General features: G+C 72.0%; 60 protein-coding genes, 1 tRNA gene and 2 pseudogenes (1 of these 63 only partly in view). 51 read left to right on the forward strand and 12 right to left on the reverse strand.

The features are described from left to right. The first annotated feature begins 217 nt into the window (after positions 1-217). The 16 genes from ABZX11_RS27825 to ABZX11_RS27900 all read left to right on the forward strand — a co-directional run bounded on the left by ABZX11_RS27825 (position 218) and on the right by ABZX11_RS27900 (position 11,991). Entirely contained in the window at positions 218-586 is a 369-nt protein-coding gene (locus ABZX11_RS27825; protein ID WP_354918185.1) for a histidine triad nucleotide-binding protein, read from the forward strand. Positions 587-672: 86 nt separating this feature from the next. Beyond that, entirely contained in the window at positions 673-1,740 is a 1,068-nt protein-coding gene (locus tag ABZX11_RS27830) for a PhoH family protein (protein WP_176171704.1), read from the forward strand. Next, positions 1,737-2,300: an rRNA maturation RNase YbeY gene (gene ybeY / locus ABZX11_RS27835; protein WP_176171703.1), complete on the forward strand. Its 564-nt coding sequence runs from the start codon at positions 1,737-1,739 to the stop codon at positions 2,298-2,300. The genes ABZX11_RS27830 and ybeY overlap by 4 nt, the downstream gene beginning before the upstream one ends. Positions 2,301-2,309: 9 nt before the next feature. Continuing rightward, on the forward strand, positions 2,310-3,653 hold the full coding sequence (locus ABZX11_RS27840) for a hemolysin family protein (protein ID WP_176171702.1): 1,344 nt from the start codon (positions 2,310-2,312) through the stop codon (positions 3,651-3,653). After that, on the forward strand, positions 3,646-3,984 hold the full coding sequence (locus ABZX11_RS27845; RefSeq protein ID WP_086679058.1) for a cytidine deaminase: 339 nt from the start codon (positions 3,646-3,648) through the stop codon (positions 3,982-3,984). Before ABZX11_RS27840 ends, ABZX11_RS27845 begins: the two co-directional genes overlap by 8 nt. Then, entirely contained in the window at positions 3,981-4,877 is an 897-nt protein-coding gene (gene era / locus ABZX11_RS27850; RefSeq protein WP_176171701.1) for a GTPase Era, read from the forward strand. The genes ABZX11_RS27845 and era overlap by 4 nt, the downstream gene beginning before the upstream one ends. Positions 4,878-5,067: 190 nt before the next feature. Next, positions 5,068-5,457, forward strand: a complete 390-nt coding sequence (locus tag ABZX11_RS27855; protein WP_176171700.1) for a CD225/dispanin family protein — start codon at positions 5,068-5,070, stop codon at positions 5,455-5,457. 26 nt (positions 5,458-5,483) lie between these two features. Then, positions 5,484-5,822 (forward strand): CD225/dispanin family protein, encoded by a 339-nt coding sequence (locus ABZX11_RS27860; protein WP_354918192.1) that lies wholly within the window; start codon positions 5,484-5,486, stop codon positions 5,820-5,822. Continuing rightward, entirely contained in the window at positions 5,819-6,274 is a 456-nt protein-coding gene (locus ABZX11_RS27865) for a DUF2752 domain-containing protein (protein WP_176171698.1), read from the forward strand. Before ABZX11_RS27860 ends, ABZX11_RS27865 begins: the two co-directional genes overlap by 4 nt. 181 nt (positions 6,275-6,455) lie before the next feature. After that, on the forward strand, positions 6,456-7,490 hold the full coding sequence (locus tag ABZX11_RS27870) for an RDD family protein (RefSeq protein WP_354918197.1): 1,035 nt from the start codon (positions 6,456-6,458) through the stop codon (positions 7,488-7,490). A 71-nt stretch (positions 7,491-7,561) separates the two neighbouring features. Further along, complete coding sequence (locus ABZX11_RS27875) at positions 7,562-8,014, forward strand: CD225/dispanin family protein (protein ID WP_176171696.1); 453 nt, start codon at positions 7,562-7,564, stop codon at positions 8,012-8,014. A gap of 51 nt (positions 8,015-8,065) precedes the next feature. Continuing rightward, positions 8,066-8,863: a DNA repair protein RecO gene (gene recO / locus ABZX11_RS27880; RefSeq protein WP_354918200.1), complete on the forward strand. Its 798-nt coding sequence runs from the start codon at positions 8,066-8,068 to the stop codon at positions 8,861-8,863. 40 nt (positions 8,864-8,903) lie between these two features. Further along, positions 8,904-9,719 (forward strand): isoprenyl transferase, encoded by an 816-nt coding sequence (locus ABZX11_RS27885; RefSeq protein ID WP_176171694.1) that lies wholly within the window; start codon positions 8,904-8,906, stop codon positions 9,717-9,719. After that, positions 9,716-10,141 carry a YbjN domain-containing protein gene (locus tag ABZX11_RS27890; RefSeq protein WP_176171693.1) on the forward strand — a complete coding sequence of 142 codons (426 nt, stop codon included), beginning with the start codon at positions 9,716-9,718 and terminating at the stop codon, positions 10,139-10,141. Before ABZX11_RS27885 ends, ABZX11_RS27890 begins: the two co-directional genes overlap by 4 nt. A gap of 120 nt (positions 10,142-10,261) precedes the next feature. Then, positions 10,262-11,275: a permease gene (locus ABZX11_RS27895; protein WP_354918204.1), complete on the forward strand. Its 1,014-nt coding sequence runs from the start codon at positions 10,262-10,264 to the stop codon at positions 11,273-11,275. Continuing rightward, complete coding sequence (locus tag ABZX11_RS27900; protein ID WP_354918207.1) at positions 11,272-11,991, forward strand: TIGR03943 family protein; 720 nt, start codon at positions 11,272-11,274, stop codon at positions 11,989-11,991. The genes ABZX11_RS27895 and ABZX11_RS27900 overlap by 4 nt, the downstream gene beginning before the upstream one ends. 157 nt (positions 11,992-12,148) lie before the next feature. Here ABZX11_RS27900 and ABZX11_RS27905 read toward each other — a convergent pair whose 3' ends face one another. Both ABZX11_RS27905 and ABZX11_RS27910 read right to left on the reverse strand, forming a co-directional pair. Then, positions 12,149-12,562, reverse strand: a complete 414-nt coding sequence (locus tag ABZX11_RS27905; RefSeq protein ID WP_004560925.1) for a Fur family transcriptional regulator — start codon at positions 12,560-12,562, stop codon at positions 12,149-12,151. Continuing rightward, positions 12,562-12,933 carry a metalloregulator ArsR/SmtB family transcription factor gene (locus ABZX11_RS27910; RefSeq protein WP_176177826.1) on the reverse strand — a complete coding sequence of 124 codons (372 nt, stop codon included), beginning with the start codon at positions 12,931-12,933 and terminating at the stop codon, positions 12,562-12,564. Before ABZX11_RS27910 ends, ABZX11_RS27905 begins: the two co-directional genes overlap by 1 nt. Before the next feature lie 263 nt (positions 12,934-13,196). On the opposite strand from ABZX11_RS27910, the gene ABZX11_RS27915 reads away from it, so the two are divergent. From ABZX11_RS27915 to ABZX11_RS27975, 13 genes are all read left to right on the forward strand, one after another. Further along, entirely contained in the window at positions 13,197-14,285 is a 1,089-nt protein-coding gene (locus ABZX11_RS27915; protein ID WP_354918211.1) for a hypothetical protein, read from the forward strand. Next, complete coding sequence (locus ABZX11_RS27920; protein WP_354918214.1) at positions 14,286-14,927, forward strand: class F sortase; 642 nt, start codon at positions 14,286-14,288, stop codon at positions 14,925-14,927. It begins immediately after the preceding gene. 80 nt (positions 14,928-15,007) lie between these two features. Next, the gene (locus ABZX11_RS27925) at positions 15,008-15,658 is read left to right on the forward strand and encodes a class F sortase (RefSeq protein WP_354918512.1); all 651 of its coding nucleotides are present in this window, start codon (positions 15,008-15,010) and stop codon (positions 15,656-15,658) included. An 89-nt stretch (positions 15,659-15,747) separates the two neighbouring features. Beyond that, positions 15,748-17,136: a glycine--tRNA ligase gene (locus tag ABZX11_RS27930; protein ID WP_176171688.1), complete on the forward strand. Its 1,389-nt coding sequence runs from the start codon at positions 15,748-15,750 to the stop codon at positions 17,134-17,136. Positions 17,137-17,231: 95 nt separating this feature from the next. Next, entirely contained in the window at positions 17,232-18,164 is a 933-nt protein-coding gene (locus ABZX11_RS27935; protein ID WP_354918217.1) for an ABC transporter ATP-binding protein, read from the forward strand. Beyond that, positions 18,161-18,901 carry an ABC transporter permease gene (locus ABZX11_RS27940; protein ID WP_354918220.1) on the forward strand — a complete coding sequence of 247 codons (741 nt, stop codon included), beginning with the start codon at positions 18,161-18,163 and terminating at the stop codon, positions 18,899-18,901. Before ABZX11_RS27935 ends, ABZX11_RS27940 begins: the two co-directional genes overlap by 4 nt. Before the next feature lie 19 nt (positions 18,902-18,920). Next, positions 18,921-20,123 carry a sensor histidine kinase gene (locus ABZX11_RS27945; RefSeq protein ID WP_176171685.1) on the forward strand — a complete coding sequence of 401 codons (1,203 nt, stop codon included), beginning with the start codon at positions 18,921-18,923 and terminating at the stop codon, positions 20,121-20,123. After that, positions 20,120-20,725 carry a response regulator transcription factor gene (locus ABZX11_RS27950; protein ID WP_176171684.1) on the forward strand — a complete coding sequence of 202 codons (606 nt, stop codon included), beginning with the start codon at positions 20,120-20,122 and terminating at the stop codon, positions 20,723-20,725. Before ABZX11_RS27945 ends, ABZX11_RS27950 begins: the two co-directional genes overlap by 4 nt. A gap of 24 nt (positions 20,726-20,749) precedes the next feature. After that, positions 20,750-21,403 carry a YdcF family protein gene (locus tag ABZX11_RS27955; protein ID WP_176171683.1) on the forward strand — a complete coding sequence of 218 codons (654 nt, stop codon included), beginning with the start codon at positions 20,750-20,752 and terminating at the stop codon, positions 21,401-21,403. A gap of 94 nt (positions 21,404-21,497) precedes the next feature. After that, the gene (locus tag ABZX11_RS27960) at positions 21,498-22,772 is read left to right on the forward strand and encodes a deoxyguanosinetriphosphate triphosphohydrolase (RefSeq protein ID WP_354918225.1); all 1,275 of its coding nucleotides are present in this window, start codon (positions 21,498-21,500) and stop codon (positions 22,770-22,772) included. 293 nt (positions 22,773-23,065) lie between these two features. Beyond that, positions 23,066-24,145 (forward strand): serpin family protein, encoded by a 1,080-nt coding sequence (locus ABZX11_RS27965; RefSeq protein ID WP_354918228.1) that lies wholly within the window; start codon positions 23,066-23,068, stop codon positions 24,143-24,145. 2 nt (positions 24,146-24,147) lie between these two features. Further along, a complete protein-coding gene (locus ABZX11_RS27970; RefSeq protein ID WP_354918515.1) occupies positions 24,148-25,962 on the forward strand; it encodes a glycosyl transferase in 1,815 nt (604 codons plus the stop codon). Beyond that, entirely contained in the window at positions 25,959-26,498 is a 540-nt protein-coding gene (locus ABZX11_RS27975; RefSeq protein ID WP_354918231.1) for a DinB family protein, read from the forward strand. The genes ABZX11_RS27970 and ABZX11_RS27975 overlap by 4 nt, the downstream gene beginning before the upstream one ends. Positions 26,499-26,506: 8 nt before the next feature. Here the strand turns inward: ABZX11_RS27975 and ABZX11_RS27980 are convergent, their stop codons facing one another. Continuing rightward, positions 26,507-27,106, reverse strand: coding sequence for a TetR/AcrR family transcriptional regulator (locus tag ABZX11_RS27980; protein ID WP_354918234.1), 600 nt, complete (start codon positions 27,104-27,106; stop codon positions 26,507-26,509). A 102-nt stretch (positions 27,107-27,208) separates the two neighbouring features. Here ABZX11_RS27980 and ABZX11_RS27985 point away from each other — a divergent pair, with 102 nt between their 5' ends. Continuing rightward, complete coding sequence (locus ABZX11_RS27985) at positions 27,209-27,937, forward strand: carboxymuconolactone decarboxylase family protein (protein WP_354918237.1); 729 nt, start codon at positions 27,209-27,211, stop codon at positions 27,935-27,937. On the opposite strand, the gene ABZX11_RS27990 is transcribed toward ABZX11_RS27985, so the two are convergent. Continuing rightward, complete coding sequence (locus tag ABZX11_RS27990; RefSeq protein WP_354918240.1) at positions 27,901-28,350, reverse strand: MarR family winged helix-turn-helix transcriptional regulator; 450 nt, start codon at positions 28,348-28,350, stop codon at positions 27,901-27,903. The two genes, ABZX11_RS27985 and ABZX11_RS27990, sit on opposite strands and share 37 nt — an antisense overlap. A 24-nt stretch (positions 28,351-28,374) precedes the next feature. Here ABZX11_RS27990 and ABZX11_RS27995 point away from each other — a divergent pair, with 24 nt between their 5' ends. From ABZX11_RS27995 to ABZX11_RS28005, 3 genes are all read left to right on the forward strand, one after another. Beyond that, entirely contained in the window at positions 28,375-29,733 is a 1,359-nt protein-coding gene (locus ABZX11_RS27995) for an MFS transporter (RefSeq protein WP_354918243.1), read from the forward strand. Positions 29,734-29,756: 23 nt separating this feature from the next. Beyond that, on the forward strand, positions 29,757-30,323 hold the full coding sequence (locus ABZX11_RS28000; protein ID WP_176171675.1) for a carboxymuconolactone decarboxylase family protein: 567 nt from the start codon (positions 29,757-29,759) through the stop codon (positions 30,321-30,323). Between the two features lie 63 nt (positions 30,324-30,386). Beyond that, on the forward strand, positions 30,387-31,157 hold the full coding sequence (locus ABZX11_RS28005; RefSeq protein WP_354918518.1) for a hypothetical protein: 771 nt from the start codon (positions 30,387-30,389) through the stop codon (positions 31,155-31,157). Here the strand turns inward: ABZX11_RS28005 and ABZX11_RS28010 are convergent. After that, the gene (locus ABZX11_RS28010) at positions 31,138-32,082 is read right to left on the reverse strand and encodes a sigma-70 family RNA polymerase sigma factor (RefSeq protein WP_354918247.1); all 945 of its coding nucleotides are present in this window, start codon (positions 32,080-32,082) and stop codon (positions 31,138-31,140) included. The two genes, ABZX11_RS28005 and ABZX11_RS28010, sit on opposite strands and share 20 nt — an antisense overlap. A gap of 32 nt (positions 32,083-32,114) precedes the next feature. Here ABZX11_RS28010 and dnaG point away from each other — a divergent pair, with 32 nt between their 5' ends. The 3 genes from dnaG to ABZX11_RS28025 are packed head-to-tail and all read left to right on the forward strand — an operon-like array spanning position 32,115 to position 35,370. After that, complete coding sequence (gene dnaG, locus ABZX11_RS28015) at positions 32,115-34,031, forward strand: DNA primase (RefSeq protein ID WP_176171673.1); 1,917 nt, start codon at positions 32,115-32,117, stop codon at positions 34,029-34,031. A gap of 1 nt (position 34,032) precedes the next feature. Then, on the forward strand, positions 34,033-34,554 hold the full coding sequence (locus ABZX11_RS28020) for a hypothetical protein (protein WP_176171672.1): 522 nt from the start codon (positions 34,033-34,035) through the stop codon (positions 34,552-34,554). Between the two features lie 48 nt (positions 34,555-34,602). After that, positions 34,603-35,370, forward strand: a complete 768-nt coding sequence (locus ABZX11_RS28025) for a trans-aconitate 2-methyltransferase (protein ID WP_354918251.1) — start codon at positions 34,603-34,605, stop codon at positions 35,368-35,370. Here the strand turns inward: ABZX11_RS28025 and ABZX11_RS28030 are convergent. Then, the gene (locus ABZX11_RS28030; protein ID WP_176171670.1) at positions 35,360-35,530 is read right to left on the reverse strand and encodes a hypothetical protein; all 171 of its coding nucleotides are present in this window, start codon (positions 35,528-35,530) and stop codon (positions 35,360-35,362) included. The two genes, ABZX11_RS28025 and ABZX11_RS28030, sit on opposite strands and share 11 nt — an antisense overlap. Before the next feature lie 165 nt (positions 35,531-35,695). Between ABZX11_RS28030 and ABZX11_RS28035 the strand changes: the two genes are divergently transcribed. Beyond that, positions 35,696-35,768 (forward strand) — tRNA-Asn (locus ABZX11_RS28035). A gap of 267 nt (positions 35,769-36,035) precedes the next feature. Then, positions 36,036-36,418, forward strand: a pseudogene (locus tag ABZX11_RS28040) (leucine zipper domain-containing protein); the annotation flags it as partial. Positions 36,419-36,449: 31 nt separating this feature from the next. On the opposite strand, the gene ABZX11_RS28045 reads toward ABZX11_RS28040, so the two are convergent. Continuing rightward, on the reverse strand, positions 36,450-37,292 hold the full coding sequence (locus tag ABZX11_RS28045) for a maleylpyruvate isomerase N-terminal domain-containing protein (RefSeq protein ID WP_354918254.1): 843 nt from the start codon (positions 37,290-37,292) through the stop codon (positions 36,450-36,452). Between the two features lie 310 nt (positions 37,293-37,602). On the opposite strand from ABZX11_RS28045, the pseudogene ABZX11_RS28050 reads away from it, so the two are divergent. Next, a pseudogene (locus tag ABZX11_RS28050) lies at positions 37,603-37,925 on the forward strand (isoamylase). Here the strand turns inward: ABZX11_RS28050 and ABZX11_RS28055 are convergent. Then, positions 37,823-38,995, reverse strand: a complete 1,173-nt coding sequence (locus ABZX11_RS28055) for a LuxR C-terminal-related transcriptional regulator (protein ID WP_354918257.1) — start codon at positions 38,993-38,995, stop codon at positions 37,823-37,825. The pseudogene ABZX11_RS28050 and the gene ABZX11_RS28055 sit on opposite strands and share 103 nt — an antisense overlap. Before the next feature lie 120 nt (positions 38,996-39,115). Here ABZX11_RS28055 and ABZX11_RS28060 point away from each other — a divergent pair, with 120 nt between their 5' ends. The 9 genes from ABZX11_RS28060 to ABZX11_RS28100 all read left to right on the forward strand — a co-directional run bounded on the left by ABZX11_RS28060 (position 39,116) and on the right by ABZX11_RS28100 (position 47,290). Next, positions 39,116-39,847 carry an SDR family oxidoreductase gene (locus ABZX11_RS28060; protein ID WP_354918260.1) on the forward strand — a complete coding sequence of 244 codons (732 nt, stop codon included), beginning with the start codon at positions 39,116-39,118 and terminating at the stop codon, positions 39,845-39,847. 197 nt (positions 39,848-40,044) lie between these two features. Then, positions 40,045-40,521 carry a hypothetical protein gene (locus ABZX11_RS28065; protein WP_354918263.1) on the forward strand — a complete coding sequence of 159 codons (477 nt, stop codon included), beginning with the start codon at positions 40,045-40,047 and terminating at the stop codon, positions 40,519-40,521. Beyond that, positions 40,518-41,690 carry a zinc-dependent alcohol dehydrogenase gene (locus tag ABZX11_RS28070; protein ID WP_354918266.1) on the forward strand — a complete coding sequence of 391 codons (1,173 nt, stop codon included), beginning with the start codon at positions 40,518-40,520 and terminating at the stop codon, positions 41,688-41,690. The genes ABZX11_RS28065 and ABZX11_RS28070 overlap by 4 nt, the downstream gene beginning before the upstream one ends. A 106-nt stretch (positions 41,691-41,796) precedes the next feature. After that, the gene (locus tag ABZX11_RS28075; RefSeq protein ID WP_354918269.1) at positions 41,797-42,108 is read left to right on the forward strand and encodes a DUF6204 family protein; all 312 of its coding nucleotides are present in this window, start codon (positions 41,797-41,799) and stop codon (positions 42,106-42,108) included. Between the two features lie 17 nt (positions 42,109-42,125). Further along, positions 42,126-42,440 carry a hypothetical protein gene (locus tag ABZX11_RS28080; protein WP_354918272.1) on the forward strand — a complete coding sequence of 105 codons (315 nt, stop codon included), beginning with the start codon at positions 42,126-42,128 and terminating at the stop codon, positions 42,438-42,440. A 50-nt stretch (positions 42,441-42,490) separates the two neighbouring features. Further along, positions 42,491-43,315 carry a DUF72 domain-containing protein gene (locus ABZX11_RS28085; protein ID WP_354918275.1) on the forward strand — a complete coding sequence of 275 codons (825 nt, stop codon included), beginning with the start codon at positions 42,491-42,493 and terminating at the stop codon, positions 43,313-43,315. Between the two features lie 114 nt (positions 43,316-43,429). Continuing rightward, entirely contained in the window at positions 43,430-44,002 is a 573-nt protein-coding gene (locus tag ABZX11_RS28090; RefSeq protein WP_176171661.1) for a VOC family protein, read from the forward strand. A 20-nt stretch (positions 44,003-44,022) separates the two neighbouring features. Further along, a complete protein-coding gene (locus ABZX11_RS28095) occupies positions 44,023-44,475 on the forward strand; it encodes a hypothetical protein (RefSeq protein ID WP_176171660.1) in 453 nt (150 codons plus the stop codon). A 79-nt stretch (positions 44,476-44,554) separates the two neighbouring features. Then, positions 44,555-47,290 (forward strand): AAA family ATPase, encoded by a 2,736-nt coding sequence (locus ABZX11_RS28100; protein WP_354918279.1) that lies wholly within the window; start codon positions 44,555-44,557, stop codon positions 47,288-47,290. 103 nt (positions 47,291-47,393) lie between these two features. Here ABZX11_RS28100 and ABZX11_RS28105 read toward each other — a convergent pair whose 3' ends face one another. The 4 genes from ABZX11_RS28105 to ABZX11_RS28120 form a co-directional block, all read right to left on the reverse strand. Next, a complete protein-coding gene (locus ABZX11_RS28105) occupies positions 47,394-48,827 on the reverse strand; it encodes a family 43 glycosylhydrolase (RefSeq protein ID WP_354918282.1) in 1,434 nt (477 codons plus the stop codon). A 54-nt stretch (positions 48,828-48,881) separates the two neighbouring features. Next, positions 48,882-50,642: a DUF1996 domain-containing protein gene (locus ABZX11_RS28110; RefSeq protein WP_354918285.1), complete on the reverse strand. Its 1,761-nt coding sequence runs from the start codon at positions 50,640-50,642 to the stop codon at positions 48,882-48,884. A 265-nt stretch (positions 50,643-50,907) separates the two neighbouring features. Beyond that, positions 50,908-51,636, reverse strand: coding sequence for a cupin domain-containing protein (locus ABZX11_RS28115; RefSeq protein ID WP_354918288.1), 729 nt, complete (start codon positions 51,634-51,636; stop codon positions 50,908-50,910). 14 nt (positions 51,637-51,650) lie between these two features. Further along, positions 51,651-52,208, reverse strand: coding sequence for a TetR/AcrR family transcriptional regulator (locus tag ABZX11_RS28120; RefSeq protein WP_354918291.1), 558 nt, complete (start codon positions 52,206-52,208; stop codon positions 51,651-51,653). Between the two features lie 99 nt (positions 52,209-52,307). Between ABZX11_RS28120 and ABZX11_RS28125 the strand changes: the two genes are divergently transcribed. From ABZX11_RS28125 to ABZX11_RS28135, 3 genes are all read left to right on the forward strand, one after another. After that, positions 52,308-52,685, forward strand: coding sequence for a DoxX family protein (locus ABZX11_RS28125; protein ID WP_354918294.1), 378 nt, complete (start codon positions 52,308-52,310; stop codon positions 52,683-52,685). Continuing rightward, on the forward strand, positions 52,682-53,572 hold the full coding sequence (locus tag ABZX11_RS28130; RefSeq protein ID WP_176171653.1) for an RNA polymerase sigma-70 factor: 891 nt from the start codon (positions 52,682-52,684) through the stop codon (positions 53,570-53,572). Before ABZX11_RS28125 ends, ABZX11_RS28130 begins: the two co-directional genes overlap by 4 nt. A gap of 134 nt (positions 53,573-53,706) precedes the next feature. Further along, positions 53,707-54,261, forward strand: the start of a protein-coding gene (locus ABZX11_RS28135) for a post-COAP-1 domain-containing protein (protein ID WP_354918297.1). The gene runs 1,146 nt beyond the window's last position; the window shows 555 of its 1,701 coding nt (coding positions 1-555); it begins with the start codon at positions 53,707-53,709; the stop codon falls past the right edge of the window.

The following is a 54,261-nucleotide window of genomic DNA, read 5'->3' on the forward strand; positions in this document are numbered from 1 at the left end:
TGTCCAGCTGTCGGCGGGCGGTTTCGTGCTTTTCTCTGGGGGACAACCCCCCAGCCCCCCAGCCGGGGGCGAGCCCCCGGACCCCCCGCGGCTTCCGCTGTGGTCGGGTTGTCGAGGGCGTGTTGCTTGCTCGGCGGCCTTCGGCCTTCTCGCTGGTGGGGTTCGGGGCTGGGTCTGGGTTGGTGTGGGGGTGGGTGTTGGTCGATAGGGTGCCTCTATGAGTGAAACTGAGGCCGACACCCTCTTCGAACGGATCATCGGTGGGGAGATCCCCGCTGACGTCGTCTTTCAGGATGAAACCACCTTTGCCTTTCGGGATATTCGGCCGCAGGCTCGCGTGCACGTTCTCGTCGTTCCTCGGAAGCGGTACCGGAACGTTGCGGAGCTTGCTGCCGGGGATCCGCAGCTGCTGAGTGATGTCGTTGCCACCGCTCGCAAGGTTGCCGAGCTCGAGGGGATCGTCGAGAGCGGGTACCGGGTTGTCTTCAACACCGACTCCGATGCCGGGCAGACCGTCTTCCACGTTCACGCCCACGTCCTGGGCGGGGAGCCCCTGGGGCTGTTCGGGGCTCCGGAGCAGGACTAGGGAAACCGGCCTGCGTCTTGTCGGTGGGTGCCAGTAGCATCGGTGGGGTCCGAGCTCCCTCACCGAGAAAGCAGGCCTGAGGCCACGTGGCCGGAACCGTACCGGGTGGTGCCGCCCGACCCGACGTCCCCGGGGACGTCGCCAAGACCGAGGATGCCTCCGTCCAGGCCGCGCAGTCCCGTTTTCCCATCCCCGACGCCGCCGCGCTGAGCCTGCTCGGCTCGCGCGACGAGAACCTGCGGGTCGCCGAGGAGCTCCTCGCCGCCGACGTGCACGTCCGCGGCAACGAAGTCACCCTGACCGGCACACCGGCCGACGTCGCGTTCGCCGAACGCGTCTTCGCCGAGCTCGTGCAGCTCGCCACCGGTGGCCAGCAGGTCGGACCCGACACCGTCCGGCGCACCGTCGGCATGCTCTCCACCGGGGACGCCTCGCCCGCCGAGGTGCTCAGCCTCAACATCGTCTCGCGGCGCGGCAAGACCATCCGGCCCAAGACGCTGAACCAGAAGCGGTACGTCGACGCCATCGACAAGCACACCGTCGTCTTCGGCATCGGCCCCGCCGGCACCGGCAAGACCTACCTCGCCATGGCGAAGGCCGTCCAGGCCCTCCAGGCCAAGCAGGTCACCCGGATCGTGCTGACCCGCCCGGCCGTCGAAGCCGGCGAGCGCCTCGGCTACCTGCCCGGCACCCTCAACGAAAAGATCGACCCCTACCTGCGGCCGCTCTACGACGCGCTGCACGACATGGTCGAGCCCGAGTCGATCCCGCGGCTCATGCAGGCGGGCACCATCGAGATCGCGCCGCTGGCCTACATGCGCGGCCGCACGCTGAACGACGCCTTCATCATCCTCGACGAGGCCCAGAACACCACGCCCGAGCAGATGAAGATGTTCCTCACCCGGCTCGGCTTCGGCTCCAAGATCGTCGTCACCGGCGACATCACCCAGGTCGACCTGCCCAGCGGGCAGCGCAGCGGCCTGCGCGTCGTGCGGGACATCCTCACCGGCGTCGACGACCTCCACTTCGCCGAACTGACCAGCCAGGACGTCGTCCGGCACCGGCTCGTCGCGAGCATCGTCGACGCCTACGAGAAGTGGCAGGCCGTGCAGGACGCCCAGCAGAACGACGGCTGGAAGGGCAACCGGCGTTGAGCATCGAGATCGCCAACGAATCCGGCGTCAACGTCGACGAGACGTCCATCGTCTCCGCCGCGCGCTACGCCCTCGACAAGATGGAAGTCAGCCCGCTCGCCGAGCTGTCCATCCTGCTCGTCACCCTCGAAGTCATGGAAGACCTGCACGAACGCTGGATGGACCTCCCGGGCCCCACCGACGTGATGGCCTTCCCGATGGACGAGCTCGACTCCTCCCGCCGCCCCGACGCGCCCGACGCGTCACCGGCACTGCTCGGGGACATCGTGCTCTGCCCGGCGTTCGCCAAGGACCAGGCCAAGACCGCGGGCCACGCCCTGATCGACGAGCTGCACCTGCTCACCGTGCACGGCGTGCTCCACCTCCTCGGCTACGACCACGCCGAACCCGCCGAGGAACGCGAGATGTTCGGCCTCCAGAAGCGCATCCTCGGCGAATACCAGGAGGCCGTCGCCGCCCTGGACAAGCGGGACGCCCAGCGCAGCACCGACGACCGCGTGCTCGGCATCGCCGGCCTCGAGGCCCCCGCCGCCGAACCCCCCGCCGGGGAAACGCCCTAGGCACCAGCCATGGAACAGCTCTTCTTCGCGATCGCGCTCGTCCTCCTGGCGGGCGTGTTCGCGGCGGCGGACGCCGCGATCAGCACCGTCTCGCAAGCCCGGGCCGAAGGCCTCGCCCGGCTCGGGCTGCCCGGCGCCAGCCAGCTCGCCGCCGTCGTCGCCGAGCGGCGACGGCACATCAACCTGCTGCTCCTGCTCCGCCTCGGCTGCGAGCTGACGGCGACCGTGCTGGTCACGGTGTTCGTCGGCACCCGCCTGGCGCCGCTCGGGCTCGCCGTGCTGGTCACCGCGGTCGTGATGGTCGTCGTCAGCTACGTCCTCATCGGCGTCGGGCCCCGCACCCTCGGCCGCCAGCACCCCTACCGGATCGGCCGCTACGTCGCCGGGCCCGTCCGGGTCCTCGGCTCCGTCCTCGGCCCGCTGTCCCGGCTGCTCATCCTCATCGGTAACGCCATCACCCCCGGCCAGGGCTTCCGCGAAGGCCCGTTCACCTCCGAAGTCGAGCTGCGCGAGCTCGTCGACATGGCCCAGGAACGCGGCGTCGTCGAGGACTCCGAGCGCGAGATGATCCACTCGGTGTTCGAGCTCGGCGACACCGTGGCCCGCGAGGTGATGGTGCCGCGCACCGAGATCGTCTGGATCGAGCGCACCAAGACCGTCCGGCAGGCCCTCGCCCTCGCCCTGCGCACCGGGTTCACCCGGCTGCCGGTGATCGACGAGTCCGTCGACGACATCGTCGGCGTCGTCAACATCAAGGACCTGATGACCGGCTACCTCGACCCCGACGGGCCGAGCACGGTCGTCGACTCGGTGATGAACCCGGCGTCCTTCGTCCCCGACTCGAAACGCCTGGACGAGCTGCTCAAGGAAATGCAGCGGTCGCACAACCACATGGCGATCGCCGTCGACGAGTACGGCGGCACGGCGGGCCTGCTGACCATCGAGGACGTCCTCGAGGAGATCGTCGGCGAGATCACCGACGAGTCCGACGCCGACGAACGCCCCGAGGTCGAGGAACTGGACGGCGGGGCGGTGCGCGTGTCGTCCCGGATGACCGTCGACGACCTGGGCGAACTGTTCGGCATCGACCTCGAAGACCACGACGTGGAGACCGTGGGCGGGCTGCTCGCGGAACGACTGGGTAGGGTCCCGCTGCCGGGGGCCGAAGCCGAGGTCGCCGGCCTTCGGCTGTTCGCCGAAGGGGGCAAGGACCGCCGTGGCCGGATGCGGATCACCTCCGTGGTCGTGCACCCGGCCGACGCCGAGGCGATGACGGACCCCGTCGACCGGACGCGCCGCCGCACGCGCCTGCCCCACCCCGACGAACGCGACAGGAGCGTCGAACATGCCTGACCTCGAGGCCGAGGACCAGAAACTCGTCGTGCTGGCCCGGTCCTCGCGCGCCCGCATCCAGGCCCCCGAGGGCGCCGCGGTCCGCGACACCGACGGCCGCACGTACGCCGCGGGCACGGTCGACCAGCCGTCGTTCAAGCTCACCGCGCTCCAGGCCGCGGTCGCCGCCGCGCTCTCCAGCGGCGCCGAAGGCATCGAGGCCGCCGCCGTCGTCAGCGAAGAGGGGCTGCTCAAGGGCGCGTCCGTGCACGCGGTCCGCGACATCGCGAAGTACGCGCCGATCATCCTGGCCGCTCCGGACGGCACGGTCCTCGAGGTGCTCGAGCGATGACCGAGCACCGTTCCGGCTTCGCCTGCTTCGTCGGCCGGCCCAACGCCGGCAAGTCCACGCTGACCAACGCCCTCGTCGGCACCAAGGTCGCGATCACCTCCAGCAAGCCGCAGACCACCCGGCACGCGATCCGCGGCATCGTCCACCGCGAGGACGCCCAGCTCGTCCTGATCGACACGCCGGGCCTGCACCGCCCGCGCACCCTGCTCGGCGAGCGGCTCAACGACATCGTGCACACCACGTGGTCCGAAGTGGACGTCGTCGGCTTCTGCGTGCCGGCGAACGAGAAGATCGGGCCCGGCGACAAGTTCATCGCCAACGAGCTGCAGAAGATCGCCAAGCGGACCCCGGTCATCGGGATCGTCACCAAGACCGACCTCGTCCAGCCGCAGCAGGTCGCCGAACAGTTGCTGGCGCTGCAGCAAGTGATGGACTTCGCCGAGCTCGTGCCGGTGTCCGCAGTGGACGGCTTCCAGGTCTCCACCCTGGCCGACCTGCTGGTCCAGCGGCTGCCCGAGGGCCCGCAGCTGTACCCGGGCGGCGAGCTCACCGACGAGCCCGAGCAGACGCTGGTCGCCGAGCTGATCCGCGAGGCGGCGCTGGAAGGCGTCCGCGACGAGCTGCCGCACTCGATCGCCGTCACCGTCGAGGAGATGCTGCCCCGCGAAGGCCGCGACGACCTCATCGACGTGCACGCGTTCCTCTTCGTGGAACGGCCCAGCCAGAAGGGGATCATCCTGGGGCACAAGGGCGAACGGCTGCGCGAGGTCGGAGCCACCGCCCGCCGGAACATCGAACGGCTGCTCGGCTCGAAGGTCTACCTCGACCTGCACATCAAGGTGGCCAAAGAGTGGCAGCGCGACCCCCGTCAGTTACGCCGGCTCGGCTTCTGACCTGGTTTTTTGCCGCCCGGGGGAGCGGTGGCCGAATTCCTGGTCTCGATTCGGTCGCGGCGGGACGAAACGCGGGGCGCGCAATGATCTCTCCCCCTACAGTCGCGGCTTCGACCACACCGCGGCCCGTCGGGGCGGCCCGCGGACCCGGTGGTCGTCCGTGGAGCTCGACGAAGGGGAACGACCGAAGATGACCGACAGCCAGGGCATGCCCAACTACCCCGGCGACCAGCCGAACCAGCCCGGCGGCCAGCCGAACTACCCCGGTGGGCAGCCGAACTACCCCGGTGGGCAGCCGGGTGGCTACCAGCCCGGCCCGCCTCCGAGCAACAACCTCGTGTGGGCCATCCTGACCACGATCCTGTGCTGCCTCCCGTTCGGCATCGTGTCGATCGTGCAGGCCGCGAAGGTGAACGGCCTGTGGGCGCAGGGCCAGACGGCCGCCGCGCAGGAAGCCGCCGACGCCGCGAAGAAGTGGGCGATCATCGCCGCCATCGCCGGTGTCGTGGTCAACGTGCTGTGGATCATCCTGCTCATCGCGGGTGCCTTCACCTTCGGCACCAGCACGCCGTCATACTGACGTAGCCGAGCAGCAGGAGGATCCCGGTGACCGACCAGTACCCGCCGCCCTACCCGCCCCCGGGCGGGCCGGGCTACGGCTACCAGCAGCCGAACTACGGGCCGCCGCCGGAGAACAACCTCGTGTGGGCCATCCTGAGCACCGTGCTGTGCTGCCTGCCCCTGGGGATCGTCGCGATCGTCAAGGCCAACCAGGTGCACACGCTGTGGTACCAGGGCTTCCCCGCCGAGGCGCAGAAGGCCGCGGACGACGCCCGCAAGTGGGCGATGTGGTCGGCCATCTCGACCGGGGTCATCCTGCTGCTCTACGTGCTCTTCTTCGTCGTGCTGGCGGGGATCGGCATCTTCTCGGTCGGCCGGTCATGACCGCGACGACCGTCTACACGGGATACCCGGCCCGCGGCGCCAAGGCCAAGCTGCGGGCGCTCAGCGCGCCGATGGCCGTCGTCGCCGGGCTCGGCGCGTGCTGCGTGGCCGTCTGGATCGGCGACCCGACGACCCCGGGCGGGTTCCTGCCCGTCTGCCCGACGAAGGCCCTGCTCGGCATCGACTGCCCCGGCTGCGGCGGCATGCGGATGGCGTACAGCCTGATGCACGGCGACATCCCCGCGGCCCTGCACTACAACGCCGTGTCGTTCGTGACCGTGCTGCTGCTGGTGTGGAGCATCATCGCGTGGACGGTCGGCCGGCTGCGCGGGCGCTTCGTGGACAGCTGGCTGCACTGGCGCTGGACGCCACTGGCGTTTTCCGTCGTGTTCGTCGTCTGGTTCGTCATCCGCAACCTGCCGTTCGCGCCGTTCACCGGCTTGCACGTCTGAATCGCGGCCGCCGGGAACCGGGCGGGTACGCACCGCGTCGGAGGGGTCGCGCGGTTCACCCGGACAGCTGAAGCCTGGGCGGCGCGGCGTGAGGTGAACCGAGTACGCTCCCGCGGACCGGACCGACGAGGGCGGATCCGTTCCGCGTGTCGGGGAAGTGACCAGCGAGGGGAAGACACCGATGACCGATCCCTACGGTCAGCAGTCGTTCGGGCAGCCGTCCGGTGGCCAGCAGCCGTTCGGGCAGCCGCAGCCGGGGCAAGCGCCTTACGGCCAGCAGGCGCCGTTCGGCCAGCCCGCACCGTTCGGCCAGCAGGGCAACCCCTTCGGTCCGCCGCGCAACTACGCGAGCTGGGGTCAGCGCGCCCTCGGCTGGCTGGTCGACATGGGACCGGTCGTCCTGCTCTACCTGATCCTCATCCCCGTCGCCATCATCGGGAGCAACGCCTTCTCGGTGCTGGCGCTGGTCGGCTCGCTCGCCTGGATCGGCTGGTGCGTCTACAACCGGTGGATCCAGCAGGGCAACACCGGCCAGTCGCTCGGCAAGCGCATCGCGAAGATCAAGCTCGTCCGCGAGGACACCGGGCAGCCGATCGGCCCCGGCATGGCGTTCGTGCGCGACCTCGCCCACTTCGTCGACAACGTCATCTGCTACGTCGGCTGGCTGTGGCCGCTGTGGGACGACAAGAGCCAGACGCTGGCCGACAAGATCATCGGCACCGTCGTGGTCAACGCCGACGACACGGCCGCGCCGCTCGGCCAGCAGGGCGCGCAGGCGTTCGGCGGCTACCCGCCCGCGGGCCAGCCCGGCCAGTTCGGCCAGCCGCCGTCCGCCGGCTTCCCGCAGCAGCCCGCTTCCGGTGGTTTCCCGCAGCAGCCGCAGTCCGGCGGCTTCGAGCCGCAGCCGGCCCCGGGCGGGTTCGGCCAGCCGCAGCCGGGTGGGTTCGGCCAGCCGCCGTCCCCCGGCGGGTTCGGCGCCCAGCCGCCGCAGCCGGGCGGCTTCGCGCAGCAGCCGCTCGCGCCGCCGCCGGGTGGCAGCGCCTTCGACGAGCAGGCGGAGCGGACCCAGATGCTCCGCCCGGGCACCGGAAGTTCTTTCGACGAGCAGGCCGAGCGCACCCAGATGCTGCGGCCGGACGCCACCCCGGGTGAGCCCGAGGCGACCCAGAAGATCCAGCCGGGCCAGTTCGGCCAGCCGCCGAACGAGCAGCGCTGACCCCGTTCCTCCCGCACCACCACCGCCGGAGTCACCCGGCGGAAGTTCACGAATAGTTGGGGTACCACGTCATGACCAATCCCTACGGCCAGCAGCAGCCCTACGGCCAGCAGCCGCAGCAGCCGGGCTACGGCCCGCCGTCCGGCGGCATGCCCGCGCCCTACGGCCAGCAGCCGGCGCCGTACGGGCAGCCGGCGCCGTACGGCCAGCCGCCGTTCGGCGCGCCCGGCTACGGCATGCCCGGCGGCGGTGACATCAACGCCATCAAGGACTACAAGGGCTGGGCGATCGCCTCGCTCTTCCTGGGCGGCCTGATCCTCGGCATCTTCGCGATCATGAAGTCCAACGAGGTCGGCACGTACAAGATGCAGGGCAACTACCAGATGGCCGAACAGGCCTCCCGCACCACCAAGACGCTCTGCCTGATTTCCACCATCCTGGGCGGCCTCGGCTGCGTCGTGGCGATCATCGTGATCATCGCCTCGGCGGTGGCCGTCAGCACCTGCTACGGCTACTACTGCTGATTCCGCGGGGCGCTCCACCCCGGCATCACCCCGAAGTGGGACGATGTCGGGGTGGTGAACCTCTACCGCGACACCGGGGTGGTGTTGCGCACGCACAAGCTGGGTGAGGCCGACCGGATCGTCACCCTGCTGACCCGGCGGCACGGCAAGGTCCGTGCGGTCGCGAAGGGCGTGCGGCGCACCTCGTCGCGCTTCGGGGCCCGGCTGGAGCCGTTCGGCCACGTCGACGTGCAGTTCTACACCGGGCGCACGCTCGACGTCATCACCCAGGTCGAGACCGTCGACGCGTTCCAGCTGCCGCTGGTCGCCGACTACCAGGCCTACACCGCGGCCAGCGCGATCGCCGAAACCGCCGACCGGCTCTCGGCCGAAGAGGGCGAGCCGGTGCTCAAGCTGTACCTGCTCGTCGTCGGGGCGTTGCGGGCGCTGGCCGACGGGCAGCGCGACTCCTCCCTGGTGCTCGACGCGTTCCTGCTGCGCGCGATGTCCTACGCCGGCTGGGCCCCCGCGCTCACCGAATGCGCCCGCTGCGGCCTGCCCGGCCCGCACACCGCGTTCAGCATCGCCGCCGGCGGCTCGATGTGCGCCGACTGCCGGATCGCCGGGTGCGTGCACCCGGCCCCCGAGGTCCTCGACCTGCTCACCGCCCTGCTGCACGGCGAATGGCCACTGGCCGAGGCCACCCTGCCCGGCACCCGCCGCGACGCGAGCGGCCTGGTCGCGGCGCACCTGCAGTGGCACCTGGAGCGGCAGCTGCGGTCCCTTCCCCTGGTCGAGCGACGCGCCCGTGAAGCGGCAGTGTCATCCGGGGCTTCGCCCCCCGAAAGACAGGGGTCACCCGGGCAGTAGGGTCGGGCTGACCGGTTTCACCCATCCAGGGAGGCTCGCAGTGCTGCGCAGGGGACGCGAGAACAAGGCGTCGCGGTTCGAGCTGCGAGCCCCGGATCCGCACCCGTCGGGCGCGAAGCCGCCGGAAATCCCGCGTGAGCTGGTGCCCAAGCACGTCGCGCTGGTCATGGACGGCAACGGCCGCTGGGCCAACCAGCGCGGCCTGCCGCGGATCGAGGGTCACAAGCGCGGCGAAGCGGTGATGATCGACGTCGCCAGCGGCGCGGTCGAGCTGGGCGTCAAGTGGCTGTCGGTGTACGCGTTCTCGACGGAGAACTGGAAGCGCAGCCCCGAAGAGGTCCGCTTCCTGATGGGCTTCAACCGCGACACCATCCGCCGCCAGGTCGACTACCTCGGCTCGATCGGCGTGCGCATCCGCTGGGCGGGGCGGCGGCCGAAGCTGTGGGCGTCGGTGATCAAGGAACTGCAGGCGGCCGAGGAAAAGACCAAGCACAACACCGCGCTGAACATGACCATGTGCGTCAACTACGGCGGCCGCGCGGAGCTGGGTGACGCGATGCAGCGGATCGCGCAGGACGTCGCCGCCGGGAAGCTCGATCCGGGCAAGGTGAACGAGAAGACCATCGGGAAGTACCTGTACCAGCCCGAAATGCCGGACGTGGACCTGTTCCTGCGGCCCTCGGGCGAGCAGCGGACGTCGAACTTCCTGCTGTGGCAATCGGCCTACGCGGAGATGGTCTACCAGGACACGCTGTTCCCCGACTTCGACCGGACCCACCTGTGGCGGGCCTGCCTGGAATTCGCGAAGCGGGATCGCCGCTTCGGCGGCGCCGTCGACCAGGCGGCTTCTTCGTGAGCGCGACCGAAGCGGTCGAAACGGCGGAGCTGCTGACGCGGGCCCGGGAGGCATTGGAGCGGTACCTCGAGGTCCACGTCGACGACGACGGCGCGCTGACGTTCTCCCACGGCGGCGTCCCGTGCGTCATCCAGGCGACCCGGCTCGGCGAAGGCCTCACGGTGCTCACGCTGACCTGCGTGGTCGGCTGGGACCTCGCGGACGAGCCCGCGCTTTCGATCGCCGTCGCCGAGCGGGCCGGGCAGGGGCTGTTCGGGACGCTCGGGGTCGGGCATTCGGACAACGGGGCCGACGTGACGCTGCGGTACGCGTTCCCGGCGGCCGGATTGGACGCGGCGGCGCTCGGGACGTTGCTCATGCTCGTCGTGTCGACGGCTTCGCAGCTGCGGACCGATCTGCCCGGAATCGTGCCCGGCGACTGACCCGTCCGGGGTGGACTTTCCGCCGCGAACGGAGGATTCCGTACCGAAACGGACCGTGATCTTCCGTTCGCGGCCCGTGCGGGTCCGGTCTTGTCGGACGGCCCTGGCATCATCGCGGTCGTGAACATCGTTTCCGACACCGAGGCCGAGCCCGGCCGGCGCACGCGCCGGTTCCGGATCAGCTCGGTCGAAGTGCTGTGCGCGATCCTGCTGATCGCGATCCTCGCCCAGAGCCGGCTGCAGCAGGTGTTCGACGTGCCCGCGTTGCGCACCGGCTCGACCGTGTTCGTCGCCGTGTGCGTGCAGGCGCTGCCGTTCCTGGTGCTGGGCGTGCTGATCAGCGGGGCCATCGCCGCGTTCGTGCCCGCGCGGGTGCTGGAGAAGGTGCTGCCCAGGCGGGCCGGGGCGGCGGTCGGCGTCGCCGGGCTGGCCGGGGTCGCGCTGCCGGGGTGCGAGTGCGCCTCGGTGCCGGTGGCCCGCCGGCTGATGGGGCAAGGGGTGGCGCCGGCCGCGGCGCTGACGTTCCTGCTCGCGGCGCCGGCGGTGAACCCGGTGGTGCTGGTGGCGACCGCGGTCGCGTTCCCCGGCAAGCCGGAGATGGTGCTGGCGCGCTTCGCGGGCTCGCTGGCGACGGCGATGGTGATGGGCTGGCTGTGGGCCCGCTGGGGCAAGCTCGAATGGATCACCGCGCGGGCGCTGCAGCGCCTCCCGGACGTGGCGGGCGGCCGGCGGTGGCGGGTGTTCGCCGAGACCGCGCGCACGGATCTGGTGGAGGCGGGCGGTTTCCTGGTGCTGGGGGCGCTGATTTCGTCGGCGCTGAACGTGCTGGTGCCGGCCCGCTGGTTCGGCGTGCTGGGCGGCCAGCTGGTGCTGGGCGTGGTGGTGATGGCGGTACTGGCGGTGGTGCTGGCCCTGTGCAGCGAGGCGGACGCGTTCGTCGCGGCGTCCCTGACGGCGTTGCCGCTGCTGCCGAAGCTGGTGTTCCTGGTGGTGGGCCCGGCGATCGATGTCAAGCTGTTCGCGTTGCAGGCGGGCACATTCGGCCGGTCGTTCGCGGTGCGGTTCGCGCCGGTGACGTTCGTGGTGGCGGTGGCCTGCGCGCTGGGGGCCGGATTCGTGGTGGGGGTCGCGTGAAGCGGGAAACCCAGAACATCCTCCTGATCCTGCTCGGCGGGGCGCTGGTCAAGATCGCGGCGAACGGCGACTACCTGCGGTACGTCAAGCCCGCGCAGCAGCCGTGGATCATCGCCGGTGGTGGGGTCATGGTGCTGCTGGGTGCCGTGGCGATCGTCCGCGACCTGGTTGCCTCGCGGAAGGCCGCCGCGCACGAGCACGATGGTCACGCACACTCCGCGCGTCCCGCCTGGCTGCTGCTGGTGCCCGTGCTGGCCGTGTTCCTGGTCGCCCCGCCGGCTCTGGGCGCGGACTCGGTGATCCGCACCGAGGCCCGCGCCCCGTCGAGCGCGGCGGTGGCCAACGCGGCCGCCTTCCCGCCACTGCCCGCGGGGGACGTGGTTCCGTTGTCCGTCAACGACTTCGTCACCCGCGCCGGCTGGGATGCGGCAGGCACGCTGAACGGCCGCACCGTTTCGCTGACCGGGTTCGTCGTCCACACGGGAGGCAGCACCCTGCTGGCCCGCCTGGTGATCAGCTGCTGCGCGGCGGACGCGTTCCCGGTGACGGTCCGCCTCCGCGGCGCCGCCGCCGACCACCTGGCCAGCGACGCCTGGATCCAGGTGACCGGCCAGGTCGTCCCGGGCACGGCCACGAAGGACAACAGCTACACGCCGGACTTCACCCCCGCCTCGCTGACGTCCGTCCCGACCCCGAAGGACCCTTACGAATACTGAAATCCGCGTACCCGGCCGGTCGGCCCGCGTACCCAGCCGGTCGGTTCGCGTATCCAGGCGGTCGGATGGCCCGCCCGGCGCCCAGCGGCCGGGCCGACCCCCCGGGTACGCGGGCCGACCCTCCGGGTACGCGAGTCGGCTGTCCGGGTACGCGGGGTCAGTGCTCGGCGCACGTGCCGGTGATCTCCACCGTGTGGGAGATCTCCGAAAAGCCGTGCTCGGCCGCGATCTTCTCCGCCCAGCGCTCCACCGCCGGCCCCTCGACCTCGACCGTGCGGCCGCACAGGCGGCAGACCAGGTGATGGTGGTGGTGCGCGGAACACCGGCGGTAGATCGCCTCGCCCGAATCGGTGCGCAGCACGTCGATCTCGCCCGCTTCCGACAGCGACTGCAGGGTGCGGTACACCGTCGTCAGGCCGATGCCGTCGCCGCGCTTGCGGAGCTCGTCGTGCAGTTCCTGGGCCGAGCGGAAGTCGTCGATCGTGCTCAGCAGCTCGACGACCGCGGCCCGCTGCCGGGTGGACCGGCGCCCGGGGACCGGGGCCTGGCTGCGCGACGGGGCCGTGTTCATCACTTTCCTTCCTGCACGTGGGCGACGGCGTCGACCACGATGTGGGCCAGGTGGTCGTCGGCGAGGCGGTAGACGACCTCGCGGCCGCGGCGCTCGCCCTGCACCACCCCGGCCGTCTTCAGCACCCGCAGGTGCTGGCTGATCAGCGGCTGCGCGACGTCGAGGGCGTCCACCAGCTCGTGCACGCACCGGTCGGCCACGCGCAGCTGCAGCACGATCGCGATCCGGACCGGCGCCGCCAGCGCGCGCAGCAGGTCGCCCGCGTCCGTCAGCACCGACTGGGCGGGGTGCGCCGGCACCGGGGACCCGTCGGCCGCCGGGGCGCAGTCCGCGAGCCCCGGCTGGGCGCCACTGCCGGTGACCGTCGCCATTCCCGCCTCCACACTGCCCGCGACCATGAATTCCGTAGTCATTGCCGATAACGGCTGCCGCCATCCTAGTGTTCCCCCGTCCGGGACCCCCGCCTCGGCGCCGACTGCGGGTTACGGCCGGTCGTATTACCCCGAACGGGTGAGTTCGTGGGATATTGGCCCTGCGGCTTCGCATGTTGTCGCGGACGGTGCAAGGTTGTCGCGGAGCGTTTCGCCGTTTCCCGGACGCCGGCGACCCGTCCCGAGCAGAGCAGTGGGGAGACATGACGCGTTTGGTGACGAAGGCAGCCGCACTGGCCGTCGCGGTGTTCCCGCTGGTCAGCGTGGGTGTCGCCGGGGCGCAGACCCAGGCGGTCGACGAGAAGACCGGGCCCGTTTCGTTCGCGAACATCGCTTCCGTGCGCATCGGGGACGAAGGCCAGCGCGGCGGCGCCCTGATCACCGAAACGCAACGGTCCCCGCTGCTGCCCGGCCAGTCGAAGCTCGGCGCGGACCGCGTCTCGGTCCCCAAGGACGACGGCGAGCGCGCCACCTTCGGCGGGCACTACCGGATCGACCTCGGCCGCTACAGCGCGTCACAGAACCCCTACCCGCCGGGTGTGCCCAGCCGGGACCACAACGTCTACGCCGCCCTGCAGGCCACCACCGTGCCCACCGCCGTCGCGGAGACGAACTACGCGCTGCGGGACACCTGGCAGGGCGGCACCAAACCGGCCGACGACACCGTGCTCGTCCTGGAAGGCGCCAAGACGTCGGTGGACTGCACCGGCCCGGCGAAGCTCTCGGCCGCCTCGACGGTGACCCGGCTGTGGGTGCGCCAGGCCGGCGGCGGGCTCGGCATCGTCCCGATGCCCGGCGGCACCGCGGGCCTGCAGCTGAAGAACCTGCGGCTCGGCCCGCCGGGGGACATCACCAACGCCGACCGGGCGACCACCGTCTCCGACCTGAAGCTGACCCGCGTCGCCGCGTTCGACCAGCTGATCCGCCAGGACGGCTGGCGCGGGGGCGACTTCACCGCCGCCGCCGGCTGGCGGGTCGAGATCACCACCCACGTGAAGGACGCCCAGGGCGCCGCGCTGCAGGACGTGAAGACGACCATCGTGCTCGGCGGGGTCAGCTGCTCGATCCCGAAGGGCTTCGTCGCGAAGGCCGGCGGCCCGGCCGGTGGCACGACCGCCACCCAGCCCGCCGTCCCGACCCAGGTCCCGGCCGGCTACCTGGGCGCGGCCGCGCCCGCCACCGACGGTGACAGTTCGCGCATCCCGTTCGGCATCGGCCTGCTCTTCGGCGGGGTGTTCTTCGCCGCGGTCGCCCTGCTGCTCGGCCGGCGGCGCAAAACCGGGTCGGACTAGGTGCTGCGCACCGCGCTGGCCGCCGTCTCGGCGGCACTGGCCGTGGCCGCCTTCGCGGCCGGGATCGTCGTGCTGACCTGGCTGCCGCCGTCGGCGACGCCGGTGGCGGCAGCCCCCGCGCCCGGCACGCTGCCGGGCGAGAACGCGGCCCCGGCCGTGCTCCCCGCCGACAGCGAGTCCGCCGCGCAGCAGCGGCCGGGCACGGTCCGGCTGCCCGGTGGGGCCACCGCCCGCCTGGTCCGCACCGAGCTGACCGACACCGGCGTGCTGCCGATCCCGCGCGGCCTCGGCGACGCGGCCTGGTGGGGCGCGAAGCTGGGCGCGGCCCAGGGCGCGGCGCTGCTGTCCGGGCACGTGAACTGGGAGGGCAAGCGGGGGCCGTTCGACGAGCTGTGGCGCATGCGGGCCGGTGACCGGGTCAGCGTCGTCGACGCCCGCGGTGGCCGGTGGGTCTACCGCGTCGACGACGTCGTCACGCTGCCGAAGGAAGCGCTGCCCGCCCAGGCCGCCCGGTGGTTCGGGCAGGACGGCCCGCACCGGCTGGTGCTGGTGACCTGCGGCGGCGACTACGTCGGCGGCACCGAGGGCTACGACGAAAACCGCCTGGTCACGGCCGAGCTGGTGACGCGCCCCGCCGGCTGATCGAATCCGGTGCAACCTCCGCTGCTCCTCGCGGCATGCCTGTCCGTGCACTGGCCACGACAGCGAAGGAGCGCAAGCCCATGCAGGAGCAGAACCCGGAGCCGAAGAAGGGCTCCGGCCGCTGGTGGATCGTCGGCGTCGCCGGGGCGTTCGTGGTCGCGGCGCTCGTCGCGACCCTGCTGGTGTTCACCGGAAAGGATGAACCCGCGGTCGCGAACGGCGTCGGGGGGACCGTGCCGGCCGCGAACCAGCCCGCCCCGGCGGGCACCCCGCAGGACACCGGCAAGGCACCGGCGCAGCTGTCCCTGCCCGGCGGCGGCACCGCGAAGCTGGTCCAGGAGGACCTCGACGCCGCGGGGGCGCTGAAGATCCCGGAGGGGCTCGACGAGGCCGCCTGGTGGGGCGCCGGGCTCGGCGCCGACCACGGTGTCGCGCTGCTGTCCGGGCACGTGAACTGGAAGGGCAAGAAGGGGCCGTTCACCGAGCTCTGGCAGGTCAAGCCGGGGCAGGAGGTCAAGCTGACCGACGCCGCCGGCGGCGCGTGGGTGTACAAGATCGACGCCACCGAGACCGTGCACAAGTCGGACCTGGCCGGCCGGTCGGAGCAGCTGTTCGACCCCGACGGCCCGCACAAGCTGCTGCTCGTCACCTGCGGCGGCGAGTACGTCGGCGGCAGCGAGGGGTACGAGGACAACCGCGTCGTGACGGCGTCGCTGGTGACGCGGCCGTAGGCTCACCTGCGCGAAAAGCGGTGGGCCCCGGCGGATACCCTGGACGTTCCAGTCCTGAACCGTCCCCGCAAGCTTTTTCGGAGCGTGGAGTGCCCACGAACACCATTGAGAAGATCATCAGCCTGTGCAAACGCCGTGGTTTCGTCTTCGCCAGCGGAGAGATCTACGGCGGCACCCGCTCGGCGTGGGACTACGGGCCGCTCGGGGTCGAGCTCAAGGACAACATCAAGCGCCAGTGGTGGAAGACCGTCGTCCAGGGCCGCGACGACGTCGTCGGCCTCGACTCCTCGGTGATCCTGCCGCGTGAGGTCTGGGTCGCGTCCGGGCACGTGAACGTGTTCACCGACCCGCTGATCGAGTGCCTGTCGTGCCACAAGCGGTTCCGCGCCGACCAGCTCGCCGAGGAGTTCGCGGCGCGCACCGGCAAGGAGACCAGCGAGGACGACCTGTCCGAGGTGCCGTGCCCGAACTGCGGCACGCGCGGCAAGTACACCGCGCCGCGGGACTTCAACATGATGCTGAAGACCTACCTCGGCCCGGTGGAGTCCGAAGAAGGCCTGCACTACCTCCGCCCGGAGACCGCGCAGGGCATCTTCGTGAACTTCTCCAACGTCCAGACGACGTCGCGGAAGAAGCCGCCGTTCGGTATCGGCCAGATCGGCAAGTCCTTCCGCAACGAGATCACGCCGGGCAACTTCATCTTCCGGACGCGCGAGTTCGAGCAGATGGAGATGGAGTTCTTCGTCGAGCCGGGCGAAGACGAGCGCTGGCACCAGTACTGGATCGACGAGCGCACGAAGTGGTACACCGACCTCGGCATCAAGGCCGACAACCTGCGCCACTACGAGCACCCGAAGGAAAAGCTCTCGCACTACGCGAAGCGCACCGTCGACATCGAGTACCGGTTCTCGTTCAACGCGGGGCAGGAGTGGGGTGAGCTCGAGGGCATCGCCAACCGCACCGACTTCGACCTGACGACGCACTCGAACCACTCGGGCCAGGACCTGTCGTTCTTCGACCAGGCCTCGGGCCAGCGGTACCGGCCGTTCGTCATCGAGCCGGCCGCGGGTGTCGGGCGTTCGATGATGGCGTTCCTGATCGACTCCTACGTCGAGGAAGAGGTGCCGAACGCCAAGGGCGGCACCGACACCCGCGTGGTGCTCAAGCTCGACCCGCGGCTGTCGCCGTTCAAGGTCGCGGTACTGCCGCTCTCGCGCAACGCCGACCTGACCCCGAAGGCGAAGGAGGTCGCGGCCACCCTGCGCAAGCACTGGAACGTCGACTTCGACGACGCCCAGGCGATCGGCCGCCGCTACCGCCGCCAGGACGAGATCGGCACGCCGTACTGCGTCACGGTCGACTTCGATTCGCTCGAGGACCAGGCCGTGACCGTGCGCGAGCGCGACACGATGTCGCAGGAGCGGATCGCGATCGACAAGCTCGAGTCCTACCTGGCGGCCCGCCTCATCGGCTGCTGACCCACCCCGGAGCCCGGGTACCCCTGACACCTGTCACGGCCGAGTCGTGACGCACGGTCTGGGGACCCGGGCCCTCCGGGCGGCAGCCTGGGGGCATGCGAGAAACAGACACCCAGGCGGTGGCGGCGGGGGCCGCGATCCACCTCACCGGCCTGCGCAAGCACTACGGCGAAGTCCACGCGGTCGACGGCGTCGACCTGACCATCGCCCCGGGCGAGATGGTCGCCCTGCTCGGCCCCAACGGCGCCGGCAAGTCCACCACCGTCGACATGATCCTCGGCCTGACCAGCCCCGGCGCCGGTGACGTGCGCGTGTTCGGGCGCAAGCCGATCGACGCCGTCCGCGCCGGGCTGATCGGCGCGATGCTGCAGGGCGGCGCCCTGATGGACGACCTGACCGTCGCCGAGACCGTCGGCATGGTCGCCGCACTGCACCGCGACCCGATGCCGGTGGCCGAAGCCCTGCGCGCCGCCGGCGTCGAGGAGCTGGCCGGCCGCCGCGCCAACAAGCTCTCCGGCGGGCAGAAGCAGCGGGTGCGGTTCGCCGTCGCCCTGGTCAGCCGGCCCGACCTGCTGATCCTCGACGAGCCGACCGCGGCGATGGACGTCGGCACGCGGCGCGAGTTCTGGCAGTCGATGTACTCCTTCACCGAGTCCGGCCGCACGGTCCTGTTCGCCACGCACTACCTCGAAGAAGCCGAGGAGTTCGCCGACCGGGTGGTGCTGATGCGCCGCGGCCGGATCGTCGCCGACGGGTCCGTCGCCGAGGTCCGCGCGCTGGCCGGCGGCCGCACCCTGCGCGCCGCGGTGCCGGGGGCCACCGAAGCCGCCATCGCCGCGCTGCCCGGGGTCAAGGAGTTCGAACTGCGCGGCGACCGCGTGGCGATCTCCAGCGCCGACTCCGACGCGACGCTCTGGGCGCTCAAGGCCGTGGTCCCGGCCGTGCACGACGTCGAAATCAGCGCCGTCGGCCTCGAAGGCGCCTTCCTGTCCCTGACCGCCGACGACACCGCGGAGCCCGTCCGATGAACGCCACCTACCTGCTCACCGAAATCCGCCGGAACTTCCGGGCGCCGCGCTTCCTGATCTTCGTCGTGGCCTTCCCGGTGCTGATGTTCCTGTTGCAGGCCAACGTCTTCACCAAGACTTCCGATCCGGACCACGCGCAGATCGCGGCCGTGATCATGATCAACATGATGACGTTCGGCGTCTTCGCGGCGGCGACCAACAGCGGCGCCCGGCTCGCACTGGAACGGGCCGTCGGCTGGCAGCGCCAGCTGCGCCTGACCCCGCTGACCGGCACCGGCTACCTGGCGGGCAAGGGGATCTCCGGGATGCTCGTCGGGCTGCCCGCGCTGGTCCTCGTGCCGCTGCTCGGCGTGCTGGCCGAGGGCGTGCACGTCGACGCGAGCGGCTGGGTGCGCATCTTCGCCGGCATCTGGCTCGGCACGATCCCGCTGGTGCTGCTGGGCCTGCTGCTCGGGCAGTTCGGCACGCCGGACTCGATGCAGCCGATCACCATGCTCGTCACGCTCGGCATGGGCTTCCTGGGCGGGCTCTGGATCCCGATCGAATCGATGCCGGGCTGGATGCACGACGTCGCCCGGATCATGCCGACGTACTGGGTGCTGCAGGTGGCGCGACCCGCGGTGACCAGCGACATGGTGGTCTCGCTGCCGACGGCGGCCGGCGTGCTCGGCGCGTGGACGGCAGTGCTCGGGGCACTGGTGATCGGGCGTTACCGTAAGGACAGCGCCCGCGTCTGAGGGCCGGAGGGGAACGGCGATGGCGGAGACCGGGAAACGCAGCTTCGGGCTGGACAGCAAGGAATCGTGGTGGGTGGACCCGCTGCCCGACGCCCGCAACAACGGGCCGGGCGGCTGGCGCTGGCCGTTCATGGCGGTGGTCTTCCTGCTGCCGTTCCTGCTCCCGGTCACGCGCTCGCTGCTGGCCCAGCCCGTGGTCACCCCGGGGCTCGTGCTCACCGCCGTCGTCGTCTACACCTACTCCGCGTGCTACGTGGTGTTCCCGTACTTCTTCGAGCGGGAACGCCGGGTGAAGCTGGCCTTCTGCACCACGATGAACGTCTTGGGGCTCGCCTCGCTCGCCACGGCCGCCGGGAGCGGGTTCGTCCTGCTCTACGGCACCGCGGTGACCGTGTTCCTGGTGCCCGCCGCCTGGTCGGTGCTCATCGACCTGCCCACACTGGCCCTCGGTGCGGTGATCCTGCTGGCCCAGGGCCGGTTCCTGGACGACTACGGCAACCTGATCACGGTCGCCTCGATCACGCTGGCCATGTTCTTCATGGCCAACCTCGTGCGCGCGGTCCGGCGGCTGGAACAGGCCAACCGGGAGATCGCCACGCTCGCCGTGGCGAACGAGCGGGAGCGGCTGGCCCGCGACCTGCACGACCTGCTCGGGCACAGCCTCACCACGATCACCGTCAAGGCGGGGCTGGCCCGCCGGGTGCTGGAGAGCGCCGGCGACATCCCGCGCGCGGTCGAGGAGATCCGCGAGGTGGAAAGCCTGACCCGCAGCGCGCTCTCCGACGTCCGCGCGACCGTGTCGGCCAACCGCGAGGTGTCGCTGTCGGTGGAGCTGGTCGGGGCGCGGGCGGCGCTGCGGGCCGCGGAAATCGACGCCGACCTCCCGCACGCGGTCGACAACGTCCGGCCGGAGTTCCAGAACCCCTTCGGGTACGTGCTGCGCGAGGCCGTCACGAACGTGCTGCGGCACTCCGGGGCGAAGCGGGTGAAGGTGAAGCTGGGGGACAACTGGCTGGAGATCGAGGACGACGGCACCGCCACCGGCGTCGTCGCGGGCAACGGCCTGCGGGGGCTCACCGAGCGGCTCGCCGCGGTCGGGGGGACGCTGCGGACGTCCGCGCGGCCCGGGGGAGGATTGCTGGTGCGGGCCGAAATCCCGCTGCCCGACCCGAGCCCGGCCACCCCGGCCGTGCGCGCCGAACCCGCGGGAGGACTCGCTTGATCCGGGTGCTGCTGGCCGACGACCAGGCCATGGTCCGCGGGGCACTGGCCACCGTGCTGGGCCTCGAGAACGACATCGAAGTGGTCGGGCAGGTCGGCTCCGGCGACGAGGTGGTGGCCGCCGCCCGCGAGGCCAAGCCGGACGTCGCCCTGCTGGACGTCCAGATGCCGGGCAAGGACGGCCTGGAGGCGGCGGCCGACCTGCGGGCCGCGCTGCCGTCCTGCCGGGTGATCATCTGCACGACGTTCGGCCGTCCCGGCTACCTCGCCCGCGCGATGGCGGCGGGCGCGGCCGGGTTCGTCGTCAAGGACGCGCCGCCGGAGCAGCTCGTCGAGGCCGTCCGCCGGGTCCACAGTGGACTGCGGGTGGTGGACCCGGCGCTGGCCGCGGAATCGCTCGCCACCGGCGCCAGCCCGCTCACCGCGCGGGAGCGGGACGTGCTGCGGGAAGCCGAGGACGGCAGCACGGTGGCCGACATCGCCCGGGCCCTGCACCTGTCGGAAGGCACGGTCCGCAACCACCTGTCCGCGGCCATCGGGAAGACCGGCGCCCGGACGCGCGCCGAAGCCGTGCGCGTCGCGGAGGAGCGTGGCTGGCTCTGAACCGGCTCTGAAAGAATGGGCCGGGTGGGTACCGCTGAACGCAGCAAACCGTCGCTCGCGAGCTGGGTGCGCCGGATCGTCCTCGGCACGGTCCTGGTGCTGGTGGCGCTGGTCGGCGGCACCGCGTTCCGGGTGTGGCAGGTGGCCCGCGAGAACGACCGGACGCCGGCCGACGTGATCGTCGTGCTGGGCGCGGCCCAGTACAACGGCCGGCCGTCGGACATCTACGCCGCCCGGCTGGTGAAGGCCAAGCAGCTCTACGACGCGGGTGTCGCCAAGACGATCGTCACCGCGGGCGGCAAGAAGGCCGAGGACAACTTCACCGAGGCCAGGGCCGGCCAGCTGTGGCTGACCCGGCGCGGCGTGCCGGCGGCGGCCACGCTGGCCGTCGGCGAGGGCAGCGACACGCTGCGCAGCCTGCGGGCGGTGGCGCTGCAGGTCGAGGCCCGCGGCTGGCGGACGGCGGTGCTGGTCAGCGATCCGTGGCACTCCTTCCGCGCCCGGACCATGGCCGACGACCTGGGCCTCGACGCCTGGACCGCGCCGACGCACAGCGGGCCGATCGTCCAGGAGCGCGTCACCCAGGTGCGGTACATCGTCCGCGAGACCGGCGCGCTGCTGTACTACCGGCTGACGAAGACCCCGGCCGACGACCTGTTCGCCACTTTCCTGGGCTGAGTTTTGTCGGTGACACCTGGGGCTTCGCCCCAGGTCGGGGGCTCCGCCACCCGAACCCCCGAAAGATGTCGGTGGTCGCGTTTACGCTGGCCGGGTGAACTACACCGAGCACGACACCGCCCGCCTGCTGCCCGAGCCGGCGAAGGGCGCGGCGCTGCCCGGTGCCCTGGCGGACGGCCGCAGCGCGTTCTCCCGCGACCGGGCCCGGGTGCTGCACTCCGCGGCGCTGCGGCGGCTGGCCGGCAAGACCCAGGTGGTCGGGCCGGGGGAGGGCGCCGAGGTCACCGGCGTCCCGCGCACCCGGCTGACCCACTCGCTGGAGGTCGCCCAGATCGGCCGGGGCATCGCCGACGAGCTGGGCGCGGACCCGGACCTGGTGGACACGGCCGGGCTCGCGCACGACATCGGGCACCCGCCGTTCGGGCACAACGGCGAGCGCGCGCTCGACGAGGTCGCGGCGACGTGCGGCGGGTTCGAGGGCAACGCGCAGACGTTGCGCATCCTCACCCGGCTGGAGCCCAAGCTGCTCTCGCCCGAGGGTGACCCCGCCGGGCTCAACCTGACCCGGGCCTGCCTGGACGCGACCACGAAGTACCCGTGGCCGCGCCGGCCGGGGCAGGTGAAGTACGGCGTCTACGGCGACGACGTTCCGGTGTTCGAGTGGTTCCGGGAAGGCGCGCCGGCGGAGCGGCGGTGCCTGGAAGCGCAGATCATGGACTGGGCGGACGACGTCGCCTACTCGGTGCACGACGTCGAGGACGGGGTGCTGGCCGGCCGGATCAAGCTGCGCGTGCTCGCCCACCCGGACGAGCGCGCGGCCGTCGCCGAGGCCGCCGCCAAGCACTTCTCGACGCAGTCGGTGTCCACTTTGGAGGATGCGGCGGCGGAACTGCTGGCGCTGCCCGCGGTGGCGGCACTCGTGTCGGCCGAGCCCGACGGGTCACCGGGCGCCCAGGTCGCGTTGAAGAGGCTGACGAGCGAGCTGGTCGGCCGCTTCACGACGGCAGCGGTCACCGGCACGCGCGCGGAGTTCGGCGAGGGGCCGCTCGGGCGGTACCGGGCGGACCTGTGCGTCCCCGACCAGGTGGCGGCGGAGGTGGCCCTGCTGAAGGCGCTGGCCCTGCGGTACGTGATGAGCGACCGCCGGCGGCTCGCGATGCAGGAGGGCCAGCGTGAGCTGCTGATCGAGCTGGTCCACGCGCTGGCCCGCCGGGCCCCGGAATCCCTCGACCCGCTGTTCGCCCCGGCCTGGAACGCGGCCGCGGACGACGCCGGCCTGCTTCGCGTGGTCGTCGACCAGGTCGCTTCCCTCACCGACGCCCAGGCCCACGTCTGGTACTCCTGGCACGTAACCCGCCTCCACCGCTGACCCACCCGGGCATCGCCCGTGATTGAAGAGGCATCACGCGTGCTTGAAGGGGCATCACCCGTGATTGGAGGGGCGACACGCGGTGGTGCCCGGTCGGCGGCGTGTCGACCTGCTGATCACAGGTGATGCCCGCTCAATCACGGGTGATGCCTGCTGAATCACGCATGATGCCTTCCCGGTCACGGGAAATGGCTATTGGCGCACGGCCGAAACTTTCGGGGGAAATTGTCATCCTCGGGTGGACTTGCGCGTGGGCGGCCGGTGGGGGCGGGCGTTCCGGTAGTCTCGCCCGCATGGCCACGGACAGCCACCTCCGGTTCGCTCTCGCCGTCCACTCGGCCCTCGGCGCCGGGGGCGGGAACACCTGCTTTTCGCCGTATTCGGTGGCCAGTGCGCTGACCCTCGCCGCGCGGGCCGCCCGCGGGACGACGCAGGAGGAGCTCGTCGCCCTGCTCGGTGACCCGGACCGGCAGACCGCCCTGCTGCGGGAGGCCGCCCAGCTCGTCGAGGACGGTGCCGAGCTGGCCGTCGCGAACACGCTGTGGGCCGACGACCGGCTCCCGCTCGAAGACTCCTTCAAGGCCGAGCTCGCCGAGTGGCCGGGGGCCGCCGTCGCGAGCGCGCCCTTCGAGGAGGACCCCGAAGCCGCTCGCGCACTGATCAACGACGACGTCGGGCGCACCACGCGCGGGCTGATCCCGCAGCTGCTGCCGCCCGGCTCGATCGCCGCCGACGTCGCCGCGGTGCTCGTCAACGCCCTCTACCTCAAGGCCGCCTGGAAACTGCCCTTCCGCGAAGCCAACACCAGCGACGCGCCCTTCCACACCCCGTCCGGCACCCGGGACGTGCCGACCATGTGGCTCAGCGAAAACGTCGGCCACGCGCACGCCGCCGGCTGGCAGGCCGTGCAGCTGACCGCGGTCGGGGGCCTGCAGGCCGTGGTGCTGCTGCCCGACGGTGACCTCGCCGACGCGGAACCCGGGCTCGACCAGGAGGCATTGACCGGTCTGCTCGGTGAAATCCGCTTCAAGCCGGTGGAACTCGCCCTCCCGAAGATCTCGCTCGACGTGTCGAGCCCGCTGACCGGCGTGCTGCGCGGGCTCGGTGTGCGCACGCTGTTCACCGGCAAAGCCGACCTCAGCGGGCTTTCGCCCGATCCGCGGCTGTTCGTGTCCGAGGTGCTGCACCAGGCCGTCCTGCGCGTCGACGAACAGGGCTTCGAGGGGGCCGCGGCCACCGCGCTGGTCATGCGCCTGACCTCGATGATGATCGCCGACCCGGTCGCCGTCACGGTGGACCGGCCGTTCCTGCTGCTGGTCCGGCACGCCGCGACCGGCGCGCTCTACTTCCTCGCCAGGGTGGTCGAACCGTGAGCCTGAAGTCCGAAGCCGTTCCCGAGCTGGTCCCGCCCGCTCCCGAACCGCCCGAAGGGCCGAAGCGCTGGGCGTGGCAGGACTCCGCGATCGCCGGCGGGTTCCTGCTGTTCACCGTCCTGCTCTACAACGGGCTGTGGTTCGACCTCAAGCGCGGCTACCTCTGGAACGGCGGCGCCGACCAGAGCCAGTGGGAGTGGTACTCGACGGTCGTCGCGAAGGCCGTGCTGCACTTCCAGAACCCGTTCACCACGGACCTGCAGAACTACCCCCGCGGCGTCAACATGGCGGCGAACGCGGCGATGTTCGGCCTGAACATCCCGCTCGCGCCGCTGACGCTGACCTTCGGTGCCACGCTCACCTGGGCGATCGTGCTCACCGCCGGTCTGGCCGGCACCGCGACCGGCTGGTACTGGGTGTTCTCCCGGCATTTGGTGCCGAACCGGACCGCGGCCGCGATCGGCGGCGCGTTCTGCGGCTTCGCGCCGCCGATGATCTCGCACGGCAACGCGCACCCGAACTTCGTCGTGCTGTTCGTGCTGCCGTTCATCGCGCTCAAGACGATCCAGGTGGCGCGCGGCGTGCGCCCGGTGCGCAACGGCATCGTGCTCGGGCTGCTCGTCGCGTGGCAGATCCTGCTGGGCGAAGAGCCGCTGGCGATCTTCGCGCTCGCCTTCCTCGTGTTCGCGGTGGCGTGGCTGATCCCGCACCGCGCGGAGATCCGCGGCATGCTGGCCCCGCTGGGCAAGGGCATCGGGATCGGCGCGGTCGTCGCGCTGCTGATCGCCGGATTCCCGTTGTACTGGCAGTTCTTCGGCCCGCAGAGCTTCCACTCGCTGCTGCACGGTTCGGCGGGCAACGACACGGCGGCGTTCACCCGCTTCGCGACGCAGTCGGTCGCCGGCGCGCCGGAAGCGGCGGCGGACGTCTCGATGAACCGCACCGAGGAGAACGCGTTCTTCGGCTGGCCGCTGATCGTGCTCGTGGTGGTGCTGACGATCTGGCTGTGGCGTGACGTCGTTTCGCGGGCGCTCGCGATCACGGTGTACGTGATGGCCGTGCTTTCGCTGGGCGTCGAGATCACCGTGGCGCACGAGGACACCGGCGTCGCCGGCCCGTGGAAGTGGCTCGGCCAGCTGCCGCTGCTGGACTCCGTGCTCGAATCGCGGCTCGCGATGGGCTGCATCCCGGCGGTGGGCGCGCTGCTGGCGATCGCGACGCACCGCGTCTGGACGGCGGCGGCCCAGCTGACGGCGCCGTCCGACGGCAAGCCCGCGTTCCCGCTGCGGATGGTCTGGATCGGCGCGGTGGTGGCCGTGCTGCTGCCGATCGCGCCGACGGAACTGGTGACGCACCAGCGTCCCCTGTCGCCGCCGTTCTTCGCCGACGGGATCTGGCGCCAGTACGTCGCGCCCGGCGGTTCGCTGGTGCCGGTGCCGCTGCCGAGCACCGGGGAGGCCGAGCCGCTGCACTGGCAGGTCGACGCCGGTCTCGGCTACCCGATGCCGGAGGGCTACTTCGTCGGCCCGACGTCCCCGGACGACCGCCGCGGCCGCTACGGCGCCGTTCCGCTGCCGACGTCGGACCTGTTCGCGCAGGTCGAGCGGACCGGCCAGGCGGCGGAGGTGACCGAGGGCGACCGCACGCAGGCGCTCGCGGACCTGCGGGCCTGGAAGGCGAGCGTGCTCGTGGTCGGGCCGCGGCAGAACCAGGAAGCGCTGAAGTCCACTGTGGAGCTGCTGCTGCGCAAGCCGGCGGAGTTCGTCGGCGGGGTGTGGATCTGGGACGTCCGGCCGCTGACGGCGTCGGCCTCGTGACCACTGTGGACGATCAGGGCCGCCCCGAGCCGCCCTTCGACGGTGACGAAGCCGGCACGCTCCTCGGTTTCCTCGACTTCCACCGCGCGACGCTGGCCTGGAAGTGCGCGGGCCTGGACGAGGCGGGCCTGCGCGCGACGCACCCGCCGGCCACGATGACGCTCGGCGGGCTGCTCAAGCACCTGGCCTACGTGGAGGACCACTGGTTCTCCCACGTGCTGGCGGGCCGTGACCGGATGCCGCCGTTCGACGCGGTCGACTGGGCGGCCACGCCGGACTGGGACTGGGATTCGGCCGCGGAGGACACGCCGGAGCAGCTGCGCGCGCTCTGGGAGACCGCGGTCGAGCGCTCGCGGGCGGTGGTGACGGCGGCCCTGGCGAGCGGTGACCTCGCCCAGCCGGCGCAGCGCACCCGCCGCGACGGCAGCGCGCCGAGCCTGCGCTGGATCCTGGTCCACCTGGTCGAGGAGTACAGCCGGCACAACGGCCACGCCGACCTGATCCGCGAGGCGATCGACGGCAGCACGGGGGAGTAGCCGGGCGGTCAGAGCCGCAGGCCCACCAGCTTGACCAGGAACCGGTCGAGCTGCTCGACCGCGGGCGGCCACGGCAGGTCGGGCTCGTTGATCCGCTGGGCCAGCATGCCGTTGACGGCGGTCCGCAGGTCGATGGCGACCGTGGCGGCGTCGCCGGCCGGGGCCGCGCCCGCGTCCATGCAGCGCTGCACGCCCTCGATCGTGCGCGCGACCATGACCTCCTTGAACGGCATGCCGAGCCGCCGGTGGACCTTGCTCTCGTGGAGCACCTTGTAGAGCCCGGGATGCGCCTGCGCCCAGGTGGCCTGCGCCAGGATCCGGGCGCGCAGCGCGGCCGCGGGATCGGGGGCGGCCGCCGCGGCTTCGTCGCCGACGCCGACGAGCTCCTCGTGGCAGCGCTGCATCGCGGCCAGCACCAGGGCGTCGCGGTCCGGGAAGTGCAGGTAGACCGACGTCGCCGCGATCGACACCGCCCGCGCGACGGCCCGCAGGGACAGCGCTTCGTCGTCGGCGAGCTCGTCGAGCATGCGGACGGCGGCGGTGACGATCTCTTCGCGCAGCAACTCGCCTTTGCCGCGGGCGTTCGGGCGGCGTCTGGTCTCTTCCATCGGCACCCAGTGTAGCTGGACACCCATTGCGCTACAGGTGTAGCGTCATTTGCACTACAGCTGTAGCGCTACGCACGTTCGGCAAACTGAGGGAGCACGAACTTGACCACCACCGAAACACGGCCGGACCTCGCCGAGCTCGACCCGGTGTTCGCGCAGATGACCGAGGCGACCGCCGCGTACGTCCGGGCGATCCCCGAGCTGACCGATCGCGAGAAGACCTTCCTAAGCGTCACGGCCGATGTCTGCCAGGCGAGCCTGGGCTGCGCTTTCGAAGCTCACGTGCGAGCCGGGCTCGCGGCCGGGGTGTCCACAGGGGACATCCGCGAGCTGCTGCGGTTCGTCTCCTACGACTGCGGCTACCACGCCGCGGCCGCGGGGGTCGAGCGGATCGCCGAGCTGGAGACGGACCTCGGCCTGCCGCGCCCGGACGCCGAACCCCTGGCTCCGGAGCTGGTGTCGACCGGCCCGGACGCGGCACCCAGCCCGCTGCCACCCGCGGTACGGGCCCGGGCGGCGGAGCTGGACCCGCACTTCGCCGGCTTCTTCGACCTGCAGTCGCGGATGCGGACCGGCCACGGACCCGGCACGCTCAGCGAACGCGAGCGCGGCCTGGTCAGCCTCAGCGTCGACGTCCACTACCAGACGCTGGCCGACACGTTCCGCACGCACGTCGGGCGCGCGCTGCGCGGTGGCGCGTCACCCGAGGACGTCCGGGCGGCGCTGCGGTTCAACGCCCAGTTCGGTGTCACGCGGGCGTGGCACGCGTGGGAGGCGGTGAACGAGATCCTGGCTCAGCCGAGCACCTCGTCCGCGAGCCGGCCGAGGTAGCCGGCGAAGCGTTCGCGGTCCTCCTCCGCCCAGTGGCCCACCAGCGCGTCGAACGCCTGACGCTGGTGGGCTTGCGAAGCCTCGAGGAACTCTTTCGCCGCCTCGGTCAGCGTCAGTACCGCCCGGCGCGCGTCACGCGTCGACGTCGCGCGCACCACGAAACCCTCCCGGGCGGCCTCGCTCACCATCCGGCTGGCCACCGAGCGGTCGATGCCCAGCTGGCGGGCCACGTCCGCGACCGTCACTTCGTCGCCCGTCGCGCCGGCGATCGCCTGGATCACGAACAGGTTCGGCACGGTCCACGACGGCGGGGCGTCGGCGGCGAACCGCTCGACGACGTCCGGGGCCCACTGGCGCGCCCAGTGGCGGACCAGGCGGAAGAGGGCGGGACCGCCGTCGCTTGATGTGTGCATAAGACACGTTATAACGTGTGCTTTATGCACACATCTCGGAACCTCGCCTACGCCGGTCTGCTGCTCGGCATGGCCGTGGCCCAGCTGGACGGCCTGGTCCTCACCGCGGCCCTGCCCTCGATCGGCGCCGACCTCGGGGCACGCACCGGGCTGGTCGCGGTCACCGCCGCCGGCCTGCTGACCCTGACCGTCGCGACACCGCTGCACGGCCGGCTCGGTGACCTCCACGGCCGCCGGCTCTCCTTCGCGCTGTCGGTCGTCGTCTTCGCCGCCGCTTCCGCGTGGTGCGCCGCCGCGCCCGATCTCGGCTCGCTGGTCGCCGCCCGTGCGCTGCAGGGCCTGGGCGGCAGCGGGCTGGTCGTCGCGGCGATGAGCGCGCTCGGCGAGCTGTTCGACCGCGACGAACTGCTGCGCCGCCAGGGCCGGCAGACCGCCGTCTTCGCGGCCGCCACCCTCGGCGGTCCGTCGCTGGGCGGCCTGCTCGCCGCCGGGCCCGGCTGGCGGTGGATCTTCCTGGTCAACCTGCCGCTCTGCGGGGCCGCCCTGGTCCTCGGGCTGCGCGGGCTGCCCGCGAAACCGAAACGGGGCAAGGAAAAGTTCGACGTCCCGGGCAGCGTGCTGCTGGCGGTCGCGGGTGCGGCCGTCGTCGCGCTCGGCACGGTCGACGCACTCGCTCGGAGTCCACTGTGGACGCCGAGCCTGCTCGGGAGCGCCGTGGCCGCCGGGTTCCTGTTCGTCCGCCGCCAGCGCCGCACGCCGAGCCCGCTCATCTCGCCGAAGGTGTTCGCGGACGCCGTCCTCAAGCGCGCGGTGGTGGTCAACGGCCTGGCGGGCGCCGCGCTCTACGGCACCTTCACCTACGTCGCCCTGGTCGCCGCCTCGGGTGCGGGCGCGGCGGGCACCGGGCTGCTGCTCGTCGCCATGACCGCGGGCCAGCTCGTCCTGTCGACGTCCTTCGCCGCGCTGGCCCGGCGGCACCCGGACATGACGGCGTGGGGCCGGTTCGGCTGCCTGCTCGGCACGGCCGGGCTCGCCGCGATCGCCGTCGCGGCGGCCCTCGGCGGCACGCCGTGGCTGCTCGCGCCGGGCTTGTTCGCCATGGGGGCGGCCTTCGCCGTCTGCACGTCCGCATACACGGTCCTCGGCCAGACCCGGGCCGACCGGGCGCTGCTCGGCGTCACACTGGGGTCGCTGACCTTCGCCCGGCAGGCCGGCGGCCTGGCCGGGGCCGCGGTGTTCGGCTGGCTCGCGCTGGCCACCACCGGCGGGCTGGCCGCGCCGGGGCTCACGGTCGTCTTCGCGGTGGCGGCCGTGACGATGCTGGTGGCGTGGCTCACTTCGCCGGCTGTCACGTCCGCCGAGGCCGTCTCGTCCAGCTCGTAGACACACGGACGAAGGAGACCGAAATGCCGCGCATCCCCGCCAAGAAGACGTCCGAGGCCGGGCTCTTCCTCAAGCTCGCCTACCGGTTCGCCGGCCGCCGCTACGGCGCGGTGCCCGAGCCGATGGCCGTCGCCGCGCACCACCCCGGCCTGCTGCGGGCCTCCGTGGTGCACGAGCTGCTGGCCGAGCGGGCGTCGAAGAAGCTCCCCGCGAACGTGCGGGAGCTCGCCGTCTACCGGGTCGCGACCCGGATCGGCTGCTCGTGGTGCGTCGACTTCGGCACCATGCTGCAGAAGCACGACGGCCTCGACATCGAACGGCTCACGAAGATCGACGACTACGCCACCTCACCCGCGTTCAGCCACCAGGAGCGGCTCGCGATCGCCTACGCCGACGCGATGTCGGCCGACCAGGTGACGGTGACCGACGAGCAGGTCGCCGAGCTCGAGCGCGAGTTCGGCCGCGAGGGCGTCCTGGAGCTGACCTACCAGATCGCGCTGGAGAACTCGCGGGCCCGGATGAACAGCGCGCTCGGCCTCGTCGACCAGGGCTTCACCTCCGGCGACGCGTGCCGGGTCCCGCTCCCGTAGGAGGCCGCGAACCCGACCCCGGTGGGACGCGCCGCCGGGGTCCGCCGCGAGACCGTGCTGCGCATGCACCTCGTCGCCAGTGAACGGATCAAGCTCTTCAGCATCGCCACGCCCTGGGTGTGCGGCACCTTCACCGTGGTCGCGCTCGTCATGCCGGCCGCGATCGCCGCGCTCAGCGCCGGTGAAGCCCACCTGCCGCCCACCGTCGCCAGCACCCAGTTCGGCGCCCAGCTCGCCTTGGTCGCCGTGCTGGTCCTGGCCGCGCTGGCGGTGACCAGCGAATACCACTCCGGCACGATCCACGGCACCTTCCAGGCCGTGCCGAGCCGGACGCCGGTGGTGCTGGCCAAGGCCGCGCTCGTCGCCGGGTACGCCTTCCTGCTCGGCGAAGCCGCCGCGTTCACCGCCTGGCTGGTGGCGCGGGTGCTCGCCCCGGACGCCGACCTGGCCCTGGACAGCGCCGCCGACTGGCGGATCGTCGCCGGGACCGGCCCGGTGTTCGCGCTGGCCGCCGTCTGCGGGGTCGGCGTCGGCCTGCTCCTGCGGCACACCGCCGGCGCGGTCGCGCTGCTCGTCGCCTACCCGCTGATGGCCGAGAACGTCGTCCTGCTCATCCCGCGGGCCGGGCAGGCGATCCACCGGTGGCTGCCGCTGAACGCCGTCGCGAAGTTCCTCGGCGGGAACGGGGAGGCGAACGCGGGCCGGGACGGCGGCAATGCCGCGGTCCTCTCCGACTCGCCGCTGAGCCCGGGCCGGGCCCTGGCCTACTTCGGGGCCTTCGCCGCCGTCCTGCTGGCCGCCGGGATCGTTGCGGTCAAGCGCCGGGACGCGTGATCCGGGCCAGCTTGTCGGGGTTGACCACGTCGTAGATCGCCACGATCTTCCCGTCGCGGATGCTGACCGCCTGGACGTGCTCGTCGAGGTCGAAGAAGCCGTCCGGGCCGAGCTGCGGGGCCAGGTGCACGCCCAGGTCGCCGTTGACGAGCACCGGCGTGCCGCCGGTGAGGACACCGGGCGCGTACTTGCCCGTAAGGCCGATGAAGAACCGGGCGATCTTGTCCGCGCCGACGATGAGCTGGCGCGTGGTCCGGCCCTTGCCGTTCGAGTCGCCGATGAGCACGACGTCCGGGGCCAGCAGCTCGGTCATCGCCCGGATGTCGCCCTGCTGCAGGGCGGCGACGAACTTCTCGAGGAGCTTCGCCTGGTCCTCGAGGGGGACGCGCGGCGCGGGGTCGGCGTCGGCGAGGGCCTTGCGGCCGCGGGAGGCGTGCTGGCGGGCGGCGTCGACGGAGACGCCGAGCGCGTCCGCGATCTCGGCGAAGGGCACCGAGAAGGCGTCGTGCAGCACGAACGCGACGCGCTGCTCCGGCGTCAGCTTGTCGAGCACGACCAGCGCGGCCATCCGCAGGCCGTCGTCGCGGACGGCGATGTCCAGGGGGTCTTCGCTCACCGGCCGCCCGAACGGCGTCACGACCGGCTCCGGCAGCCAGTTGCCCACGTACTTCTCGCGCTGCGCGGCGGCCGACTTCAGCCGGTCGAGGCAGATCCGGCCGACCACCGTGGTCAGCCAGCCGCGCAGGTCGCGGATCGCCGCCCGGCCGGCGTCGTCCAGGCCGGCCAGCCGGAACCAGGACTCCTGGACCGCGTCCTCGGCGTCGGCGCGGGTGCCGGTCAGCCGGTAGGCGACGCCGATCAGGTGGGACCGGTGCGCGGCGAACTCCGCGGCGAGCGTGTCCTGGGCGGTGGGCGTGGAGGCCATGCCCCGAGTGTGCCGCAACCGGCAAAGCTAGAGTGGTTGACGTGGCAGGACGGATTCGGGAGAGCGACATCGCCGAGGTGCGCGAGCGGAACCGGATCGACGAGGTCGTCGGGGAGTACGTGGCGCTGCGCCGCGCCGGTGGGGGCAGCCTGAAGGGCCTCTGCCCGTTCCACAACGAGAAGACCCCGTCGTTCAACGTCCGGCCGACGCACGGCACCTTCCACTGCTTCGGCTGTGGCGAGGGCGGTGACGTGATCAAGTTCATCCAGAAGATCGACCTGATCTCGTTCGTGGAAGCCGTCGAGCGGCTGGCCGACCGGGTCGGCATCCGGCTCACCTACGAGGGCGGCGGCGCGACGATCCAGCGCGACCGCGGCAGCCGCACCCGGCTGGTCGAGGCCCACCGGCTGGCCCAGGAGTTCTACGCCGAGCAGCTGGTCACCGACGAGGCGCGCCCGGCGCGGGACTTCCTGTCCGAGCGCGGGTTCGACGCGTCGATGGCGAAGACGTTCGGCTGCGGGTACGCACCCGGCGGCTGGGACAAGCTGACGAAGTTCCTGCTCAACCGCGGGTTCGAGGTCAAGGAGCTGCTCACGGCGGGGCTGTCCAAGGAGGGCCAGCGCGGCCCGATGGACCGGTTCCACCGGCGGCTGGTCTGGCCGATCCGCGACGTCGGCAACGACGTCGTCGGCTTCGGCGCGCGGCGGCTGTTCGACGACGACCGGATCTCGGCGAAGTACCTCAACACCGCCGAGTCGCCGATCTACAAGAAGTCCCAGGTCATGTTCGGCCTCGACCTGGCCAAGCGCGAGATCGCGAAGCGGCACCAGGTGGTCGTGGTCGAGGGCTACACCGACGTCATGGCGATGCACGCTTCCGGTGTGCCGACAGCCGTGGCGTCGTCCGGCACCGCGTTCGGCGAAGACCACATGAAGGTGCTTCGCCGGCTGATGATGGACGACGACGCCTTCCGCGGCGAAGTCATCTTCACCTTCGACGGTGACGAAGCAGGTCAGAAGGCCGCGCTGAAGGCGTTCGAGGGCGACCAGACGTTCGCGGGCCAGACGTACATCGCGGTCGCGCCGGACGGCATGGACCCGTGCGAGCTGCGCCTGGCCAAGGGCGACAGCGCGGTGAAGGACCTGGTCGCGCGGCGCACCCCGCTGTTCGAGTTCGTCATCCGCAGCACGCTCAAGAACTACGACCTCGACTCGGTCGACGGCCAGGTCGCGGCGCTGCAGAAGACCGTGCCGCTGGTGGCGTCGATCAAGGACCGCGCGGCCCGCGACGGCTACGCCTCGAAGCTCGCCTGGTGGGTCGGCTGGCAGGACGTCGCCCAGGTCGTCAACCGCGTCCGCGGGGCCGCGGGCGCGACCGACAAGCGGGGCGGGGCACCCGCCCGCCAGCCCGGGCGCGCCCAGCAGGCGGCGCCGGCCGCGCCGACGCAGGACGTCGCCCGCCCGGCCCCGAAGGATCCCCGGTTCGCCGTGCAGCGCGAGGCGTTGAAGGCCGCGCTGCAGCAGCCCGCGATCGCCGGGCCGGAGTACGACGCGCTGCCGCTGGAGGCCTTCACCCACCCGGTGTACGTGGCCGTCCACGAGGCCGTCCTGAAGGCCGGCGGCGCGGGCTCGGGCCTGACCGGGCCGGCGCTGCTGGACGCCGCGGCCCCGCACTGTCCGGAAGGGACGGTCCGGCGCGTGCTGTCCGAGCTGGCGGTGGAACCGTTGCAGGCCAAGGACGAAGTCGACTCCCGGTACATCTCGTCGATCCTCGCGCGACTGCAGGAGGGGCTCGTCGGACGGCAGATCGCGGAAATCAAGGGCAAGCTGCAGCGGCTGTCGCCGGTCGAGGCGCCGGACGACTACCGAGCGCTGTTCGGCGACCTCGTCGCGCTGGAGCAGTACAAGAAGTCGCTGGGCGAGCAGGCGGCCGCCGGCGCGTGGAGCTGAGATGAGTTTCCTGCGCCGTCTCCTCGGCGACCGCACGCCCGAAGGGTTCACCGGATCGCTCGCGCCGGGCGAAGAAGTCGTGGAGAGCGCCCCGGTCGAGGGCGGCGGCCACCTGGTCGTGACGGCCCTGGGCCTGTGGATCCCGGCCGAAGGCGGAGAACGCCGGGTCGGCTGGCACCTCATCGGCAAGGCGGCCTGGGCGGACGGCGTCTTCACGCTGACCGAGTCGGCGGAGGTGGGCACGGCCGGAGCGGCGGTCGTCCTGGCCGACCTCCCGCCGGTGCGCTTCCGGCTGCCGGCGCCGGGCAAGCTGCCGCGCGAGGCCTACCAGCGCGTCGAGGGCTCGATCCGCTCGCGGCACCGGCAGGAGATCGGGGCCGGGGGAGCGTGGTTCGTCCAGCGCAAGGTGCCCGGGCGCGACGGCACCGTGCTGCAGGTCCGGCCGGACCCCGGCACCGACGTCGAGCTGGTCGAGGCCATCGCCGAGCAGGCCGCCGCGAAGCTGGTCAACCCGGCGGAATAGCAGTACGCTCGTACTCAGTACAGGCGTACTGTTATCCGGGAGGCTCTCGTGTGGGATCCGGGCAAGTACCTCGACTACGCCGACCTGCGCGCCCGGCCGTTCTACGACCTGGTGTCCCGCATCGGAGCTGCGGCCCCCCGTCGCGTCGTCGACCTGGGCTGCGGCCCGGGCAACCTGACGGTTTCCCTCCGTGACCGCTGGCCGTCGGCAGCGCTGGAGTGCAGCGACAGCTCACCCGAAATGGTGGCGGCAGCCCGCGCCCGAGGCTTGGACGCGGAGCTGCTCGACGTCCGCGACTGGAAGCCGGCGCCCGACACCGACGTCGTGGTGTCGAACGCCGTCCTGCAGTGGGTCCCCGACCACGCGGCGTTGCTGCGGCGATGGGCGTCGACGCTGCCTGAGGGGGCGTACCTGGCGGTGCAGGTGCCGGGCAACTTCAACGCGCCTTCGCACGCGCTGACACGCTCGCTGGCGGCGTCCCCGGCGTGGGCGTCCCGCTTGGCGGAGGTGGCCCTGCGCGAGGACGACGCGGTGTCGACCCCGGTGGAGTACGCGAACCTCCTGGCCGACGCGGGCTGCGACGTCGACGCCTGGGAGACGACGTACGTCCAGCCCCTGACCGGGCCGTCACCGGTGCTGGAGTGGATCACCGGGACGGCGTTGCGCCCGATCCATGCAGCCCTGACCGACGCGGAGTGGGAGCAGTTCCGCGCCTCGCTGGCCCCGCTGTTGCGCGAGGCCTACCCACCCCGGCCGGACGGCGTCACGTGGTTCGAGTTCCGCCGCGTGTTCTTCGTGGCTCGGGTCAGCGCTTGATCTTCTCCCCGATCTTCGCGCGGGCCACCCCGGCAGCGCCTTGGACCATCGGGTGGTCGACGACCCGGCGGTAGGTGCGCACGAGCTGCTCGTACCGCCCCCGGCCTGCCTTGGCGCCCAGTACGTACCCCAGGCCTGCCCCCAGCAGGAACTTCTTCATCCGCGTCCACGCCTTCCGTCGTTAGGTCGTCCGACTGTCCATTGTCCAGGAAAACCGCGCGAGCGGGGGCGGTTGCGCTAAGTGGGGGGTGGTGCACGGGGCTTCGGGGGCATGGTCTAAAGTTCTTCTCGTCGGTCGGAGACCGGCACCGGAAGTGAGCAACATTCCCCTGTAGCTCAACTGGCAGAGCATTCGGCTGTTAACCGGAGGGTTCTTGGTTCGAGTCCAAGCGGGGGAGCGCAAGACCCAGGTCATCGACCTGGGTCTTTTTGCTATCCGGGAGCAGGGGCGATCCCGTGGCTGCTCTGACGATCGTCCGGCCACGGCACCCATCCCCACCGCCCGCAGGCAAACGGCTTCAACCGCGCCGCGTCCCCGACCTCACACGTCCGCCCTGCTAGGTGTACTTGGCCAGGACGTTGGTGGCGGTGGGTCGTGGTTGACGTGGGGAGGGCCTCCGGTTGAGGTGTGGCTTGTCTAGGACCCACGCCAACCGGAGGCTCTCGTGTCTCACCGTAACGCCCGGACCACTTTCTGGGCCGGTTGCTGATCGTCCAGCGTCACCAGGCCGGATGGCCGCAAGCGCACATCGCATCTGCGATGGGGATTTCCCGCAAATGCGTGAAGACCTGGCTGGACCGCTACGCCAGCGAGGGCGAGCCCGGTCTGCGGGACCGGTCCTCGCGCCCGCATACCTCACCACGACGGACCAGCGACGAGCTCGAAGCGCGGATCGTCGCGTTGCGGCAGCGTGAACGCCGCGGACCGGCCTGGCTGGGCTGCGAGCTGGGTGTCCCGGCACGGACGGTGTCACGGGTACTGGCCCGCCACCAGATCCCGCGGCTGGCTGCGCTGGACCCGATCACCGGGCAGGTGATCCGGGCCAGCCGACTGCCACCAACCTAATGGCCACATACAGCTAGGGCATGTGCACCGTGCGGAGGAACTCCGGCAGCCTCCACGGGCGGCGGCCGCCCACGCGGACCTTGCCCGTCCCGACCGCTCTCAGGGGGGAGATGCGGCCGAACATCATCGGGACCAGCACGGCCGGGTCGAAGGTGAGGCGGACGTCGGCTGTGCCGTCGGGTTCCTCCGCCCGGAGGCCTCCGTTCTGCAGCACCATCACCACCGGCGTCGTGTACGCCGAGCGGAACTCGACGGCGATCCGGCGCGGCGACGGCTTGGCGTAGTCCAGCAGGCTTCCGATGTCGTTGCGGACCATGCCGACGAAGAACAGCTCGAGGAACGACGCTTCGTTCGCCGGGTCGATCCGCCACGGCGCGCCGCTCGCGCGGGCGATGTCCCAGCCGTGGATCTCGAGCTCGTTGATCAGGTGCGCAAGCAGGCCGGCCACCGGCACGCGGCTGCCGCCCAGCCACCAGACCGGCTTGTCCGGGTCGAAGTCACGGGTGACCCGCAGGACCTCCGCGACGTCCGCGCGCAGGCGCTCGGCGAGCCGCCGCGGGTCGCGCTCGGGGTAGGCGGTCATCGCGATCTCGTTCATCTCCGAGACCGTCTCGATGTTCGCCGACGCCATCGGCGCTTCCAGCTCCGGCAGCGGCAGCGGGCCGCCGTCACCCCCGGCCATCACGGTGTAGACGAGGGCGATCCAGCCGACGTGCGCGGCGGTCTCGGCCACCGACCACTTGCCGACGGCCTTCGCGTGCGGGTCCGGCGCGTTCTCCACGGCCGCCGCGAACCGCTCGCCCGTCGCGGCGAAGGCCGCGCGCACCGCTTGCCACTGCGCGAGGGGGATCGTCATGGTCCGACGGTAACTCCCGCGGTGCCGGAGCCGGCTCTCCCAGACTGCGGTTTTCCGCGCCAGGCGGGGAAACTCGCGGCCGTACCCCCTCACACGATCGGGGCTACCCCGGGCGCCACGACTCCCTTCCACGCAGTTGCCCACAGTGCGCAAACCCACCGTCCGTGCTGTCTGCGTCCGGACCTGCGAGCCTCGACCGGGTGATCACCCCGGCGGCGGGGGAACGAAGCGCGGCGCGGGAATGGCATCATGGACGCGCTCAGCGTCGAGCGCACGGTCTCCCACGGACACACCGAGAGGCTATCGCCGAGTGATCAAGATTTGCCGAGGCCGCGACGGGAACGGCGCGAAACGCATCGTCTTCAGCCTGCCTGCCGACGAGCCTCCCGGCCGCGTCAGCGTGGTCGGCTCGTTCAACAACTGGACCCAGGCCAGCACCGCCTGCAGTCGCACACCACCGGGCGCCGTTCGGCCACCGTGGAGGTCGCCGCCGGTGTCGCTGTGCAGTTCCGCTACCTCGGGGAGAACGGCTACTGGTTCGACGACCCCGACGATCCGGACGTGCTCGACCCGGTCGACGGCGCACCGGTCCGGCGCTGCTCGGCAGAGACGGGAGCAGAAGCCTCGCGCTGATCGGGCCCGTCGTCCGCGGTGGCCGGATGCCGGCCGGCGCTGCGGTGGAGGTCCTCGAGCGCGTCGAGCCGCGCGGTCCGCCGCTGCCAGGCGAGCCAAGTGCCCGTCTGGGTTGCGATTCGTGTCAGCTCGTCCCGGGTCGCCTGGCCGGGTTCCTGCCTCGCCCGTGAGCGGTGGGTGGAGAGCACGCCGACACAGCTGTCCCGGTCGGTCAGCATCGGGGTGCTGTGCACCGTGCGGACCTGTTCGGCGTCCAGCGCGGCGCGCCCCATCGGGTCGAAGATCTCACTTCGGGTGATGTCGGGGATCGACACGGGTTCCCGCGTCGACAGTGCGAGGGCGCACGCGGTGTTGTCGCCTTCGACGTGGGCGAAATGCTTCACGAACGCCTGGGTGAATCCCCGGGAGACCACGATGTCGAGGCCACGGCCGCTGGCCGGGACGAGCTGCAGGTCCCCTTGCCGGGTACCGGCGCGCTCGGCCGACGCGTCGAGCGCCGCCGTCAGCACCTGCGCCAGGTTCGAAGGCCGCTCGGGCAGGAAAGTCAGTTCCGGGCCACGCCGCCAGTCGCGGCGCGGGAACCAGCGGCCGTCGCCGTCGGGGCGGGCGAGGGCGAGGAGCGCGGCGGCGAGATCCGCCGCTCCGAGCCCGTGGCGCTGGGCCACCTGGCGCAGCAGCCGCGACGCCACCGTGAGGCTCGGCAGCCGGTAGCGTTCGTAGAGGACGCCGGACGCCTGGTCCAGGGCCTTGAGCGCGCGGGCCGCCGCCGTGGACTGGTGCAGCTGCGCGCGCAGCCGGATGAGCTCTCGCCACAGCACCCCGTCGGCCTGCGCGGGAGCGTCGTGAGGTGAGTCCGCCAGGTCCCGGACGGCCAGCGCGGCAAGGTCCGCTCGCTCCTGCACGCCGAATTTCGCGGACAGGGCCGCGACATGACTCGCCACGGTGCGTCTGGGGACGTTCAGGGCGTCGGCGATCTCGCCGTCGGTCAGCTGTTGCGCGACCCCGAGCAGGACGGTGCGCTCGCGCGCGGTGAGCGATGATCGCGCGAACCCGTCTGCGGGTGGAGGCATCTTTCCCACTATCGTCGGGTGGCTGCGGAGGGGCAAGGTGCGGTACTCGGTTGCCGCGTCGGCAGATCGCCCGCGACTCGCCGCCCGGCGGCCTCGGAGGCAGGAAGCCATACTGGCGGCATGCGGGTCTTGATCACCGGGGGCACCAGCGGTCTCGGGTGGGCGATGGCGAAGGCGCTCCACGCCGACGGGCATCACGTCGTGCTCACCGGTCGCGACGCGGATCGCGCGGCGGCGACCGCCGCCGAAATCGGGGCGAACGGGATCGCGATGGATGTGCGCGACCCGGACTCGGTGCGGGCCGGGCGCGACCGGGTGCTTGACCTGTTCGGCGGGCTGGACGTGCTGATCAACAACGCCGGCATCGGGATGCGCACGGTCAACCCGCGGTTCCTGACGGAGCCGCAGCCGTTCTGGGAGGTGTCCGAGGCCGGGTTCGACGACGTGGTCAGGACGAACCTGACCGGCTACTTCCTCGTCGCGAAGGCCTTCGTGCCCGACCTGCTCGCTTCGCCGAGCGGCCGGATCATCAACGTCACGATGAATCACGAGACCATGCGCCGCGCCGGTTTCGTCCCTTACGGCCCGTCTCGTGCCGGTGCCGAATCCCTCTCCCGGATCATGGCCGCCGATCTCGCGGGCACTTCCGTCCGGGTGAACCTCCTGCTCCCCGGCGGCGCCACGGTCACCGGGATGATCCCGGACGGTGCGGTCGACACCTCGAGGCTGCTCCCGGCGGACGTGATGGCCGCTCCGGTGCGCTGGCTGTGCTCGCCCGCGGCCGACCAAGTGCACGATGAACGCATCGTCGCCACCGAGTTCGACGAGTGGCTCCGCCACCGGCGGAGCTGACGCCTTCCACGGTCGGGTGACTCGCCGAACGCGTGTCATCGCCATTGCTGCCGCGCCGGAACCAGGAATCAGAAAAAGCGCGCCGTCGCGTGTACCCGTGACGGCAGCGGGAATCTGAGCGCGGTCAAGGGCACTCGCCGGCTGAGCGTCCGGGACGTGCAGATGCGGATCACCGGCCTGGGGCGAGGAGACCAGAAATGACGGCGAAAATGCGGTTCGCGGAACTGGCGACCGTGGCGGGAATAGGAGTTGCGGGCATCAGCGCGGTGCGGCGCGCGATGTCCGGGCAGCGGAGTGAGGACGACGAAGCCCTGAACAGGTGGCTGGTCGTCACCGTCCTCCGATCGCCGGACGAAGTCGTCGCCGACGGGGCATTGCCCGCACCGCTCCGGGAACTGGGCGACCTCGTGGAGGTCCAGGTCCGGCCCGCGCCTGGTGACAAGGGCACCGAGCTCGCGGCCCGGCTCACCCGCCACGAACCGGCCTCGGCGTTCGCCCGCTTGGAGGGCAAGGACCCGCGCCAGCGGGTGCGTGTCGCGTTGCGCGAGGCCAAATCCCTTCTCGAGGTGGGCGAAATCGTCCACCCCGACGCGCCCGCGACCACCCATCCGGGCCCGCTCGGCCGTCTGCTGAGCCGGGCCACCCACATCGCACAAGGAGAGGGTCGGCTGTGAAGGCGCTGTGCTGGGAAGGAGTCAACGAGGTCCGGGTCGAGCAGGTGCCCGATCCGGAGATCCGCAACAACGGCGACGTGATCGTCAAGGTACGGGCCAGTGCGGCCTGCGGTTCGGACCTGCACCTGCTCGGCGGGTACATCCCGGCCATGCAGGCCGGCGACGTGCTCGGGCACGAGTTCCTCGGCGAGATCGTCGAGGTCGGCCCGGGCGTGCGGAACCGCAAGGTCGGCGACCGGGTCGTCGTGTGCTCGTTCGCCGGCTGCGGCAGCTGCTGGTACTGCACCCACGACCTGTGGTCCCTGTGCGACAACGCCAACACCAACTCGGGCATCACCCAGGCCCTGTGGGGCGCGGACGTGGGCGCCTGCTTCGGCTACTCCCACGCCCTCGGCGGCCTGGCGGGCAGCCACGCCGAGTACATCCGGGTGCCCTTCGCCGACCACGGCAGCTTCCCGGTGCCGGAGGGCCTGGACGACGACCTGGCCGCCGTGTTCGCCTCCGACGCCGGCCCGACCGGGTGGATGGGCGCCGACCTCGGCGGGGTGAAGCCGGGTGACGTCGTCGCGGTGTGGGGTGCGGGGGCGGTCGGGCAGGTCGCCGCTCGCGCCTCGGTGCTGCTCGGCGCCGAGCGGGTGATCGTCATCGATCGCATCCCCGAACGGCTGCGCCAGGCCCGCGAGCACATGGGCGCGGAAACCCTCGACTACACCCGGACCGACGTCGGCGCCGAGCTGCGTGAGCTCAGCGGCGGTCGCGGACCCGACGTGTGCATCGAGGCCGTGGGGATGGAGGCCCACAGCCCCGGCCCCGAGTACGCCTACGACCAGATCAAGCAGCAGCTGCGGCTGCAGAGCGACCGGCCCACCGCGCTGCGCGAGGCCATCCACGCGTGCCGCAAGGGCGGATCGGTGTTCTGCCTGGGCGTGTTCGCCGGCGTGGTGGACAAGTTCCCGCTCGGGGCGCTGATGAACAAGGGTCTGGTCTTCCGCGGCGCCCAGCAGCACGGGCAGCGCTACATCCCCGAACTGCTCGACCGCATCGCCCGCGGCGAGCTGCCGACCCGGCACTTCGCCACCCACCCGATGACCCTCGACGAGGGACCGAAGGGCTACGAGATGTTCAAGCACAAGCAGGACGGCTGCGTGCGACCGGTCTTCCAGTTCTGAGCGGACACCCGGGCCTCATCGGCAGTCACCGGCGCCATTCCTTGAGGCTCCGGGTTCGGCGGAAAACCGTTCTGCGCTTCGGCTCGCTCTCGATAGCCTGGCACCCATGCCGACCTATCGCGTCCTCGTCCGGGGCAAGTTCGACCGGCCGGCCGGCGCCGTCCGTGAGAAGCTCCTCGCCCGCGCGAGTGACGGGGATCTTTCCGAGCTGTCGTTCAGCGAAACCGGGTCGCTCACCTTCCCCCGGCACCTCGGCGGCTTCACCTTCCGGGTGCTGGTCACGGCGGAAGACGCGCAGCGGGCGCACGAGCACGCCCAGCTGGTCACCATGGAGCTGCTCGATCGCGAGGGCTACCCGTACCGCGACCTCACCGTCAGCTCGACCTGCCTCGACGACGTCCGGACCGCGCGCCGCTGACGGGCGACACTGCGCCCGTGTTCGAGTTCGCGGACCGGATCGCCGAAGTTGCCGATGGATCGCGGTTTCACGGGTACCTCCACGTCACCGTTCCGGAGATGCTCACCCGCGGTGGCACCACCTACGTCGACATGGTGTTCGCGCGCCCGGACCGTGACCTCCAGTGGCGGTACGAAGACCGCGCGGACCCCGGGACCGCCAGCGCGCAGGAGGAGCTGGCAGCCGCCGAGCTCGACTGGTACGGCGAGCGGTTCAGCCTGCGCTGGCTGGACGGCGAGGCCGCCGTGCGGGTTCGGCGCGGTGTGTTCCACCATGGTGACGAACGCGTGTGAAACCGGCCGAGGGGAGCTGACGAGTGGCACGTCTGCACGTCGGGTGTGCGATGTGGACCCACAAAGCCTGGCCCGGGCGGTTCCTCGCGCCCTCTCTGCCCGCCAAGGAACGGCTGCGGGCCTACGCCGGCTGGTGCAACGCCGTCGAAGGGAACACCACCTTCTACGCCACCCCCGCGCGGGCCACCGTCGAGACCTGGGCCGAGCAGACCGGCCCGGACTTCCGGTTCGTGGTCAAGATCCCCAAGGCCGTCACGCACGAGCGCCGGTTCCAGGGGGTCGAGGCCGAGATGCGGGCCTTCCTCGACGCCGTCGAACCGCTCGGTGCGCGGGCCGTCCTGTGGACGCAGGTGCCCGGCTCCTTCGGGCCCGGCGACGTCGACGTTCTCCGCCGCTTCCTGCGGCGGCTTCCCACCGGGCTCCGGCGGGCCGTGGAAGTGCGGCACCCGGACTTCTTCACCGACCCCCGCTCGGCGTCGCTGCTCGAAGACGCTCTTGCCGGTGCCGAGGCCGAATGGGTGCCGTTCGACACCACCGTCTTCTTCGCCCGGCCTCCGGTCAGCGCCGCGGAACAGGAGGCCTGGACCCGGAAACCCCGGCTGCCGCGGCGGACGCGGGCGCTGACCGATCGGCCCGTGGTGCGGTACCTGGGGCGGGACTCCGCCGAGGAGACGGCCGCGGGGTGGGAGCCCTGGGCCGAGGTGGTCGCCGGCTGGCTGCGGGAAGGCCGGTCGCCGACGGTCTTCCTCCACACTCCGGACAACGACGACGCCCCGGCGCTCGCCCGCCGGTTCCACGACGACGTGCGGGCGCTCGTGCCCGGGCTCGACCCGCTGCCCGAACCGGAGCCGGTCGAGCCCGCGACCCTCTTCTGAACCAGGGACCCGGGCGGGGACCAGGGTGTCTCCCTGGGGCGAAGGGCACCCCTGGCGGACCACTCTGAACGTCGAGCGGCGCACCCGCCGCGAAGACACGAGGAGTTGCCGATCATGGACATGAAGCTCGAGGTCGTGGTCCTGCCCGTCACCGACGTCGACCGGACCAAGCACTTCTACAAGACACTCGGCTGGCGCGAAGACGCCGACATCGCCTTCGGGACCTCGCGGGTGGTCCAGCTGACCCCGCCGGGGTCGGCCGCGTCGGTGCACTTCGGCACCGGCATCACCGACGCCGCCCCGGGCTCGGTGCGCGGGACCTACCTGGTCGTCAGCGACATCGAGGCCGCGCGCAAGGAGCTCGCCGGGCTGGGCGTCGCCGTCAGCGAGGTGTTCCACCGGGACGAGACCGGCGCCTTCGCCCCCGGCGTGCACCCCGACCACGGCACGTACGGCTCGTTCGCCTCCTTCAGCGACCCCGACGGCAACACCTGGCTGATCCAGGAGATCACCACCCGGTTCCCGGGCCGCACCTCCGGCGTGACCTACGGCTCCGCCGAGGAGCTGGAGCACGCGCTGAAGCAGGCCGCGGCCGCCCACGGCGAGCACGAGAAGGAGACCGGGCAGTACGACGAACAGTGGCCGGCCTGGTACTCCCGCTACATGGCCGAGCACCAGGACGCCTGACCACTTCCAGGAGAAACGCGATGTCCACGATCCACCTGCGCCAGCTGACCACCGCCTCGCCCGAGCAGTTCCTCGCCGGGCTGACCGACTTCGGGCCGGAGCGCGCGAAGCTGTTCGGGCGCAGCGCGAACGAGTACCTCCGGGTGCACGACCAGGGCCCCGGCCACGCCGACGTCACCGAAGGGTCGGGCGGCATCTGGGAACGCCTGCGCTACGACTGGTCCGACCCCGCCCGGGTCGTCATGACGACCACCGACTCCAACACCTGGGGCGGCGCGTCCGGGCACACCTACACCTTCACCCGGCTGGCGGACGGGACGACGCAGGTCGACGCCGTGGTGGTGCGGGAGGGCAAGAACCTCAAGGGACGGCTGCTCGGGGCCCTGCTCGGCGTCCTGGGCAAGCGGGTCCTCGGCGGGGAGCTGGCGAAGACGGCGCGGGCCATCGAGGCGCGCATCGCCGACAACGCGTGACGCGCCGGCGCGCTGCGCTAGGGTTCGGCTCACCCGGCACGGTCGTCCCGCCGTTGCCGGCGGGCCGTGGGAGGTTGGCATGCCGGGGCGTGCGCCCGCGCTGATCGGCAGGCACGGCGAACGGGCCACGCTCGATCGCCTCCTGGCCGATGCCCGTGCGGAGCGCGGCCGGGTGCTGGTCCTGCGCGGCGAGGCCGGCATCGGCAAGACCGCGCTGCTGGAGTACGCGCACGAGCGGGCGAGCGGCTTCCGCGTCGCGCGCGCCGCCGGCGTCGAGGCCGAGCAGGTGATGGCCTACGCGGGACTGCACCAGCTCTGCGCGCCCTTCCTCGACCGGCTGGACCGGCTCCCCGCACCCCAGCGGGACGCGCTCGGCACGGCGTTCGGGCTGAGCGCCGGCGCCCGGCCGACCCGGTTCCTCGTCGGGCTGGCCGTGCTCACCCTGCTCGCCGAGGTGGCCGAGGACCAGCCGCTGCTCTGCCTGGTCGACGACGTCCAGTGGCTCGACCGGATGTCCGAGGTGGTCCTCACCTTCGTCGCCCGGCGGCTGCTCGCCGAGCGCATCGCGGTCGTCTTCGCGGTGCGCGAGGGCGGCCGCGAGCCCGATCTCGCCGGGCTGCCGGAGCTGCCGATCGGCGGCCTGGAGGAGGCCGACGCGGACGCGCTGCTGGCCTCGGTGCTCAAGGGGCCGCTGGACACCCGCGTCCGCGACCGGATCATCGCCGAAACCCACGGCAACCCGCTGGCGCTGCTGGAACTGCCCCGCACGTGGACCGCGGCCGACGGCGTCGGGGCGCCCGGGCACCTCGCCTCGCGGATCGAACACTGCTTCGTCCAGCAGCTCGAGCCGTTGCCCGCCGACACGCGGCGGCTCTTGCTCGTCGCCGCCGCCGAGCCGCTCGGCGACGCCACGCTGCTCTGGGGTGCGGCGGGCCGGCTGGGGCTCGGTGCCGACCCCGCCGCCGCGGCCGAGGCGACCGGGCTGATCGAGTTCGGCCGCCGGATCCGGTTCCGGCACCCGCTGGTGCGGTCGGCCGTCTACCGGTCGGCGCCGCCGCGGGACCGGCAGGACGTGCACCGGGCCCTGGCCGACGTCACCGACCCGGACCGCGACCCCGACCGCCGGGCGTGGCACCGGGCCCAGGCGACCGTCGCGCCGGACGAAGAGGTCGCGGCCGACCTCGAACGCTCGGCGGGCCGCGCCCAGGCCCGTGGCGGGCTGGTCGCCGCGGCCGCGTTCTTCGAACAAGCGGCGCTGCTGACCCCCGAACCAGCCCGGCGCGCGGACCGCGAACTCGCGGCGGCCACGGTCAAGCGGGACGCCGGCGCGCTCGAAGAGGCGCTCGGCCTGCTGGACTCGGTGGCGGCCGGGCCGCCGGACGCCGGGCGCGCGGCCGAAGTCGAGCGCCTGCGCGGGCAGCTCGCGTTCGACGACCGACGCGGCGGCGACGCGGCCCGCCTCCTGCTGCACGCGGCCGAACGGCTGATCCCGCTCGACGCCGGCCGGGCGCGGGAAACGTACCTGGAGGCGCTGGCGGCGGCGCTGTGGGCGGGCTCGGACCGCAGTGGTCTCGTCGCGGTCGCGGAAGCCACCCGGGCCGCCCCGCCGGCGCCGGTGCCGCCCCGCGCGGTCGACCTCCTGCTGGACGCCCTGGTCACCCGGTTCACCGACGGCTACCGGACCGCGGCGCCGCTGCTGGCCACGGCGGTGGCGGCGGTCGGCCGCCTGGACGTCGGCGCGGAGGACGCCGGGCGGGTGCTGTGGCTGCTGGGCAACCGGGCCGGCGGCCTGGCCGCCACCGAGGCGGCGGACTTCGCGGCGGCACGGTCGTTCGCCGCGCGTCAGGTGCAGCTGGCGCGGGACGCGGGCGCCTTGGTGCAGCTGCAGTTCGCGCTCAACTTCCTCGCCGTGAACGAGCTGTTGGCGGGCGAGCTCACCGCGGCGGCGGCCTCGGTCGAAGAGGACCGCGCGATCGCCGACGTCACCGGGAACGCGCCGGTCGGCTACGCCACGATGCTGCTCGAGGCGTTCCGCGGCCGGGAAGCCCAGGCGGCCGAGCTGCTCGACGAGACCGCGCGCCAGGCGTCGGCGCGCGGCCAGCTCCGGCTGGTGACCTTCGCCGACTACGGGCGGGCGGTCCTGTACAACGGCCTCGGCCGGCACGACGCCGCGCTGGACGCGGCCCGCCGGGTGTTCGAGCACGACGTGCTGGGGTTCCAGAGCCTGGTCACCGCCGAACTGGCCGAGGCGGCCTCCCGGACCGGCGACGAGGAGTGGCTGGCGGCCGCGGCGGTCCGAGCCGCGGAGCGCGCCGAAGGCGCCGGGACGGCGGAAGCGCGGGGGATCGACGCCCGCGTGCGCGCGCTGGGCAGTGCGGAGGCCGACGCCCTGTACCGCGAGTCGATCGCGTGCCTGGAGGGGACGACGCTGCGCGTGGACCTCGCCCGCAGCCACCTGCTGTACGGCGAATGGCTGCGCCGCGAAGGCCGCCGCGTCGACGCCCGGGCGCACCTGCACACGGCCCACGAACAGCTGGCCGCGATGGGGCTGGCGGCGTTCGCCGACCGGGCCCGGCGCGAACTGCAGGCCACCGGCGAGACGGCGCGGAAGCGCACGGCGGAACCGACCGGCGAGCTGACCGCGCAGGAGTTCCAGATCGCCCGGCTGGCGGCGGAGGGGTATTCGAACCCGGAGATCGGCACCCGGCTGTTCCTCAGCCCGCGCACGGTCGAATGGCACCTGCGCAAGATCTTCGGCAAGCTCGGAATCAGTTCACGCCGTCAGCTGCGGGACGCGGCTCTCGTGGGCGCATGAGCCCGGACCGGGCCGCGATGCTGGAGACCGCCGAAGAGAGCTCCGGAGCGTTGCGCGGCCACGGCGTGGTCGGCCACGGGGTGATGGCTATCGCTGACGGGAGTCATTCCTCCGGCTCGTAGCGGAATTCGCGCAGGGTCACCGTTCCGGCGAGTGCCTCCACGCCGATCATGCGGCCGGTGAAGCCCGCCGCGACCTCCGTCGACAGGTAGCGGCCGTCGAACGCGCCGAGGACGTGGTCCTGCTCGCCGAGCACGGACAGCTCGACCAGGTCCGGCTCGGTGACTTCCCGCAGCGGGCCCGAAGGGTCCGGCCGGAGCGCCCGGATCCTCAGTGACACCACCGATCCGGCCGCGACTTCGGTGATCGCCTGCACGACCGGGCCGATGGCGAGCGTGGCCGTCACCTTCGTGCCGTCCGCGGTGAGGCCGTACCAGTGCCGGTCGTCGATGCGGACCACGAACACGGCCGTGCCGCGGGAAACGTCCAGGTCGGCCACGGCCGTCCAGTACTCGTCGAGGGCCCGGGTCAGCAGCGGGCGGCCCGGGGTGAGGGCCAGCTCGCCCCGGCGGACCGGGCGCGCGAACGTCCCGGGCCCGGCGCCCGGGGCCACCCAGCGCGGGTGGAGCTCGGCGAAGTCGTCGATGAAACCGTTGTCCGCCTTCGGGACCGGGAACCGGTCCTCGGCCACCACCGGCCAGCCGGCCACCCAGTCCACGCCGGCCAGGAACGTCTCGCGGCCGTTGACGTGGAACTGCGGTGTCTTGCCGCGCGGCCGGACGCCCAGGTACACCATCGCCCAGCTGCCGTCGGCGCACTCGACCAGGTCGGCGTGCCCGGTGTTCTGCACCGGGTGGGTGGTGCTGCGGTGGGTCAGGACCGGGTTCGCGGGCGCGGGCTCGTACGGGCCTTCCAGCGTGCGGGCGCGGGCGATGGTGACGGCGTGCCCGCGTTCGGTGCCGCCCTCGGCGAGCAGGAGGTACCACCAGCCGTCGACGCGGTACAGGTGCGGGCCCTCGGGTGCGGCCAGCCCGGTGCCGTTCCACAGCAGCCGTGGCTCGGCCAGCACCGCGCCCGTGGCCGGGTCGATCGGGACGCTCGCGATGCCCGGCAGGTCCGGCCGGAACGACGCCCAGGTGAGGTGGCAGCCGCCGGCCTCGTCCCAGCACAGGTCCGGGTCGATGCCGGTGGTGCCGGGCACGTGGACCGGGTCGGACCACGGACCGGCCGGGTCCTCGGCCGTCACGATCAGCTGCCCGCGGTCGTCGAGGACGTTCGTGGTGACCAGGTAAAACCGGCCGTCGTGGTGCCGCAGCGTCGGCGCGAAGACTCCGGTGTTCGCGGCGCCCTCGTTCGGCGGCAGCTGGCTCGGCCGGGTCAGCGCGTGCCCGACGAGCTCCCAGGAGACGAGGTCGGTGCTGCGCCGGATCGGGACGCCCGGCACGTATTCGAAACTCGAGTTCGCCAGGTAGTACGTGCCGCCGACCCGGCAGATCGACGGGTCGGGGTGGAAACCCGGGACGATCGGGACCGTCATCGCTGTCTCCTCACGGGTGCCCGCCGCCGTCCGCGGCGGGCACCCGCGGGGAGGTCAGGCGTTGCAGTTCTTGTTGCGGTTGATGCAGTTGACGACCTGGTTCATGATGCTCTGCGACATCACGTTCGCGAAATCGTCGTGGTCGGACAGCGGATTGTGCTTTTCGGACGGGAACGAGTCCACTTTGTACTGCTTCTTGACCTGGATGTCGTGCGGGATGTCGTAGACCAGCGTGGTCCGCAGCTGCGGCACCGCCTTGAACCCGGCGGCGCAGCGGCCGCTGCCGTCGGGGAACACGATGTGCGTGCGGTGGTTGGCACTGTCGGTGTTCTGGCCGTCCCAGCAGCTCGGGAAGTCGTGGATCCGCTCCACCTTGCTGCCTTCGGGGCAGATCGGGTACTTGTCGGTCAGCCGGTTCTCGAAGCCGGTGCAGGTCCACGCGGCGCGGGTGTTCTTGGTGCCGTTGATGGACGGCTTGGCGTCACCGCTGAGCGCGCGCAGGAACTTCGGCATCGCGACGACCTTGCCCGCCGCGCTGCCGCGGAAGGTGATGCCCACCTTCACCGGGCGCTGGATCACCCCGTCGTTGTCCGGCAGCTCGTTGTTGGCGTCCGGGCCGGGCAGCGGCGGTGTCGCCGTCGCACCACCGTTGTTGTCGGCCTGGCCGAGACTGCACGGCGCGAGGGCGTCGAGGCCTTGGGGTTTGGCGGCGGTGCGGCCGATGGCGATGGCCATGCGGTCGATGGTGGCGACGCGCTTGTCCTTGAGCGGGCCGAGGATGGCGTTCTGGACGAAGTTGGGGCCGCCCTGGCCCTGCGTGCTGACCAGCCGCTGGTTGGCTTCCTGGATCTGCGTGGTGAGCAGTTGCAGGTTGCGGTCCACTTCGGCCTTGGCCGACGCCGGGATCGCGGGCAGCTTGCTCGCCACGTCCGGGCAGGTGATCTGCGGTACCACCCCGCCGGGGGCGCCGCCGCCGTTGCTCGCCGGGTTGCCGCCGGTACCGGCCTGTTCCTTGAGCTTGCAGGGAGCGAGGACGCCGAGGCCCTGGGGTTTGGCGGCGGTGCGGCCGATGGCGATCGCGATGCGGTCGATGGTGGCGACGCGCTTGTCCTTGAGCGGGCCGAGGATGGCGTTCTGGACGAAGTTCGGGCCGCCCTGGCCGCGCGTGCTGACCAGCCGCTGGTTGGCCTCGTCGATCTGCGTGTCGAGCAGGTCGAGGTTGCGGTTGACCTCGGCCATCGCCGAGTCGGGCACGTCGGGCAGCCGGCTGGCGACGTCCGGGCAGGTGATCACCGGGGACGCGGCGGCCTGGGCCGCCTGGTCGCGGTCGCCGTCCGCGGACTTGGCGGGCGGATTCTTCTCGTCGTCTCCGGTGTCGATACGGACAACCGGCCAGAAATAGGCGGACTTGTCGCCGTTTTTGCACGTTGTGCCGGCGGCTTCGAGGCTCTTGTTGTTCGAGTCCGCGTTCGACGAGAGGTTGCCGACGTAGTCGTGCAGGTGCTGGGCGCCGTTGTGCACCCCGGGCTGCGCGACGAAGTTGTCCGGGTTGAAGTGCTGGTTCTCGTTGCGGCCGCAGTCCACGGTGAACGTGCCGGTGGACGCGCCGCGCGCGTTCGCGGGCGCGAAGTCGTTCGGCTTCACCTTCAGGATGTCGATGTAGAGCGACGGATCGGCCGGATCGGCGCTGGCCTGGTCGGACGCGCCGAAGGTGGTTGCCACCGCGATGCCGCCGGCGGCAAGGGCCAGTGCCGTGACGCCGGTGGCGATCTTGGTTCGTCGGGAGATGCGGTGCTTTCCCGCGTTTCCGGGCATGACGTGACTCCGTGGGGTTCAAGGGGAAGAGAATCCACTGGCCCGACACCAGTGGCGCGGTTCTCTGTTAGCGATAACAATGTCCGCCTTGTGAAAAGCTGACCGATTCTTTCCGGGAGCTCAACGAGGGGCGGGCACGGGCGTAATCGTGACCCGTGCCCGCCCCGTTGTCCAGTGCTTCGTCGCGTGAGGAAAGAGTTCGGAAATGTGGTGAACCGCAATGAACCGGGAGCCGTGTAGCTCGGTGAGGCGCGGAGTGCGCCGGTCAGCTGTCCAGCATGGTCAGGCTCGGCGTCTCGCCTGGTCCGACCGGGAAGTAGGCGAGGAAGGTGACGCCGTCGCCTTCGGGGTCGAACCGGGCGATCCGCGCCGATTCGGGCTCGTGGAAGACGTCTCCGGCGGTGAGCACGGTTTCGGGTTCGCCTTCGATCTGGTAGACGGCCGAACCCGTTTCGATGCTGCCGAACACCGGTCCGTTGTGGACGTGCAGGCCGAGGTGCTCACCCGGGGCGATGGTGATCCGGCGGATTTCGACGTGATCGATGACGCGCGGCGCCGGGAGCTGCTGGTCCAGCAGCAGGGTGCGGGTGAGGGCCGGGACGGCGGCGGGCTCGCCCTCGCCCGCCGGGTCACCGAGCTCGGTCGGCGTGCCGTCGGCGGGCAGCTCCTCGATGGCCAGGTGGGTCAGCGAAGTCGTGTCGGTGGCGCCGTGCCAGTGCCACTCGCCGGCGGCGACGCGGACGGTGTCGCCCGGCCGGATCAGCTGGGCCGGGCCGCCGCGGCGCTGGACGTACCCGGTGCCTTCGGTGACGACCAGGACCTGGCCGAGCGGGTGCCGGTGCCAGCGGGTGCGCGCGCCGGGGGCGAACTGGACGCGGTCGACGCGGGTCCGCGACGGGCCTTCGGGGACGGCGAGCGAGGTGACCCAGGCGCTGCCGGTGACCGCGTCGGCGGGGGCGGCGGTACTGGTGGACGGGACGCGGCGGACGTGCACGGGGTTCTCCTGGGTCAGTGGGCGGCGAGCAGGGCGAGCACGCCGGAAACGGCCTGGTCGAACGGTTCGGGGGAGCCGGCGGCGCGAGCGAGCACGTACCCGCCCTGCAGGACGGCGACGATCGTGGCGGCCAGCGCCGCGGTGTCCAGGGAGGCGGGCAGCTCGCCCGCGTCCCGGCCTTCGCCGAGCACCTCGGCCAGCCGGGCGCGCAGCCGGGTGAGCGTCTCGTCGACCGGGGCGCGCAGGACCGGGTCGGCGACGATTTCGGGATCCTGGGTGAGCCGTCCGATGGGGCACCCCTTGAGCACCTCGCGCTCGCGCCGCAGGTAGGCGGTGATGCGCTCGACGGCGGTGCCGGGCGTGCGCAGCTGCGCCTCGGCGGCGGCCAGCAGTTCCTCGGCGCTGCGCTGCACGGCGGCCAGCGCGAGGTCCTTCTTGCCGGCGAAGTGGTGGTACATGCTGCCCTGGCCGGCGCCGGCCCGCTGCTGGATGGCCTTGGGGCTGGTGCCGACGTAGCCGCGTTCCCACAGCAGCTCGCGGGCGCTGTCGACGAGCTGGTCCCGGGTTCCCATGGGCCAGACTGTACATACTAGTAGGTACAGAATCAACGTTGTCACACCTTCCCGCCGGGCGGTGTCTTGAGGCCGGACACCGTTCGAGAGGAGACCGTCATGGACCTGGCCCTGTGGCTCGCGGCCGGCCTGCTCGCCGTCGTGGCGCTGACCGGGGGCGTCAGCAAGGCGTTCGTGCCCCGGGAGAAACTGGCGGCGGCGCCGGGTGGGGAATGGACCGCGGACGCGGCGCCCGGCTTCGTCAAGGGCCTCGGCGTGCTGGAGCTGCTCGCCGCGCTCGGCCTGATCCTGCCGGCGGCGACCGGGATCGCGCCGGTGCTGGTGCCGGTGACGGCCGGGTGCTGGGTGCTGCTGATGGTGGGTGCGATGATCACCCACGTCCGGCACGGCGGTGCCGGGTTCGCCGTGCTGAACCTGGCCTACCTGGCCGTCGCGGCGTTCGTCGCCTGGGGCCGGTTCGGACCGGTGCCGGCATGAGCGGGGGAGACGTCGTGACGGAAGCCTTCGTGGCCCACCGGAACCTGCTGTTCACGGTGGCGTACGAGATGCTCGGCTCGGCGGCCGACGCGGAGGACGTCCTCCAGGAGACGTGGCTGCGCTGGGCCGAAGCCGACCACGAGGCGGTGCGCGACGAGCGCGCGTACCTGGTCCGCATCACGACCCGGCTGGCGCTCAACCGGCTGCGCACGTTGAAGCGCCGCAAGGAGGCGTACGTCGGGCCGTGGCTGCCCGAGCCGCTGCTGACGGCGCCGGACGTGGCCGAGGACGTCGAGCTGGCGGAAAGCGTTTCGATGGCGTTGATGCTGGTCCTCGAAACGCTGGCGCCGACCGAGCGCGCGGTGTTCGTGCTGCGCGAGGTGTTCGACCTCGGCTACGACGAAATCGCCGAGGCGGTGGGGAAGACCCCGGCGGCGGTAAGGCAGATCGCGAGCCGGGCCCGCCGGCACGTGGACGCCCGCCGGCCGCGTGAGGTGGTGTCGGCGCGGGAGACCCGGGCGGTGCTGGAGTCGTTCCAGCGCGCGTTGGAGGGCCGCGACCTGCAGGGGCTGCTGGACTTGCTGGCACCGGACGTGGTCCTGCTGAGCGACGGAGGTGGAGTCAAGCAGGCCGCCCTGCGCCCGGTGTCCGGCGCGGACAAGGTGACCCGCTTCATCATCGGCGGCATCGGCAAGGCGGCGGTGGAGCTGACCGGAGCGCCGGTGGTGGTGAACGGGAAGCCGGCACTGGCGATGCACGTGGACGGCGCGTTCGACGGGATCATGGCGGTCCGGGTGGAAGGGGGGCGGATCAGCGGGCTGTACTTCGTGCGGAACCCGGAGAAGCTGACGCGGGTGGAGTCGGAGACGCCGCTGACCCTGCGGTGAGGGGGAAAGGCGCCGGTTCCCGTAACGCGGAACCGGCGCGGCGCGACCCTGGCTGCGCACCGCGAACCGCGGCGCACGACGGCTCGTCCCCGGCCTCGTCGGAATCCTGGCGTGCCAGGGGAAGGGTTGACACGATGCGAAGATTCTCCGGGGCGCTCCGCGTCCCGCTGGTGTTGTTCGCCGCTGTCGCGCTCGTCGTCTTCGGCTTCGCGCCGGTCGCCTCGGCGACGGTGCTCTGGCCCGACGAACAGGCCATGATCACCACCAGCACCTACCGATCCACCTACCTCTACGACGTCGGCGCGGGGAACTCGATCTCCTACGAGCAGTTCGCGCAGCCCGCGGTCACCGCGTTCTACGGAGCGCAGGGCGGCTTCGACCGCAACTTCATGGTCTGGGCGCCGATCGTGGCGATCGACCGGCCCCACGAATTCTGGAACGGGTGCGACGGCAACACCGGCGGCCTCTGCCCCCACGTCCGCGACGGCAACCAGCGGATCGACGCCGAGATCGGCACCGGCCCGATCCACGTCAAGTACTGGAACGGCGCGTTCATCGGCGTGGCCTGCGGAAACTTCAACCACGGCGGCGCCGGACCGGTCCCGGTGATCAGTGGCACGAAGTACGAGGACGTCAACGGTGACGGCGTCCGGCAGCCGGGGGAACCGGGCTTGCCCGGCTGGACGATC

The sequence above is a fragment of the Amycolatopsis sp. NPDC004169 genome, assembly GCF_040610315.1.
GTDB lineage: Bacteria > Actinomycetota > Actinomycetes > Mycobacteriales > Pseudonocardiaceae > Amycolatopsis.

What these genes read in the sequence shown, in the direction of transcription:
- ABZX11_RS27915 (WP_354918211.1), top strand. Translation starts at nt 13,197, where the DNA reads ATGACGCGTTTGGTGACGAAGGCAGCCGCACTGGCCGTCGCGGTGTTC.
- ABZX11_RS27980 (WP_354918234.1), bottom strand. Translation starts at nt 27,106, where the DNA reads ATGGAAGAGACCAGACGCCGCCCGAACGCCCGCGGCAAAGGCGAGTTG.
- ABZX11_RS28100 (WP_354918279.1), top strand. Translation starts at nt 44,555, where the DNA reads ATGCCGGGGCGTGCGCCCGCGCTGATCGGCAGGCACGGCGAACGGGCC.
- ABZX11_RS28065 (WP_354918263.1), top strand. Translation starts at nt 40,045, where the DNA reads ATGACGGCGAAAATGCGGTTCGCGGAACTGGCGACCGTGGCGGGAATA.
- ABZX11_RS27845 (WP_086679058.1), top strand. Translation starts at nt 3,646, where the DNA reads ATGCCTGACCTCGAGGCCGAGGACCAGAAACTCGTCGTGCTGGCCCGG.
- ABZX11_RS28095 (WP_176171660.1), top strand. Translation starts at nt 44,023, where the DNA reads ATGTCCACGATCCACCTGCGCCAGCTGACCACCGCCTCGCCCGAGCAG.
- ABZX11_RS28060 (WP_354918260.1), top strand. Translation starts at nt 39,116, where the DNA reads ATGCGGGTCTTGATCACCGGGGGCACCAGCGGTCTCGGGTGGGCGATG.
- ABZX11_RS28105 (WP_354918282.1), bottom strand. Translation starts at nt 48,827, where the DNA reads ATGACGGTCCCGATCGTCCCGGGTTTCCACCCCGACCCGTCGATCTGC.
- era (WP_176171701.1), top strand. Translation starts at nt 3,981, where the DNA reads ATGACCGAGCACCGTTCCGGCTTCGCCTGCTTCGTCGGCCGGCCCAAC.
- ABZX11_RS27990 (WP_354918240.1), bottom strand. Translation starts at nt 28,350, where the DNA reads ATGCACACATCAAGCGACGGCGGTCCCGCCCTCTTCCGCCTGGTCCGC.
- ABZX11_RS27855 (WP_176171700.1), top strand. Translation starts at nt 5,068, where the DNA reads ATGACCGACAGCCAGGGCATGCCCAACTACCCCGGCGACCAGCCGAAC.
- ABZX11_RS27995 (WP_354918243.1), top strand. Translation starts at nt 28,375, where the DNA reads ATGCACACATCTCGGAACCTCGCCTACGCCGGTCTGCTGCTCGGCATG.
- ABZX11_RS27965 (WP_354918228.1), top strand. Translation starts at nt 23,066, where the DNA reads ATGGCCACGGACAGCCACCTCCGGTTCGCTCTCGCCGTCCACTCGGCC.
- ABZX11_RS28010 (WP_354918247.1), bottom strand. Translation starts at nt 32,082, where the DNA reads ATGGCCTCCACGCCCACCGCCCAGGACACGCTCGCCGCGGAGTTCGCC.
- ABZX11_RS27910 (WP_176177826.1), bottom strand. Translation starts at nt 12,933, where the DNA reads ATGGCGACGGTCACCGGCAGTGGCGCCCAGCCGGGGCTCGCGGACTGC.
- ABZX11_RS27875 (WP_176171696.1), top strand. Translation starts at nt 7,562, where the DNA reads ATGACCAATCCCTACGGCCAGCAGCAGCCCTACGGCCAGCAGCCGCAG.
- ABZX11_RS27865 (WP_176171698.1), top strand. Translation starts at nt 5,819, where the DNA reads ATGACCGCGACGACCGTCTACACGGGATACCCGGCCCGCGGCGCCAAG.
- ABZX11_RS28125 (WP_354918294.1), top strand. Translation starts at nt 52,308, where the DNA reads ATGGACCTGGCCCTGTGGCTCGCGGCCGGCCTGCTCGCCGTCGTGGCG.
- ABZX11_RS28120 (WP_354918291.1), bottom strand. Translation starts at nt 52,208, where the DNA reads ATGGGAACCCGGGACCAGCTCGTCGACAGCGCCCGCGAGCTGCTGTGG.
- ABZX11_RS28130 (WP_176171653.1), top strand. Translation starts at nt 52,682, where the DNA reads ATGAGCGGGGGAGACGTCGTGACGGAAGCCTTCGTGGCCCACCGGAAC.
- ABZX11_RS28005 (WP_354918518.1), top strand. Translation starts at nt 30,387, where the DNA reads ATGCACCTCGTCGCCAGTGAACGGATCAAGCTCTTCAGCATCGCCACG.
- ABZX11_RS27905 (WP_004560925.1), bottom strand. Translation starts at nt 12,562, where the DNA reads ATGAACACGGCCCCGTCGCGCAGCCAGGCCCCGGTCCCCGGGCGCCGG.
- ABZX11_RS28030 (WP_176171670.1), bottom strand. Translation starts at nt 35,530, where the DNA reads ATGAAGAAGTTCCTGCTGGGGGCAGGCCTGGGGTACGTACTGGGCGCC.
- ABZX11_RS28055 (WP_354918257.1), bottom strand. Translation starts at nt 38,995, where the DNA reads ATGCCTCCACCCGCAGACGGGTTCGCGCGATCATCGCTCACCGCGCGC.
- ABZX11_RS27840 (WP_176171702.1), top strand. Translation starts at nt 2,310, where the DNA reads ATGGAACAGCTCTTCTTCGCGATCGCGCTCGTCCTCCTGGCGGGCGTG.
- ABZX11_RS28045 (WP_354918254.1), bottom strand. Translation starts at nt 37,292, where the DNA reads ATGACGATCCCCCTCGCGCAGTGGCAAGCGGTGCGCGCGGCCTTCGCC.
- ABZX11_RS27825 (WP_354918185.1), top strand. Translation starts at nt 218, where the DNA reads ATGAGTGAAACTGAGGCCGACACCCTCTTCGAACGGATCATCGGTGGG.
- ABZX11_RS27925 (WP_354918512.1), top strand. Translation starts at nt 15,008, where the DNA reads ATGCAGGAGCAGAACCCGGAGCCGAAGAAGGGCTCCGGCCGCTGGTGG.
- ABZX11_RS28085 (WP_354918275.1), top strand. Translation starts at nt 42,491, where the DNA reads ATGTGGACCCACAAAGCCTGGCCCGGGCGGTTCCTCGCGCCCTCTCTG.
- ABZX11_RS28110 (WP_354918285.1), bottom strand. Translation starts at nt 50,642, where the DNA reads ATGCCCGGAAACGCGGGAAAGCACCGCATCTCCCGACGAACCAAGATC.
- ABZX11_RS27940 (WP_354918220.1), top strand. Translation starts at nt 18,161, where the DNA reads ATGAACGCCACCTACCTGCTCACCGAAATCCGCCGGAACTTCCGGGCG.
- ABZX11_RS27870 (WP_354918197.1), top strand. Translation starts at nt 6,456, where the DNA reads ATGACCGATCCCTACGGTCAGCAGTCGTTCGGGCAGCCGTCCGGTGGC.
- ABZX11_RS27945 (WP_176171685.1), top strand. Translation starts at nt 18,921, where the DNA reads ATGGCGGAGACCGGGAAACGCAGCTTCGGGCTGGACAGCAAGGAATCG.
- ABZX11_RS28000 (WP_176171675.1), top strand. Translation starts at nt 29,757, where the DNA reads ATGCCGCGCATCCCCGCCAAGAAGACGTCCGAGGCCGGGCTCTTCCTC.
- ABZX11_RS28090 (WP_176171661.1), top strand. Translation starts at nt 43,430, where the DNA reads ATGGACATGAAGCTCGAGGTCGTGGTCCTGCCCGTCACCGACGTCGAC.
- ABZX11_RS28075 (WP_354918269.1), top strand. Translation starts at nt 41,797, where the DNA reads ATGCCGACCTATCGCGTCCTCGTCCGGGGCAAGTTCGACCGGCCGGCC.
- ABZX11_RS28020 (WP_176171672.1), top strand. Translation starts at nt 34,033, where the DNA reads ATGAGTTTCCTGCGCCGTCTCCTCGGCGACCGCACGCCCGAAGGGTTC.
- ABZX11_RS27935 (WP_354918217.1), top strand. Translation starts at nt 17,232, where the DNA reads ATGCGAGAAACAGACACCCAGGCGGTGGCGGCGGGGGCCGCGATCCAC.